Below are 57,521 nucleotides of genomic sequence, written 5' to 3' on the forward strand. Positions count from 1 at the left end.
GACGCTTCGGTCAACCGCGGCAATTCGGGCGGTCCGACCTTCAACCTCAACGGCCAGGTGATCGGCATCAACACCGCCATCTTCTCGCCGTCGGGCGGCAGCGTCGGCATCGCCTTCGACATCCCGGCCTCGACCGCCAAGCAGGTCGTCCAGGATCTGATGAAGAGCGGCTCGGTCCAGCGCGGCTGGCTCGGCGTCGAAATCCAGCCGGTCACCTCCGATATCGCCGAATCGCTCGGCCTGAAGTCGGACAAGGGCGCGCTGGTATCGAGCGCCCAGGATGGCGGGCCGGGCAAGAAGGCGGGCATCGTCGCCGGTGACGTCATCACCCAGGTCGACGGCAAGGATGTCGCCTCGCCGAAGGAGCTCGCCCGCATGATCGGTGCGTTCGCGCCGGGCAAATCGGTCGACGTCACCGTCTGGCGCAACGGCAAGAACGAGACGGTCAAGGTCGATCTCGGCACGCTGCCCGCGAGCGACAAGCAGGCTTCGAACGACGACAGCAACAACAAGCAGTCGGCGCCCGCTGCCAAGCCTGACAAGCTCGCCGATCTCGGCCTGACCGTTACCAAGTCGGACAACGGCAAGGGCCTGGTGGTCACCGACGTCGATCCCGACAGCGAGGCGGCTGACCGCGGCGTCCAGCCTGGCGACGTCATCACCTCGATCAATTCGAACGAGGTGAACACGACCGACGACGTCTCCAAGGCGATGACCGATGCCGCCAAGGCCGGCCGCAAGGCCGTGCTGATGCAGATCACCCGCGACGACTCGAACCGCTTCGTCGCGCTGCCGGTCGGCAAGGGCTGAGGCATCAGCGTTCAGATTTTCCCTGCGGCGGTATCAACCACCTCGCGCCGCCGCCGGGAAACGCAGTTCGGATTCGCTCTGTGCTCCTCCAGGTCGCTGCCCGATTGGACGGTCGCGATGTTTGCTTCGCGGCCCTCGCCAGCAGACAGGGCTCGCCCGGAAGAAATGCTGGAGGGCAAGGTTCCTTGTTGCATGAAGGGCTCAATCCCCTAATGCGGCTTGACAGCGGTTTTCGCGAGAGATTCCAAGGGCCAGCGATATCTCTCCCTGACAGAGGAAAGGCGGGTTGGCTTTTGGAGGCGCCCGCCGGCTTAGGCCGGAAGCTGCGACTGACACATGCCCTTTATTGCCGCGCCCTTCGCCGCAGACGTTCAGAACGAGCAGCTTTCAGCTCTGTTTTGCGGGCGGGACGTCTTGCCCCTCAAGCCCGGGCAGACGCACTTCTGCGTCGCCGGTCGGCGGGAATCAGCTCTTTGTTCCGCTCGCCTGTCAGTTCGGGTGCAGGCTCGCTGAATTCGCCCGCCACAACTGCACGCGCCCGCTCCAGCATGGCGGGGATCTCCCGGGCAGGCAGGGGTCGACTGAGCAGGAAACCCTGTGCCTCGGTGCAGCCTTCCCGTCGTACCCGATCGAGTTGCTCGGCTGTCTCGACCCCTTCGGCGGTGGTCTGCATTCCAAGGCTGCTGCCGAGGCTTGTGACGGCCCGAATAATGGCGACGGAGCTGTCGACGCCCCCGGCATCCTTTATGAAGGACTGGTCGATCTTGATCTTGTCGAATGGAAAGGAGCGCAGGTAGCTCAAGCTCGAATATCCGGTTCCGAAGTCATCCATCGCGATATGCACACCCAGCAAGTGGATCTGTTTCAGCATCGCGAGAGTGGCCTCGGTGTTGGCCAGCAGCACGGTCTCGGTGATTTCAAGCTCGAGACGGCTCGCGGGCAATCCAGAGGCATCCAGGGCTGCGACGATCGTGGCGAGCAAGCGAGCGTTGCGAAACTGCGTCGGCGAGAGGTTGACGGCAACCCTGATACCTTCGGGCCAGTTTGCCGCGTCGAGGCAAGCTTGCTTGATCACCCATTCCCCAATCGGAACGATCAGGCCGATCTCCTCGGCCAAGGGGATGAACTCGGATGGCGAAACGATGCCCCGCACCGGGTGATGCCAGCGCAACAGCGCCTCGAAACAGCTGACCTCGCCGCTTTCGAGATTGAGGAGCGGCTGGTAGTAGATTTCGAACTGCTGCCGTCCCAACGCGTCGCGCAGATCGAGCTCCAGAACCCGCCGCGCCTGCATGCGGGCATCCATGTCCGGCTCGAAGAACCTGTATGTTCTGCGGCCCTCCGCCTTTGCCCGATAGAGCGCCATGTCGCCGTTCTTGAGCAGCTGGTCGGCGTTTGTGCCGTCGTCAGGCGCAATCGAGATGCCGACGCTGGCGCTGACCGTGACGCCATTGCCGTCAGCGATATAAGGCGCGCTCAGCGCATCAATGATGCGTTGCGCAAGGCTGGTGGCCTCGACAGGCTGATCGACCCCATTTTGAACGACCACGAACTCGTCGCCACCTAGTCTGGCAACCGTATCTTCCTCGCGCACGATGTGCTTCAGCCTTGCGGCGACCTCCTTGAGCAAGGCGTCGCCAACCGGATGCCCTAGCGTGTCGTTGACAGTCTTGAAGTTATCCAGATCCAGGCAAAGGAAAGCTACCTTGCAATCTCTGCGGGCCATCTCGGCCAAGGCTTCCTCGGCGCGCTCGCGAAACAGTATCCGGTTTGGTAGGTCGGTAAGCCCATCATGGCGCGCCATGTGGGAAATGCGCGCCTCGCTGCGCCGCAAGTCGGTCACATCGTGGTGCGTGGCAAGCCATCCGCCGCCTGGCAGCGGCTGGTGGATGACGTCGATTGTGCGCCCGTCCCTTAGCTCCACAAGGCTCACGACACGCTCAGCGCGCTCAATGGTCGCCGACAGCTCTTCCAGGTACTTGTCCGGCTGGAGGCCTACATAGAGCCCCGCCGCAATCCTGAACCGCATCAAATCGGCCCACTGCGACCCCGGACGGGTCAGGGCCTCTGGCAAGTGGTAGAGGTCAGCGTAGGTCTGATTGCAAAAAATCAACCGCCGCTCGGCATCAAACATGCACAGGCCCACCGGCATGTTCGCGGCAGCGGCAATCAGATGCTGCCGTTCCGTTTCAGCCTCGCGAGCGAACGCCTCGCTGCGCTCCAGGCTGGCGCGGTAACCGGCGAAGGCCGAGAACAGGAGCCCGATCTCGTCGCGTCGGTCTCTTTTCAGCGCCACAAGCGTTGAGGCACGATTGCCCTGCGTCAACCGGTGCATCGCCTCGCTGACAGCGAGGATAGGCTTGCTGACATTTTGACGAATCCAGGCGACAAGCACGCCGAGGCATACGGCGGCAAAGACGATTGCCACCCAGGTCAGTTGCTGTGCGATGCTGTAGGTGCGGTCCGCCATGACCGCGGCAGCCGTGCTGCGCTGATTGGTGAGCGCCAAGAGGCCGTCCAGCCGCTGAGCCGCCGCCGCAACCGTGGGGAGCGAAACCGCCTCGAACTCGTTCGCTGCCTTCGGCTGGTCCGCGGTATCGAGAAGCGGAATGATCGATGACAGGGAGTCTTGATACGCCGTCCACAGATTGACGAATTGATCGAACAGTTCCTGCTCGGCCGGCGATCCGGCACTCCTGCGGTAGGCGCGGCGATCTCGGAGCATTTCGTCGCTTTCTCTCGCCATCTGCTTGTCGATGTCAGCCGTTTGCTGAGCGTCGGTGGTACGCATCCGCAGGGTGGCGTAAAGCCGATGCTCCGCAAGGTTGCGCTTCATCTCGCCGACGATCTGGACCTGGGGCAACCAAATTCCGGTGATCTCGCTCGTGACCTTATTCAGCGACCGCAGCTGTGCGACCCCAAACACCCCGACCGTCACGGTGAAGAGCAACGCCAGTCCAAAGCCCAGCGAGAGCTTGCTGCCGACACTGACGTCCCTGAACCATTTCATATGGACGCTGACCTGATAAGCTCAGTCCCGCCCGCAGGCGCGAGTGGCGGGTTATTTGGAGGCGCCTCGCCAGAATCGCGCTCAAGTATTAAAGCTCACTTAAGGCGACGTTTAACACGATTTGTTGCTGGTCATTTTCTGCCTTCAATGATGCATCGCCGGAACACTTTCCGGTTACCCGCTTGGATAAGGAGATACTCGCGGCTCACAGGATTGCGCGAGTTGGGCTAGTATTCTTCTGGACGCCGAGGCATTTCACTACGTATCCAATGAACGGCAGCTGTCGGAGGAGACCGTTGAAACGCGACTGCTTACCAAGCCATGACCCATTGATTTGGGATGAAGAAGGCCCTTGAAGATCAGGCCGGCTCAGTGGCCCAACGCAGCTGATTTCGTAATTCACAGCGTTCTTGAAACATTCGAATAGTCCGATCGCAGCGCGGTTGTGACGATGATCGATCCGCAGCGCGCGCGCATTCGTCTCCACGTCACCATCGCCACGAGGGAGCTGCAGTGCGAGCACGTCGCCGATGCTTTGGAGCAGCGATACGGGAAAGAAAACGTCTACTTCAACAGTACCACAACAGCCCTGTGCGCGCCGGCCAGCAGCTCTCCCTGGCGAGCCGCCCCGATCCTGTCGAAGGTCATTCGGCGGAGTCTCAAGGAACCGTCCCTCTGATGGAACCTTGCCACAGCGACCCAGTTTGGCTCTGCATGGCCCCTTCCCTCAAAACTTCGCAGCTGTCCACACGTTCGGCCCAACAGGTATTTGAGGATCATCTCCGGCTGAGACTGCAAGGTCGTCTCGAGGAGGATCTGGCGCGCAACTATGCTGCTGACGTTATTCTCCTCACAGTTAACTCGAATGACTGTGGCCATGACGCGCTCAGGAACTCGGCAAGAAGATTGAGAGATCAACTGCCCGGCGCGAAATTCGAGTTGATCAAGAAGCAAGTGCGTGAGCGCTACGCACTGCTTATCTGGCGTGCAAGCTCCGAGCGCTTCGACGCTGCGGACGGTGCCGACACCTTCTTCATTCAGGACGGTTTGATCCGCCTGCAAACGATCCACTACAGGCTTCTGTTGAGCGCGGACTATTAGTACGTTGGAGGCGCGCGGAACTTCTTCTGAGTGGATTGGTTGCATCCTGATAACGACGAAAGCAGTGGCAATGACAGGTCCAAAGACACGCGATGCTCATCATGCCGGAGAGGTGGTCGATATAAATTCGGCGACCATTGACGAGCTCATGGCGGCCGGAGGGCTCAACCTCGCGCAGGCAAGTGCAGTTATCGAGGCCAGGCCGCTCGCGAGTTGGCGGGAAGTTGCGCGGCTCCCCGGATTTGAGCCGGAAACGATCAATCGCCTGAAAGCAGGCAGACTAGAGATTCGAACGCTGTAATTCCCGCTCGTCGAGGTACCCGACAGCCCCGGTGAAGTCGGATAGTGGTCCTGAGCAGCAAGACCGTTACACGCACGGACGACCGCCCCGACAGGCACTGCCGGTGAGGATCTGACCACGGAGCCGCGCCCTTGGGGTACCTGTGTCGGTTACGCTCATTTGCTGGGCAGCGCGTACGCGATCACGGCGTCACCGTTGCGCGTACCCAACCCGCCATGACCACCAGCGGCAATCGCTATATATTCGCGACCGTCGCGGCCTTGATACACCGCCGGCGTTGCTTGCCCGCCCGCCGGCAGCCGCGCCCGCCATACGACCTTGCCATTCCGCTCGTCAATCGCGCGGATGTAATCGTCGGCATAGGCTCCGACGAAGATCAGCCCGCCTGCGGTAATGGACGAGCCGCCGATGTTGAAGATGCCGGTCGGCAACGGAAGGTCGTAATGGGTCTTGAACAGCCCCATGTCGCGTGTGGTTCCAACGGGCCGCTCCCAAACAATTTGGCGGGTGGAGAGATCGATCGCGACCATTTTGCCCCAGGGCGGCCGCATGCACGGGGCGTCCAGTACGTTGAGCCACGGCTTCACCGTAACTTCGTAAGGTGTTCCGTATTGCGGACCGTTGGCAAACTCTGGCGGTTGCGGATAAGGCTGTCCGCTCTCCCACCCGGCCCAAGGATAAATCAGTCCCTTCCTCACCGCCTCATCGTGCGGCGTAGCCTTGGAGGTGAAGGGGATATAGCTTGTGTTGGCGACGAACAGGTGGCGCGCAGGGTCGATTGCTCCACCTTGCCAGTCGACCACGCCGTCGAAAGCCGGGTAGAGGATGGAGCCTTGCGTGGTCGGCGGCGTAAAGAGCCCATCGTTTCGGCTGCCGGCGAGCTTGATACGGCAGAGCATCTGGTCGATCGGGGTCACGCCCCAAGTGTCTACACCGGTCAACCTGGCGGGCGTCAGGCTTGGCATTCCCACGGAATAGGGTTCCGTCGGGGAGAGCTTATCGCCGGGCAGACCGTCCTGCGGGACCGGCTTCTCGTCAACGGCGGCGAGTGGGTGCCCGTCCCGTCGATCGAGCAGGAATAGCTGGCCATGCTTCGTGGTCTGCACCATCGCAGGCGTGCCGTCAGGGAGGTCGACGAGGCTGCCGGCGATCGGCAGGTCGAAATCCCACACGTCGTGATGGACAGTCTGGAAGTGCCAACGCTCACGCCCGCTGTCGATCTCGAGCGCCACAATGGCGGAGCTGTACTTCTCGTCGAACGGCCGCCGTTTGGCGCCCCAGTAGTCAGGCGTGGCATTGCCCATAGGCACGAAGACCAACCCAAGCTTGTCGTCCGCCGTGTATGCGCCCCAGCCGTTCGGGGTACCGCGTGTGTAGATTTCGCCGGGCTTCAAGGGCGAGGTTGGATCGGCGCGACCCATGTCCCAGGCCCAGGCTAGCTTGCCGCTGCGGGCGTCGAAGGCGCGGATCACCCCCGACGGCTCGCCCTCCGTCTGATTGTCATATACCCAGCCGGAAAGGATGATCTTGCCGCGGGCGATCATCGGCTGCGAGGTGATGAAGTGGAAACCGGGTGGCACCACGCCCATGCCCTGTCTCAGGTCCACATAGCCGTTCTCGCCAAAGTCCGGACAGAGCTGGCCCGTTCGCGCATCCAATGCAAACAAGCGCGCGTCGGCTGTCGTCGAGATGATCCGTTCGGAGCAAGTGTCCCCTGTCGCGCCGAGCGTCGCGTGCGCGACGCCTCTGCAGGCGAGATAGATATTGGACCTGGTGTCGTTCTGCGGGTGGAAACGCCAGCGCTGATCACCGGTAACGGCGTCGAGCGCCACGACGTCACGGTGCGGCGTACACAGATACATGGTGTCGCCGACCTTGATCGGCGTTGCTTCGAAATTGAACTCATGGCCATGAGCGTTCTCCCCAGGGCGGGGCATGTCGCCTGTGTGAAAAGTCCAGGCGACCTTAAGCTGGTTGACATTGGCGGGGGTGATCTGCGTGAGAGGCGAGTATCGATGCCCGTCCGCAGTGCGGCCGTAATACACCCAGTCGCCAGGCGCGACGTCGAACTCGGGATTGCTCACGGCGGAGGCCGATGCGATCTGACCGTTCTGCCGCCAACGTTGGGCGGTTGTCATCCAACCGGCGGCGAACACGAGCGCGATCAGCGCAACGTACGCGCCGGCGCCGATCCAACGGTATGCCGCGCGAAGGCCGAGCCGTCCGGCGACCCAGGGCATCGCTATCCACAGACCCAAGACTGCTGGCGCTACCAGCCGCGGCAGCAGCGCCCAACCGTCGAGCATCACTTCGTAAAGGGACCAGACCAAGGTGAAAGCAAGGACGACGCCATAGAGCCAAAACCCAAGCGGTCGCTGCAGAAGGATCAAGGTGCCCGAGGCGATCAGGAGGAGTCCGGTCACAACGTAGTAGATGGTGCCGCCGAGCCACACAAGATCTGCACCGCCAACCGCAAGTACGGCGCCAATCAGAGCGACGAGGAGGCCTGTGACCCCGGTAAGGCTCAGGAATCGAGAGCGCATCGTAACCTCCATCGTTTCCGGTTGGCGCGATTGCCTTCCCATGAACAGGAACGCAGGGCTTGCAGGAGCGCCAACCGCGGTGTCCCTGCTTTGCGGCTTTGTGGTCATGCCTGGCCCCGCCGACCGCAGATGTCCCCAGCTGCGAAGCAGCCACCCAACGCGGGAAGAGCAACGCCGTCAGGCGCGCCGGCCGCGCTGCCGGCGGAGTTCTTCTACGTCCCTTCCGAGGCGCCTCCGGCTCATCTGCGGCTGCGTCAGATCGGGCCAGGCGTCATGCCGTTGCCGTGAATGCCGTTGGACACGAGTTGCTTCTTCTCGCAGCCATGCCCAAACCGTGCCGAGATCATTAGGTTCCTTGCTCTTGCCGGCAACGGCGAAACGACCTGGTCAGGTTCTTTCTTTCGCCAAGGGTTCGAAAGCGAAGCGGCCTCGGGACCGCCATAAGCTAAAGGGCACGGGTACCTTGCCGTGGCGTCCGCCCCGGATCGAGGCTGGCAACGAGGCAACCAAAGAGAGCCTTTTGGAATGTGCGACGCGCCCAGTGGCTGCTTTGACGAGCCGACCCAGTCAAACGCGCTGCCCTGGCGCGGCGCCACATCACCGTGGTCTCTCGCGTCGCTTACGAGCTGCCCCGTCTCATCGCCACTCGGCGCTCAATCGCGCTCCGAAAGGGATCGGCGGAGGGAACATTTTCCCGCCACCGCGGTTTGGCCGCACGCGTACTCGGAATCATGGTCGCGTCGTGAAACCAAAAAAAGTCAGCCGCCGCGAATTCCTGGCGGCCAGCGCCACCGCCGCAGCGGCAGCCGGAGCCGGAGCCATTGGCACGACCCCGGCCTTTTCACGTGATGTCCATGGTGGCGACAAAGATCCGTGGCTGCCGCATCAGGCCGACGCTCCGCATCCCCTCCAGGCCCCTGACTACAAGTTTTTTACACCCGAGGAGGCGGCTTTCATCGAAGCCGCAACCGAAAGGCTCATTCCGGATGACGCCGTGGGCCCCGGAGCCAAGGCATGCGGCGTCGCGCTGTTCATCGATCACCAATTGGCCGGCGCCTACGGTCGGGCACAGGGCTGGTACATGCAAGGCCCCTGGTCAAAGGGAGAGGAGACGCAGGGCTATCAATCGCGCCTGACTCCTTCTGCGCTCTATCGTGCAGCCATCAAGGCTATAGAGGACCACGTCGCTTCCTCACATTCTGCCACGCCTTTCGCCGGCCTCGCACCAGACGAACAGGACGCCATCATAAGCGATCTCGAGAAAGGCAAGCTCGACCTTGGCGGTGTGGATGCCAAGACCTTTTTCAAGATGCTCTGGCTGAACACCAAGGAGGGCATGTTCAGCGATCCCATTTATGGCGGGAACAAGGATATGGCGGGATGGAAGATGCTTGGGTTTCCGGGCGCGCGCTACAATTATCTCGATTGGGTGGATCGGCACGGACAACGCTATGATCAACCGCCAGTCGGGATCCGCGGCCGTCCGGAATGGAACGGGGAAGGCTGACGCATGGTCCACAAGCTTCCGTCCGTCGACGTGGTCCTGGTCGGCTTCGGCTGGACCGGAGCGATCATGGCGCAGGAGCTTACGGAAGAAGGGCTCGAGGTGCTCGCGCTGGAGCGCGGCAGCTGGCGCGACACGGGAACCGACTTTGCGCCCAGCTTTATTCAGGATGAGCTGCGCTACCGCTATCACGGGCATCTGTTCGAAGAGACCGCTCAGGAGACCTTGACCTTCCGCAATACCCCCGACCAGACGGCTCTTCCGATGCGGCGGCTCGGCTCTTTCCTGCCCGGCACGGGCGTCGGCGGGTCCATCCTTCACTGGAACGGCCAGGCCTGGCGCTTTCTGCCCTATGATTTCCAGATTCGCAGCCAGACCGTCGCGCGATACGGGAATGCCGCGGTTTCGCAGGATATGATGCTGCAGGACTGGGGCATCACCTATGACGAGCTAGAGCCCTACTACATGCGCTGGGAGGAGCTGTGCGGCATCGCTGGCCAGGCCGGCAACGTCAACGGACAGAAACAACCGGGCGGCAATCCGTTCGAAGGGCCTCGCTCGAAACCCTACCCCACGCCGCCGATGAAGCAGACCTACGGGCCGACGCTGTTCGGCCAAGCAGCGGCCTCTCTCGGGCTGCATCCATTTCCGTGCCCTTCGGGCAACATGTCGCAAGCCTACACCAATCCGCTCGGTGTCACGCTGGCGCCCTGCACCTATTGCGGCTTCTGCGAGAAATTCGGCTGCGGCAACTATTCCAAGGCCAGTGCTCAGACGACCATCCTGCCTGTCCTGATGCGCAAGAAGAATTTCACCGTTCGCACGGAAAGCGAGGTCACGCGGGTCAATGTCGACGCTTTCGGCAAGCACGCGACCGGCGTCACTTACGTCGATGCCCAGGGCAACGAATTCGAGCAACCGGCGGACCTCGTCATTGTATGCGCCTATGCCACGCACAACGTGCATCTGCTGATGAGCTCCGGTATCGGCAAGATCTACGATCCAAGCACCGGCCAGGGAACGCTCGGCAAGAACTACTGCTATCAGCTCACGCCTTCGGTCGACTTGTTCTTCGATGACAAGCTTCTGAACCCTTTCGTCGGTGCGGGTGCACTGGGCGTCATCGTCGACGACTGGAACGGCGACAATTTCGACCACACCAGCCTCGGATTCATCCATGGCGGGTATATCGCCGGCTACATGACGACGGGACGCCCGATTGAAACGGAACTATTGCCGGAAGGAACGCCGAAATGGGGCGCCAAGTGGAAGAAGGCCTTTGTCGAAAATTATCTCAAGTCGATGTCCGTATCGCTCATGGGGGCGGTCATGCCGGACAAGTCGAACCATCTCGATCTCGATCCGACCTACCGCGATGTCTATGGCCGGCCGCTGATGCGCATGACGTACGACTTCAAGCAGAACGAACTGAAGATGCAGGATTTCGCCATGGGCAAGATGGTGGAGATCGCGCACGCCATGAAGCCTCGCGAAATCAAGAAATCGGCGCGCGGACCGCGCTACGACATTGAGCCCTATCAGTCGACACACAACACCGGTGGCGCCATCATGGGCGCCAGCCCCGCCGACAGCGTGATCAACCGATATCTCCAGCACTGGGACGTGCCTAATCTGTTCGTGGTTGGCGCCAGCGCCTTCCCCCACAATAGCGGCTACAACCCGACCGGGACGGTAAGCGCTCTTGCGCTGTGGGCAGCGGATGCGATCCGCCGCCAGTACCTCAAGCATCCCGGCCCACTGGTGCACGCATGACCAGGCGCCGCGGGCTCGTCCCGGTGGCAGGTGCCGCAGCGCTCGGCGCGGTGTTCGTGACGCTGGGTTCCTTCGCACATGCTCAGATCGGTGATTTCGCCAGGCAGGAGCGTGGACGATATCTGGTGGCGGCGGGAGATTGTGCGGCTTGCCATACTGCGGATGACGGCAAGCCCTTCGCGGGCGACAGGCCAATCGAGACGCCCTTCGGCACGATCTACTCCGCCAACATAACCCCGGATCCGGAGACCGGCATCGGGGCATGGACCGAAGAGCAGTTCTACCGAGCCATGCACGAGGGCCTGGCCGCCGATGGCCGGCGCCTTTACCCGGCCTTCCCTTATCCCTGGTTCACCAAGGTGACGCGCCAGGACGTCGACGACATCCGCGCTTACCTGCGCACCGTCGCCCCGGTGCGGGCCAAACCGCGCGACAACGAATTTATCTGGCCGCTCAATCACAGGTTTGCCATGGCCGCATGGAACGGCCTGTTCTTCACGCCCGGCGAATTCCAGCCCGGCAAGGATAAGTCCGCCGAATGGAATCGCGGGGCCTACCTGGTTGAGGGGCTCGGCCATTGCGGCGCCTGCCACACGCCCAAGAATGTTTTCGGCTCGTCGAAGACGTCGGATGCCTTTCAAGGCGCGGAGGTGCAGAACTGGTTCGCGCCCAACCTGACGGGCGACAAACGCACCGGCCTGGGCTCCTGGAGCGAAGAGGACATCGTGGCCCTTCTCAAAACGGGCCACAATGCGCGCACGACTGCCTATGGTCCGATGGGCGCAGTGGTCAAGGACTCGACATCGAAGCTCACGGACCAGGATCTGCAGGCAATCGCCACCTTCCTCAAATCCTTGCCTGCCTTTACGCCCAATTCTGCTGGCGACGCCGATCAAAAGATGCTCAGCGCCGGAAAAGCAATTTACGGGGACGATTGCGCTGCATGCCACCAGCTCGGCGGCGAAGGTGTCGAGCGTGTGTTCCCGTCGCTGAGGGGCGACGCGGTCGTGCAATCAGAAGAACCGCTATCGATGCTTCGCCTCATTCTGAACGGTGGCCATGCCGCAGCGACGCCGAAGAACCCCAACGACAAGACCATGCCATCGTTTGGCTGGAAGTTGTCGGACGAACAGGTCGCTGCGCTCGCCACTTATGTTCGTAACGCCTGGGGCAACCGCGCGGCTCCGGTGACTGCGGAAACGGTCCGGAAACTGCGCAGCTCCACCGACAGCGTTACCGGCGCATACTAACCTGGCGCGCTGCCCTCCGACACCCTCTCTTTCGCGAGATAGCATCGCCGATGCCGCCGATCAGAGCGGCTAGGCCGCGATCGGTTTTAGCCCGATAGCGATGTAGGGATTAGGCCGGTAACCGCCGAGCACGCAGAATTGGCCGGCCAAGCGACGGCAGCGCCAATGCGTCTACTGGCCGACACCTCCGCTGTGACAGGAAGCTGGGCAGCAAGTCGAGGGCTGCGCCGGTTTGCCGGCCCGCGGCTACATCCTTTCCTTGATGCCGGCCTTGAGCAGCCACCAGTTGACAGGATAGCTGGTCAAGAAACCAGCGATCATGGCGAGTTGCATCATGAACCAGAACTCGACCGAGTCAGCTGTCAACGAGACACCGAGGACCGGCCGAAAGACCCCGAACTGGGCGAACGCCATGAAGCCGTACATGCCGACTTGCCATGCCGTCAGAGACAGCGTGTCCGCCTTCAACGCCTCAATCAGGCCATCCCTCACCGAGAGACCGCGCATCGGCCTGATGGTGAAATATTGAAAGGCTACGCCGAGGAGGAAGGCGAGCAGGTAGTCCAAGATCCAGACCGCGAACATCTTCTCGTCGAACAAACTGCGCCACCCGAACCAGAGCGCCACGCCGGGAAAAAACGTTGCGAGCGATTCCGCCACGATGTCACCCAAGGTGCAACCGGCTCCACAATGCAGCGCCCCTTTGCCGACCATCACGGGGAAAGGTGTGTCGGGCGTGCGCCGCCGAGACTTGGTCGCGCTGCCGATAGCCGATCTTCCGAATTTCAAGTAGCCCCACAAAACCAGCACCGTTCCGAAAAGCGCGGCGACGGGCCAGACGATGTTCATGACCCACATCGGCTGCGAGCGGTGCGTCTCATCCCAACCAATCCAGCCTGCCGCCAGAACGCCGCTGACCAACGAAAGCACACCAAGCACATGCAGCCAGAGCGGTACCATGTCGTTCCGGACCTTTCGCAGCCTAATCCGGTGGAGTTCATTGCGACCTCATCACCCCAGCCCTTGCATCGGCAATCAATCGCCCCCACACCGAGGATCTCGTTGTGGCGGTGCAGCAGGGCGAACAACAGATGCATCGCAGCGGCCGGCCGTTTCGCTGACGCGTGCTCACGCGCGCGGGAGCCAAGCGCCTAAAGGATTGCGGCCGGATTTGTTCCAGAGACTGTCACTCTCCAGCTGTCGTTTGCACTGCACCGAGAAGAAGGAAGCAAGCGCTTCAGCAGGCTCGGGGTCAGAAAAAAATGTCAAATAAACTTGAGCGCTCGAGCGGAACAAACCCAATCCTCTCTGGTTCGCCCTCTATAGAATGCTTCGGGAGGAACTCATGTTAACTCGTTCTACAATCATCAGCGGCCCTGTCGCGCGCCTGCTCCTAGCACAACCCGTCGGTTCAGTTGTCGCGGCGCCAGCCGTTGTCTCAAACGTGCCGGTCCCGTCTAATGTGACGCAGGCGCGGTACCATCATGGCCACCGCCTCATACTGCGACGGAACCATGCATACTGGCATGGCCACAGAGGCTACCGACACTATCGGCCAGGTTATCGCCGATACGATGGATGGTGGTTTCCACCAGCGGCATTCGCCTTGGGCGCCATCATCGGGGGCGCCCTGAGCCAGCATGGCCCCGTATCCAGCCGGCACGTCCAATGGTGCTATGACCACTATCGATCCTACCGGGCATCGGACAACACATTCCAGCCCTACCACGGCCCTCGCCGGCAGTGCCGATCCCCTTATGAATAGGCTCGTGGACCGGCAAGATCAGCTGGAGCACCTCAGGCCATGCAAATGTGGAGCCGAGACGTGACTCGCGGAATAGCAATTGCCCTGATTGTTGTTGTCGTCCTGTTCGCCGGCTTTCTCCTGCTTCGGGGACCCTGGTCTTCCGCGGGCGGATCGGGCGGAGAGACCCCGCACGCGCTTGATACGCGCCCATAGCAGCTAGCCTGGCGCACATTGCCCTTCGCTCCGCCGCGGATCGGCGCGAACAATCATTTCCAACAGGAGGCTGCCCGATGTATCGGCTTGTCCTTTCGGCAATCATCATATTGACAGGCGCTGTCCTTGTCCTCGGAGGCCTCTGGTTGGCTGCCTTGGGCGGCAGCTGGTTCTATATCGTGCTGGGCGCGATGCTCGCCGCATCCGGGTCGCTGATCGCGATGCGCAGACCGGCTGGAGCGGGCGTTTATGCGGTTACGATCCTGGTCACGCTGTGTTGGGCGTTATGGGAAGTAGGCTTCAACTGGTGGGCGCTAGCACCGCGGGGCGGGCTGCTGCTGGTTCTAGGTATCCTCGTGCTCCTGCCGGCCATCGTAAACGCCTTCAATGTGCCCTACCGGATCACAGCCGGGTTTGACGCCAACAACGCAGCACTGGCCGCAGTCATCGTGTTGGCGGCGGCTGTCGGCATCTATTCGATGTTTCAGGACCCAGACGACGTTTCCGGCACATTCAATCAGGAGCGCATGGCGGCGGCGGCGGCGGCAACGGACGAGGGAACTCGCCCCGGGCAATGGGTTGCTTATGGCCGCACCTCAATGGGCCAGCGCTTCTCCCCGCTCAATCAAATCACGGCGGCTAACGTCGACAAGCTACAAGTCGCGTGGACCTACAAGACCGGACAGATCCGTGACCAGAATGATCCCCAGGAAACGACTTACGAGGTCACTCCGCTTATGGTCAACGGAACGGTGTACATCTGCACTCCGTTCAGCACGGTGATAGCCCTCGATCCCGAGACGGGCAAAGAGAAATGGCGGTTCGACCCGAAGCTGAAGCAGCCGCCTCGGGACACCACCCAGCATATGACCTGCCGAGGCGTGGCCTACCAGGAGGCCACACCGGCCGACCTGCCGCCGGAAGTCTCTCTCGCACCTGACTCGGCCACGGCCGGCAGCCAGGCTGCCGCCGATCTCCAGCAAAGCGTCGACGAAGTGACGACCCAGTCCGCTGGCGTACCGCAGAATGTGGTGACCGGACACGCGCAGGCCGGAGCTCACAATCCGGTGGTCGACCGCGAGCAGCCCCCGGCGCACGTGACGCTGAGCGCCGAATGCACCAAGCGACTTTTCGTCCCCACGTCGGATGGCCGGCTGATCTCTGTCAGCGCCGACACCGGCAAGCTTTGTCCCGGTTTCGGCGGTTCGGACGGCACGGTAAACCTATGGGCCAACATGCCCAACGTGACGCCCGGCTCGTTCTATTCGACGTCTCCTCCAGTTGTCGCCGGGAACCTGATTGTCGTGGCTGGAGCCGTCAATGACAACGTTGCGACGACCTCACCGTCAGGCGTGATCCGGGCTTTCAACGCCTATACCGGGGCACTGGTTTGGAATTTCGACAGCAAGAACCCGGATGCGACCGCTCCAATTCCCAACGGCCAGACCTATTCCCACAATGCTCCCAATTCGTGGAGCGTCGCCAGTTACGACCCCAAGCTCGGGCTAATCTATTTTCCGATGGGCAACGAATCGCCCGATCAGTTCGGGGGCAACCGCGGGTCAAACACCGAGCGGTTTTCGTCCTCGATCCTGGCGCTGCATGCGGATACGGGACAGGTGGCGTGGGTCTTCCAGACCGTTCATCACGACCTGTGGGACTACGACGTGCCAGCTCAGCCGAGCCTGGTTGATCTGACGATCAACGGGCGAGAGGTTCCGGCCCTGGTGGCGCCCACCAAGCAGGGAGAGGTGTTCGTCTTGAACCGCCGAACCGGCGAACCCGTTTTGCCGGTCAAGGAGGAGCCTGCGCCGCAAGGTGCTGTCGGCGGAGACCATACGGCGCCAACGCAGCCACACTCGGCGGTGTCGTTCAGGCCAAAACCACTGACCGGAGCCGACATGTGGGGCGCGACCCCCATAGACCAGCTTTACTGCCGCATTCGCTTCCATCAACTCCGTTACGACGGTGCGTTCACCCCGCCTTCGCTCCGCGGCAGCATTGTCTATCCGGGCAATTTCGGCGTCTTCAACTGGGGGGCCATTGCCGTCGACCCACAACGCGACATTGCCTTCGCCATGCCGGTCTATCTGGCTTTCACCTCGCAACTGCTGCCCCGGCCGGACGACACAACCCGCGTCGTCAGCAAGCAGGGCGCGCCGGTGTTCAACGAAAACTTCGGTGCCCCGTTCGCCGCCAAGATGGGCCCGTTCTACTCCTTCCTCGATCTGCCGTGCCAGCGGCCACCGTGGGGGTATGTCGCTGGCGTGGATCTAAGAACGGGCAAGACGGTATACCGCCATGTCAACGGCACCGTTCGCGACCTTTCTCCTGTCCCGCTGCCGTTCAAGATGGGAGTGCCAGGCATTGGCGGCCCCATTGTCACCGCGGGCGGTGTCGCCTTCTTGAGCGGCACGATGGACAACTACGTTCGAGGCTATGATCTTCGCACAGGCCGCGAAATCTGGCGCGATCGCCTGCCGGCGGGCGGGCAGGCTACGCCGTCCACGTATCAAGCTGCGGATGGCCGCCAGTATCTGGTGGTGGTGGCGGGCGGTCATGGGTCGACTGGCACAAAGGCAGGCGATTCGATCATTGCCTACGCGCTGCCTCGTTGACTCCTGCCCCTTCCGGGCTACAGCGCGCTCCGAGCGGCGTCAGATCCGCGGTCGCGTGGGACGCATTGCCGGGCGCCGACCAGCCGGAGCCCGGCGATCTCGCGATTTGAGCGTTGAACACGGCTTCTTGGTGCGATCACCGAATCCCGGTGATAACGAAGGCGAGCCGTTTCCGTGGCTCCCTGCTGTTTTCCGGCCAAATTGCCTTGTGGCCCTGTTTGGAATTTATGCTTTGGCACACGCCCACCGAATTCTCGTGTCGCGGCGCACGCACCCGTCGCAGCGATGATGTCTCGGCGCCATCAAATCCGACGGACGCTTGAAGCGGTGAAACGGGTTCGGCTAAGACACACTCGAGCGGTCTTCCGCGCACGAGAGCTTTGCCCGGTCAGGCCTTCCACAGTGTGAATCATCGTTCGCGGCGGCTCGCCCGATCCGTTCCGGCCGTGCGAATGCACTTTCGGCCCTCACCGGTTGTGAACGTCGCCCAGCCAAAGCGGTTCGGTGCAACTTCGCCCGGTACTCTTGGGGCACCAAAAAGGTCGTCGAGCGAAGTGAAGCTCGACGCCGTCGGTGAAGGATGTGAACAGCACACAGGTTTGCGACTTAGGGCCCCAAGCGGCATCGGCGGCATTAGGCTGCCAGTCATCGATGACTTTGCCCCCGATACCGCTCGGAGTTTCTGGCCTATGCGACAGGAGTCGCATACCAGATGCAACAGCGGGAGCGCCGATTGGCGCTCGCCGCCACACTATCAGTCGAGCACTTTGACTATCGTGTGGGTTTCGGGATCAACGACCACGGTCCGATTGTCGATCACGGTGTATTCGTACTTCACGTTCGGCACTTTATGGAGTTCCACTTTCTCCGGCAGCGTGCTCCCGACCTTCAGCTCAATCCCCGGCAACTTGATGGAAGCCAGCGGTTCTTTCTTCACGTATTCGCGGATGGTCGTTTCCTGTTCCGGCGCCAGAACCACCGAATCCGCGATTGCGACGCTGATGCCCGACAAGAGCAACAGGCCGGCGACAGAGTTGGTGATCAACGTCTTCATTTCAATTCTCCTTCGTATGTGCCCCTTCTTCAACGCTGTCGGATGCAGCGGAACCGCCGACGGGCCTCTCGGCAATCCATGGATCAATGAGCTCGTCGCACCCATGTTTCGGCACAAAAAAGTGAAGGGCCCAATGCGCTTATGCATCAGACTTAAGTCCCAGCTTGACGCGGCGAATACCGGCAGCGCAACCGGCTGGGAACGCCAGCACGTTCGCGCACAGTGACGGCGTTCGACTGACTCGTTCCGGCGATAATCTGGGCGTCCTTTTGCCGCCCGCTCAGATCAGATCTGCATTGGGTTTTATTGTCCGTGAGCACGAGCAACAGCACCGAATGTCCTCCCGATGTGGAACGACGTTGAACGCCGCTTTCACGCGCGCTCATGGCAGCAAAAATTTCACGGCCCAGCGGTCAGGGGGTAGGGACCAGGACAGCAACCGCTGGGCCGGACGGGAGCCTGCTCCTCCCGATGGCGAGATCTGAAAATTCCGCAGCTTCAGAGCTCGCCGCCGCTCCCTGTTTCCAAAGGCGGTCTCGCCACGTTGTGTTCACCCTCGTTGCAACATTTACTGGGCTCGGCCGGAAACTATTCCAGACGGATGATCATTTTCTTAGCGGTTTTCGGGCGGCCGCGGTGTAGACGGGGGGCAAGTCACCGTTGCCCAGCGGATGTCACTCGGGGATCGGGAACTCATGTCGACATAAGCCGATACGCGCGCTTCTTCATTCTGTTCATACGCTGTCCGCGTTAGCCAAACGAAAAAAGGATACCTCAGGCGGCGATGGTCCAAGCAGGCGCGGCGCAACAGCCAATGAGGTGACGCGCCCGTATCCAATTTGGCGAAAGCGCCGCCGATCACGATGCTATTTGATGGTGATGCCTGTATCAGCATGTGCAATCATGTCGTGCCGAGTGCAGCGATTTGGAAAGCCTCGTCTGACGATGCGATCCAGGCCAGAACCGAAATTTCCACGCGGCACTCTGCCGCTAGCAGTGCCGTTCAAGCAGAGGGATTGGGGCAAGATTGATCGGCTGGTACTGCGCCAGCCTTCCTAGTCCCGCGGAGTCGCTCAACACAATCAGCCGCGCGTTGCTGCTGATCAGCTGTTCGGCCCGCAACTGCTGCATGACGCGGTTGAGGTGCGGTACGCTCAGCCCGAGGGCGTCTGCCATGACTTGCTGGGAGAACGGCAGAGCAAAACTCGTCTCCTGCGCCAGACCTACCTGGAAAAGGCGCGCATGAATCTCAAGCAAAAGGTGAGCCAACCGCTCTATCGGTGTGCGCCTGCCGAGATTGACGATGTGCTCTGCGTAGCTCGCTGCCTCCTGTGCGGCCAGCCAGCTGAGCACCAGCCCAAATTGCGGCTGTTCGTAGCAGAGACGGGTGTAGCGATCGATCCCACACACCGTGTAGGTCAGATCCGTCAGCGCCTCGACAGCATAGGTCGACCGATCGAAAAAGCTCACCGGAAAGCCGATGACGTCCCCGGGCAGGATGAGCTTGAGAATCTGGCGCTTGCCGCTCCGGAGCAGCCTGTAGCGTATGGCGTATCCATCTTGGACAAAGCACAGGCTCCGAAACGGGGAGCCTTGGATAATGAGTTCTTGCCGTTTCTTGACACAAACGTCGCGTTCGAAAATCGCTTCAAGCGCTGCGACGTCGTCCGCGTTCAGTTTCATGACACGTGTCAGTCTGGTCTTGATCGCGTGACCGTTCAGCGGCATGCAGCGTCCGATGTCGAGGGTCGTTGCCCACCGCACCATGCGGCGACTTGTTAATCTAAATCATTAATCGAAATCATCCAACGAAAGTTGCATTGACCGAGCAGTCGACGCGGCTGCGAATGGCCTTTGCTATCCGACCTGTTTTCTTGTTGGTCGGATGAAAGTGGGGCAACGACGAAGCCCCAGGGCTTTAAGCCTAGGGAGGAGAATTCGATGTCATTCAACGATAACAATCGAGCCGGCCTGTCTCGCCGCACTCTGCTGCACGCCGGTGCTGGCCTTGCGGGCAGCATGATGCTGCCTGTCTCGATCATCAGCCCGGCCTCTGCCGCCAGCGATCAGCCGGCGATGGGCACGTGGCCGGCCGGCTCGCAGGGCGATACCGTCTATATCGGCGCGACCGTGCCGCGCACCGGCGCCTATGCCGTGCAGGGTGAGGACGAGCTCAAGGGCATGCAACTGGCCGTCGAGCACATCAACGAGGGCAATGATCTGCTCAAGCAGATCGCGCCGAAAATCGACAAGGGCGTGCTCGGCAAGAAAGTGGAACTGATCGTCGCCGATTCGGCCGCCAAGCCCAACAATGCGGTGCAATCCCAGCAGACCTTCATCAACGACAAGAAGATCATCGCCATGACCGGAGCCACGTCTTCGGCAGTGGCGGTTGCACTCAACAAGTTCGCCCAGCGCGAGAAGATCCTATATCTGGTGGCAATCTCCGGCTCTAACGACACCACCGGGAAGGACTGCGCGCGCTATTCGTTCCGCCAGTGCGTCTATGGAGAGACCTGCGCCAATGCCATCGGCCCAGTGCTGGTCAAGAATTTCGGCAAAGGCAAGAAGGCGGCCTTCATGACGCCTGATTATACCTACGGCCACACGGTGACCAAGTCGGTCAACGACTACCTTACATCCCAGGGCGGCTGGGAAATGGTCACCAACCAGATCTCCCCGCTCGGAACGCAGGACTTCAGCCAGTATCTCACCAACATCGCCAATTCCGGTGCCGAGTTCATCGTCAACGTTAACTGGGGCCGCGACGCCGTGCTGTCGGTGCAGCAGGCGAAGCAGTTCGGGTTGACGCCGACCATGAAGATGGTGATCCCCTATCAGATTCCGTTCCTGGCCAAGGAAGTGGGCCCGGATCTGACCGAGGGGGTGTTCGCCGCCACCGATTTCTGGTGGACGATGGAAGATAAATTTCCACTGGCAAAAGCCTTCGTCGAGTCATTCCAGAAAAAATACAATTATCGCCCCGAATGGGGTGCGGAGAACGCCTATATGCAGTTCGCCATCTGGGCGCGGATGGTTTCGGAAGCTGGCACTTTCTATCCGCCGGACGTCATCAAGCAGTACGAGAAGGGCGAAACCTTCCCGTCGATGGTCGGCGACGTCAAGTTCCGTCCTGAGGACCACCAGCTTATTCGTCCCGTCGTCATCGTCCGCGGCAAGGCGGCCAAGGACATGAAGAACGAGGAAGACTTCTGGGATGTCGTGGAGATCGTGCCCGGCGAGGGGCTGATGCAGAAGCCGGATGCCTTTGGCTGCCAGCTTGGTGATTACACCTGACGGTCACGAAACCCTTCTTCGCCAATGCGAAGAAGGGTTTCCATCCCATTAGGCCGGTCAAAAGGCCGCGAAGCAACGTCTTCGCGGCCCTGGCCAATCGATTGCCTGCCATGATGCCGGGCAGACGGCGACGACACTCTATTCATCAATCTCAACGCGGGCGGCAGCGTGATCAATTGGGCTAATTTCATTTCGCAATGCTTCAATGGACTGGTGCTCGGCGCGCTTCTGGCGCTGATTTCCTCCGGCCTGACCATCATCTACGGCACGCTTGGCGTCCTCAACCTTGCGCATGGCGCGATGTTCATGCTCGGCGGCTATGCCGGCTGGGTCGCTTATGATTATACGGGCTCGTTTATCGTTGCGCTCATCGCCGGCTCGCTCTTCGTCATGTTGGTCGGCGTGCTGATGGAGCGCCTGATCATTCGCTACTTCTACACGCGCCCGCAGGAGGATCAGATCCTCGTTACTTTCGGTCTCGGCATCGTCTTCGTCGAGGCGGTACGCTTCTTCTTCGGCAGCCTGTCCAAGACGGTGCCGCCGCCGGCCCTGTTCCAAGGCATCACCAATCTTGGCTTCATGGTCTATCCGACGTATCGCCTTGCGTCGCTCGGCATCGTCACGGTAGCGCTGTTGGCGCTCTACCTGGTTCTCTACCGCACCCGCATAGGCATGATCGTGCGGGCCGGCATCGAGGATTCCGTCATGGTCGGGTCGCTGGGCATCGACGTCTACAAAGTCTTCATGCTGGTGTTCGGCATCGGCGCCATGGCGGCGGGCTTCGCCGGCATCGTCAACGCGCCCGTGGTATCGATCGCGCCGGACGTCGGCGAAGCGATCCTGGTGCAGACCTTCGTGGTGGTCGTCATCGGTGGTGTCGGGTCGTTCCCGGGCGCCTTGCTCGGTGGCATCATCGCCGGCGAGATCATCTCCATCACCTCGATGTTCAACCCCGGCTATGCCTATGTCATGCTTTTCGTGGCGATGACCCTCGTGCTGGTGTTCCGTCCTCACGGATTGCTCGGCACGGCAGGCCGCGAGTGAACGCGGTGCGCTCATGAACCAGAAACGCCCCTTCCTCGTCGAGGTGCTGACGGCGATCGCGCTGATCGCCGCGCCATTCATCCTGCCACATCTCGGCTTCGCGCCGACGACCATCAATCGCATCCTGATCTGGGGACTGTTCGGGCTCGGCTTCGACATCCTCTTCGGCTACACCGGCCTGCTGTCCTTCGGCCAGTCTGCCTTCTTCGGCACCGGCGGCATGTTCGCCGCCTACCTGCTGACCGAGCTGGACTTTCCTTACGTCATGGTGGGGATCATCATCGGCGCCGTCGCCGCCGGCGGCGTCGGCTACCTCGTCGGGCTGGTCGCGCTCAGGCGTACGGGCATCTATTTCGCCATGATCACAGTGGCGATCTCGGAGGTGTTCTTCTTCGTCGAGTTCAACCCGCTGTCAGAGTACACCGGAGGCGAGAACGGCCTGCCGGGCGTGCCGACGCCGAGCATCTCGCTTGGCTTTACGACGTTCAGGTTCAATTCCGACTGGACCATGTATATCTTCCTGGCGTTCTGGTATTTCGTCGGCCTGGTGGTGGCGCTGCGCATCGTGCGCTCGCCAGTCGGAGCGATCCTTTCGGCCATCCGCGACAATCCGCTGCGCGCGGCGGCACTCGGCCACAATATCCACGCCTACAAGCATACCGCATTCGTGGTGGCCGCAATCTATGCCGGCTTCGCCGGTGGCCTGCTCGGCGTGATGCAGGGCTTCATGCCGCCCGACGCCTTCATGTTCGACACTTCCGGCCAACTCGTCATGCAGACCGCGATAGGCGGGGCCGGCACGCTGTTCGGGCCGCTGATCGGCGCCACCGTGTGGCTTTTCCTCAGCGATTTCTTCCAGAACGTGCTGCATCTCGGCGCGACATGGAAGCTGGTGCTCGGCATCGTTTTCGTTCTGCTGGTCGTCTTCCTGAGGCGCGGCATCGTCGGCGCCATCGCGGATGTCTACGCCCTGGCGACCGGCGCCAGGAAATCCGCCGAGCCGATCGAGGCGACGGCCGCTGCCGCCGCGATCGCCCCGGCTGCCCCCCCGACCCTCGCCGAGGCGATGCCGGCGCGACATCGTCCGACGGACCACGCTTCCGGCCCCATCCTGCAGGCCAACGGGTTGAGCAAGCGCTATGGCGGGCTGATGGCCAACAGCGATATCGACTTCACCATCTCTCACGGTGAGATGCGCGGCATCATCGGGCCCAACGGCGCCGGCAAGAGCACCTTCTTCAAGATGCTGACCTGCGAGGTGGCGCCGACCTCGGGCAAGATCGTGTTCGAGGGCCGCGACATCACCGGCATGAGCGTGACCGACGTCTGCCAGCTCGGACTGACCAAGAGCTACCAGATCAACCAGCTCTTCGACCGGCTGACCGTCAGGCAGAATCTGACCATTGCCGCGCTTGGCGAAACCCGCGGCAAGTTCAGGCTCGACCTGTTCCGCAACATCGGCAAGATCCCGGGCCTGAGCGAGCAGGTCGAGCGCACGCTGGCCCTGGTCAACCTGACGCATCGTCCGGACACGCCGGTGTCGGAGCTCGCCTATGGCGAGAAGCGCCGGCTGGAGATCGGCCTGGCGCTGGCGACGTCGCCCAGCCTGCTGCTTCTCGACGAGCCGCTTGCCGGCATGAGCCCGCGCGAGCGCGTCGAAACGGTGGCGCTGCTGAAGTCGATCGCGCGCGGCCGTACCATGATCATCATCGACCACGACATGGATTCGCTTTTCGAACTGGCAGAGACGGTCACCGTGCTGCAGGAAGGCAGGGTCCTCGTCCACGGCACGCCGGAAGAGATCAAGACCAATTCGAAAGTGCAGGAAGCCTATCTCGGCGGCGTCCACGGAGAGATGGCATGAGCCTGCTCGAGGTCAGGGGCCTGAACAGCTACTACGGTGACAGCCACATCCTGTTCGACGTGTCGATTCGGGTGGAGAAGAACGAGGTCGTCGCGCTTCTCGGCCGCAACGGCGCCGGCAAGTCGACCACTCTCAAGAGCCTGATGGGTATCGTCACGCCGCGCAGCGGCAGCATCATGCTCGGCGGCGAGGAGCTGGCGGGCAGGAAGGCGCACAGCATCGCCCGTCTTGGTATGCAGTTGGTGCACGAGGAGCGGCGCATTTTCGGCAGCCTGAATGTTGAGGAGAACCTGGTCCTCGCCGGCCTGACCGCTGAGAACAGGTGGTCCCTCGACAGAATTTACGCGATGTTTCCCCGCCTGAAAGAGCGGCGCGCCAGCCGCGGAACCGACCTCTCCGGCGGCGAACAGCAGATGCTGGCGATCGCCCGCGCGCTCGTACGTGACCCGAAGATCATACTGCTCGACGAGCCATTCGAAGGGCTTGCGCCAGTCATCGTCCAGGATCTCGTCAAAGCCTGTCGAGAACTTGCCGAGGAAGGGCGGACCATGGTCTTGGTGGAACAGAATCTTGCCGCAACGCTGACGCTTGCGAAGAGGGTTTATATCATCAACAACGGGCACATCGCCCAAGAGTCGACGGCAGCCGAGGTCAAAGCCAAGCCGGAACTCCTGCAACGCTATCTCGGGGTGTAGTGGGAGCTGTCCGCGCAAGTTGCGCAAAGCGCTCGCCCGATGCGCCAGGCGAGTTTCGGCAACAAAAACTGCAATGGCCTGCGCCGCAGGCCCGAGTTCTTTTGCCCTGATGTTTTTTTAAAAAAGCAGGCCAGCTGGCTTTTCACGGGCCCCAGCCAATCGGATGACAGCGCAAATTATCCTTCCTGCTGCAATCTCGTTCAATAGTCCCGAACGGCAACGAGACGGCTATCTCGGATAGTGGCCACCACGAGCCGGCCGTTCGGACGGTATTTCGGCAACGCAGCCGCCTGATCCTCTATGGTTGCGCCATCAATTCCGCACAAGGCACCCCCGAGCAACCAATTCTGACCAATCCTGTCGTCCACCACAGCTATGTAATCCCCGTCGGCCGGGTAACCCATCAACCCTATCTGCTCATATTCTTCCAATTCGCGCATGTGAGTTTACATGCCTCCAAAGGACATCGTCTTCATATCTATGGATGGTAAGGCCCCGCGCATGCAGTGGCGACCCGGCACCACCCCAACGGGTGCCGGGCCGCAAGGAAGTGCCCGCGCGGTCGCACTTCCTCGAACACATGCCTGATGGACCATCAAGAGCTGCTCGACCGAGGGATCGACGACTCGTTGGCGCAAATTACGAGCGCAAGTTGTCGCGAGGCTCCGGCCTGTTGGCGGGCTTGAGACAGCCATACGGCTCTATGCTCCTGAGCAAGACCTCTCATGGCCGAGCGCGCCGCAGGGGTGATTTCGTACGCGCCGCAAAAGGCGCATTGGAACTCGGCCAGCCGGTGCCCGAGATCGGCTTCCAGGGCGGCTCCCTCACAGATCGGGCAGGTGGATGGATAATATTTACGGGCTCTGTCAAAGGGCACGACATTCATGCGCGGGCACCGCTTTTTTCGGCAATAAATTCTGTCATAGACTGGCGCACCCTCTGCCGGCCCAGCGGTTGCATGGAGACAACAACCGCTGGGCCTGACGGGAGCGTCGTTCCGAACGCAAAGCGCTCGCCGTCATGACTCGATCCGATACCTCCGGTAACTCCGACAGACATGCCGGTTTGTCGGATATGCCGAAGGTCATCCTTGCTGCTCCACTTACCAGGCAGGGGCGCGAACTATTCCCAGCCAGAAGACATTTATTTTCATACGCAATTCGTTCGGAACCGGTCCGGATAGGTCTCGTTGTGCCCACAGTCCATTAGCCGCCTGCGAGGGCGAACGCGCCTCATTGTCAACAGGAGAATCCCTCATGATCCGCACCACTTTAACCATGACGGCATTGGCTACATTCGTTTCTTTGTCCAATTTCGCATATGCGGTCCAGCCGGCCACAACCCAGCAGGCCCAAGCCGTGTCTGGTCGCTTGGCCTCCAATATGATCGGCGACAAGGTCTATAACGGCACCAGCGACAACGCTGACAATGTCGGCTCCGTCGACGACCTCTTGATCGGCGAGAACGGCGCTGTGGATTCGGTTATCGTCAGCGTTGGAGGCTTGCTCGGAGTGGGGGAAAAGGACGTGGCCATCCCATTCAGCGCCGTCAAATGGGCAGAGAATGACGGCGGGCACCGGCTCGTGATCAATGCGACGGCCGACGACCTAAAGGCGAAACCGAACTTCGACCGCAAATCCTATGACACGGCCAGGGCAAACAGCGCCGCGACCGCCGAGACGAAGACCGACAGCATGGCAGCGGCGCCAGCGAACACCTCGACCGAGCCGGCCACGACCGCCGCGATCGGCTCGAAAGACAAGGCTTCGATGACGCCTGTCGATCCTGGAAGAATCCGCGCCGAGGAACTTGTCGGCACGACCGTATATGGCGCCAACGACACGAAGGTGGGCGAGATCGGCGACGTGGTCCTTACAAAGGACGGCAAGGTTGACGCGGTCATCGTCGATGTCGGCGGTTTCCTGGGCATCGGTGAGAAGGAAGTGGCCCTAGGCATGGACAAGCTTTCATTCATGCAAGATCACAGCGGCAGCAAATACCTCTATACTAACTTCACCAAGGATCAGTTGGAGGCCCAGCCCGCCTACGACAAAAGCACATGGGCCGAAAACCGCAACAATCAGCGCATGATTGTACAGTAGTCATTCGGGGGCCGCTCCGATCCCGGGCGGCCCCTTCCCCACCCATCCGCTTTCCGAACGGCGCCCATCTCGAGCACCTGGCGGCGGGAGCCCTCCTTTTTGATGCGGACTGATGCAGGCTTCCCTCAGGAAGCCTGGACAACGCGTAAACCCTAACTTCCCTCCCGCCACATGCGACGTCGTCATTGGCTTCACGGTGATGCCAGCAAGTGCGCCGGTTTGAGCCGAATGCTCACGGCGCGCCATGAAGCTCGGGAACGCGAGATCTTCTCACGCGCAGCCAATGAACTCAGCTTGCTGCCGATCAGATTTCGGCCCCGTACGTCAGCTTCCGCTACTCATTTGGGCGACGTTGATTGCCGCTCGTTCGCCGTCCGTGGTGGTCTCCTGACTACCAACGGTGCGCAGAGCTTTTTCCGCAAAGCCTAAGGTCCAGGGATGCAACCGAGCTCACCGGTCGCACAAAGTTGCGACTGTCATGGAATAGTTTCTGCTCGAGATCGGTAGATGCAGCAACGAGGTGAAGTTTGTCCGTGCTCGCCACTTTGTACAATTTTCGGGTGCTCAGCCCTAGGGTTTCTGGAGCTGCAATGTGGGAGACGAGCGCACGAGGATCTGCGCCGAGGCGATCGAGACCGAAAGTTCTGCCGCTCGGACCCAGCATCCCCCTGCCCCGCCTCTTGATCTGGGTCACCCCCGCCGAGAAAACCCCACCATGTCGGTCGATAGACCGATCGCCACATGACAAGCGTCCACCACGGCGCTGGAAAGCAACCTGAAACACAGGTGTCTCAAAGGGAGGAAACTATGGAACAAGCACTTTCACAACGCTTCGAGGCTTACCGACCGTCCAAGACCCTGTGGTTCTGGACCGTCGTATGTGCCGTTGTGCTGACGATGATCGTCGGCTTCACGGCCGGAGGCTGGACGACGGCCGGGACGGCGGCCGAGATGGCCAAGACATCCGCGATCAAGGCAAAGGCCGAGCTGGCAGCTAATCTCTGCGTCCAGAAATTCATTACAGCGTCCAATGCCAGTGATAACCTCGCCAAGCTGAAGGGAACGTCTTCTTATCAGCGAGACAGCTTCATCAGCGATGGTGGGTGGGTGAAACTGTCCGGAATAAAGAACGATGTGGTGGGTGCAGCAGATCTGTGTGCTGAGAAGCTGTCAGCCATGGACACAATCCCGGCGAACAGCGTGGCTCAGGAGAACACCAAGAGTTGATTTCTTCGTTTTCGCCCGGTGACGCGCTGTGTGTCGCTGGGCGCTGCTCGCGACGGAGGCGCAGCCATGCATGAAGCGTGGTTTTCAAGGCCGGTGACAGTTGCCATCGGCATATCTGGAGAGATCAACAATGTGTGCAACGCCAGCCAAGCAGTCGACATGCTCACCAAGCATTGGCGCAGTTCAGGAAGTCAGAAGCATCTGGCGGCGCTCAGAGCTTGCCGCCAAGCTATGAACGGTGGCATCGCGGCTGATGTCGCCAGGGATGCCTTGGTCGGCGCGGCTCGAGAGGCGCACATGCTCGTAGAATAAGTTAGCCCGTCGCATGGAACAACGCAGTTCGTCGCTCGGCTTCCTACCGGCCAGATTGCAAATTAGACGGCGTGGGTGCCTCGGTTTCGTCCGTGTCACCCTTGCAATTCTGTTTGTTGCAGCGTCCGCCAACACCACGGGGGTCCGAGCAGAAGCTCGCCCGCTTCCTCTTCCTCGCTTTGCCTCGCTAAAGGCTTCGTCCGCCAATCTGCGTATCGGCCCCGGCAGAGCCTATAGTATTGAATGGGTCTTCAAACGACAGGGCGTCCCCTTTGAGATTTATCAGGAGTACGGCAATTGGCGCCGGGTAAGATATTGGGACGGAAGCTCCGGCTGGATCCATCACTCGCTTCTGTCAGGACGCAGAACTGGCATCGTCGCTCCCTGGTCGAAAGATCGCCTTGCTTTGTACGCGAAGCCGTCAGTTCGCAGCGGAATCGTTGCTTGGCTCGAGCCTCGCGTTGAAGTCACGCTCAGCTGGTGCGACGGACAGTGGTGCGCGGTCGCGGCCGGTCCCTCAATAGGTTTTATGAAACAAGTGGGGCTGTGGGGCGTCTACCCCGGTGAAGTGCTCTAGATTGGTGGCGGTCAACGGTTTTTGGGCAAGGCCTCAGATCTTGCGGAAAGCGTACAACTGAGTGTAGTGCTGCAGAATTGAGGGGAATTCCGATGAATGGCGCCACGGTTTTGGTCGTCGAAGACGAGGCTATGATCCTGCTCGAGATCGAATCCGGGCTGATTGAGGCCGGATTTACTGTTCTTGCCGCCAACGATGTCGAACAGGCTGTGACCATTTTCGATGAGAACGCTTCGAAAGTCCGGGCTCTTCTTACCGACATTCGATTGGGTCCGGGCAAATTGGGTTGGGAACTCGCCCGGCATGTGCGTTGCGCCAATCCTGTCATGCCTGTCGTCTATGTGAGTGCCACAGTGCGATCCATTGGGGCGCGGAGGGAGTGCCAAACAGCGTCATGATTGCAAAGCCGTTTGTGCCAGCTCAGGTCATCACGGCAATCTCCTTGCTGCTCAATCAACAGCAGCCGGGGAGCGAACCAGAAGCACAAGCATCTGCCTTAGGCGGAGATCCACTCCGATAGCCCCATGGCTGCCGCCCAACACACGCGGCACAATGTTGCGGTGGCGACGGGCCGCTGGCTCAAGGGGCTTCGCTACACGATTGGGATTGCGGCGCGACTGCACCAATCGCTGCCCCGCAGGGAGTTGGATTCGTCACTCTGCCTCGGAAGGCTGCCCACACCGTGCGGATTCGATTCCAATATCAGATAAGCCGATGTTCTACCGCGGACCCAACAGGTACTTCGCTTCTCGAACAAGCGAACTCCAACTCCGTCCCAGGAATGCAATGAGTTCCAGAGCCTGCGCTTCGGTTATTCCGGTCTCTCGGACGAGTTTTTCAATCAGCTCGTCCTGCGAAAGCTTTTGACCATCCTCTGCCATCGTTGCTCCCCTTGGTACATTCAACGATTAACATTTGATGTTGGTTCCGCATAAGCCGTTGAATTTAGTCGAAAACTCTGCGTGCGCGTCAGGCTGCCCTGCTCGGCATCGCTGGCTATTTCGCCGGCGTGGTGCAGGCACCAATGACGGCTTTCGTCATCATCCTCCACATGGCCGGCAATCACGACAACGTCATTGCCCTGATGTGCGCGGCGATGTTGGGCTACGGCGCGGCCCGCCTCGTCTCGCGCGAGCCGCTCTACCATGCATTGCCGCGCGTGTTCATGGCAGAGGCGATCCGAAGGCGCAGGCTGGAGGGTTCTGACGATGCAGTCAAAGCCCAGCGGCCGAAGCAAACAGGCTTGTGCCCAACCTCAGAAACGACCTCTCCAGTCCGGTCTAATCCGGATGCTGGAGGCATCATGCCGATGAGCCGACGGCTGTGGGCGCGGCCACCTACAACGGTGCGACGTTCAACGAGCCGAAAGCTAGTGCCCGCATCTCAATGCCAAAAAGCTATTACGCACGAGGCGAAATCTCTTTCACAGCACCCATCGGAACGCCCGCCTGAGCTCGGCAGTGCCATCTTTGTCATACCACCGGCCGTGCGAGATGATGACGCGCTCCGGACGCCAGGCGAGCATCTGTTGCACCGCCGTGCGCAGCGCCTTGCGGCGACGCAAGAAGCTCAGCCGCATGTCGATGGGCGCCTTGCCGTCGGGGTCGGCGGCGCCCGCGAGTTTTACGAGCAATTTCAAGAACCAGCTGTGTACCCGCTTTGGCTCGAAGTTCTCAATCAGGTCGGTGAGGATCAGAGTTCTTGTGGCGCGGTGGAACAGGACAGCTTCGGTGAGCACATCGCCGCGAACCACTAAAAGGTCGACCTCGCCAGGCCATGGCGAGTGTCGCCCCACCAGAAGCCGGTCCACCTCAATCGGACGCTTGGCCCGCTTCTGCAAACCGCGCACCGCCAGAACTTCGGCGTTGGGAATGGCGGCTTTCCAGTCCGGCACCCACCAATAGTGCAACGAGTTCGGAGCAATCAGAAATCGGACTGGGCCGAGCACATCGACTGCGGACCGCAGCTCCGGCGTGAGAGCGACAGGCGAGTGGAGCGCCAGATCGCCGTTGCGGAGCCGCAGGACTGTCATACGCGTGCTGAAGGGAAATTTCACCAACCTGAGATCATACTCTATCGGTGGTCCATCCACGATCCACACGTCCGAAGCGACCGGCTTGAGGACATTGATGGGCTCGTACAAGCTCAACGTTGACCGACCGTTCAAAAATTCCTCAGGTCTCGGCATCAGCTGTCAATCCTCGGACTGCTCCGGCGTAGTTGCGTAGCCAGTTCCGCGCTGGCGCGCCGCCAGCCATTCACGCACAGCAAGGCGGACGACCTCCGATCTCGCGACGCTCATTTCAGCGGCGGCGGCGGCCAATGCAGCTTCCACACCGGGGTCGAATGAAATCCACCGGGATTGCCGCAGCATTGTCGCGGCGGGGATGTCGGAACCAAGCGCCTCAGCCGGGGAAAGCGGATTTGGGCCGCCAGATTCCTTAGTCATGTCGACAAGTCGGACCACAGATTGGTCGAAACATCATAACTGCGGATGCGAACAACCCATTCTTTCCTGATCGTGGCCAGGACGAGCCGGCAACCTTGCGGATAATAGCGAGGCAGCGCCGCCGCCTGGTCGGCGATAACAGCACCGTTCAAGCCGCACAGCTCGCCTCCGAGCAGCCACTCTTGACGGCGGCTGGCGCCGACCACCGCGATATAGTCTCCATCGCAGGGATAGCCGATGAGCCCAACTTCCTCGTAGTCTTCAAGTTTGCGGATCGCGTTTGCCGCAGCCAAATCCGGATACCTCTCGGTAGTCGAAGATTGGACACAAGCACTTCTGGAACGGCCCGGCACCACCCCAACCTGACGCCGGGCCGCAAGGAAGTGCCCGCGGGCGCGCACTTCTGACTCTCGTGACGCGGATCTCACGATGCGCCCCGCGACAGCGTCTCGTTTGCACAGGCAACGACCGGGATCGTGGAATGCTGTTGTCGAGCCTGCGATAGCCACATCGTTCGGGTCTCCCGAGACAGCCCCTTCATTGCAACGCGCGCTGCCGAAGTTAATTCAAAGGGCCCGCAAGAAGCGCACTGAAACTCCACCTTGCGGGGCGCGATGTCGGCCTCCAAGGCCGGTCCAGCGCAGATCGGACATTTTGAGGGATAGTATCTTCTCTGAAACGACAAAACATTCATCGCACAAGCCTTCTTTCAGGCCTTATCGAGAGCGACGCCGCCGAGAGCGAAGGCAGCGGCGGCAGCGGATTGGCGGGTGGAGCGCGGTTCCGCGCCGCGGCGGTCAACCTCTGGTCTTGGGAGCAACATTCCGCCGGGTGGCGACTTCAATTTGCTTTGCTTCCACTTCGAGCCGGTCCGGCGCGGCGGAGCCCATCAAGGCATAGGCGGTGCCTCCCGATTGCCAGTAGACTGTCGGCACACGGCCGTCGGTGGCCGGGGTGGGCGGCACCGCATCCTCGCCATTCATCGGGGCAGCCACAAGCGTGATGCGGCCAACGCTTGGCGTATCGGCTGTGACAACGAGGCTTTGTTTCCCGTTCCACGGCTGCACCTGAACGTCTCTCACTACCCATACCGACGGTAGGGTCGGCATGCTCACGTTAACGGCGCCGACCAGCCGTTCGATCTTGTCCTGCTTCGGCTCGACACCTCTCTCCGGGCCTGCGTTCAGCTGCGCGACCCGCAAGGCATCGCGCGCGCCAAGGATAAAGGTTTCGTCGGCCGTCTTGCCTCCCTGGCGGAGGGGCACGGTCAAAGAGTTCGCGCCCCAGCCGATCGCAACCAGCACGACAGCGGCGACTTGGAGTCTGACCAGGCCGAGCATCTTTGCGCGGCGAAATGCACTCTCCAGTTGCTTCGCCCTCTCTACGCTAGCCCCAGGCGGAAACAGCCGCCGTGGCTGTGAGGCGCGCAACGCCTCCATGCGTTGTGCATGAGCAAAGACCTCCGCCGCCAGCTCCGGCTCACGTGCGAGGCGGGCTTGCAGGTCGGATCTCTGCGATGCAGAGAGCTCGCCATCCAGAAGGCGACTGATATCCTCTTCGGAAATCCCATCAGTAGGCCGCATCACGCCCTCCCACGATCTTGAGGCGGGAAGACCCGCCATCTTTGTCTTCCAGGTTTTGCTTCAGCGCCGCTCGGGCGCGGCTGAGGCGCGACATCACAGTCCCTGCCGGCACACCCAGAAGATTAGCGGTCTCTGAATATGTGAAACCCAGCACCGCGACCAGATGCAGTATCTCGGCTTGCTCGGCCGGCATTCGCGTCAGCGCCCTTTGTACCTTCGCGAGTTCAGCCGAATGCTCCTGCGAGGGCGGTAAGGCCGACTCCGCTACATCCGCAAATGATGCCATGCGCTGCCGGGTGGCAACGGCACGGCTGGCATTCGTGAGGAACGTATTACGGACGATGGTGATGAGCCAGGGCAGCACGGGCCGTGAAGTGTCGTAGCTGGCGGCCATCGTCAGTGCGCGGGCAAGCGCCTCCTGGACCAAGTCGTCCGCGTCGGCATCGTTGCCGGTAAGGACGCGGCCGTAACGCCAAAGATCCTCTAGGTGCGGTATGACGTCCAATCTGGTTTTCATATCACCAAGGTATCTTCTTTTGCGTCACTTCAGGATCTCCATTTTGAATCTTTGACGGGTAGACGGCCCAGCGGGCAGGGACAGCTACCGCTGGGCCGTCTGGGAGCGTGCTCCTCCCGGTTCCAAGATCTGGGCGCCATGAATCCTCAGATGCTTGCGCCGCTCCCGTGTCCGATAATGGCTCGACAGGTCTTGTGCTCACCCTCCTTGCACCATTTACCGAGGCCGGCCGGAAACTATTCCAAGCAACAAAGAAAATATTCGGGGGGGGGCGAGCCGACGCTCCTCGGTGTAGGAAGCTGGAATAGAATCCGCTGCTCGGCGGTATCAACGTGGAGCCGGCTCCTGGACGACTGGGGCTGGAGCAAGGGTGAGGCGGGTCGCGATGCCGCTGGGCGAGATCTTTGCAAACACGTTCGCCGCTATGTTGCTAATATGTGGCCTCGCCCTGATTTTCCTGGTTGCCGGCAGGCCGCTCTTCCCGAGGCGCCAAGCACGAATGATCGTCCTTCTGCCAGCCGGTCCGGACATGACAGCTTCGATCCGCGACAAGCGCCAACAACTGCCAGGCTATTTCAATCTTGCGCTCGCACCAAGGAAACCAACGGCATTGCGATAGACCCTCTCCCGCGGCCAGGCGAGCTTTGGCTGCATGCACGCAGAACGCCCTAAGTCCGCTCGGGCAGGCAGATCTTAGGCCCGGCGGCGCCACTTGCTGTCTTGGAGGCCCCGTGCCTGCGAAGGCAACGGCATTCGCCGGCTTCGCCGACCTCGATGTGACATCATCAGACGGCAGGTTAATACGTCATCGAAGGCAAAATCGGCCGAGACCTTCCTGGCCTGTCCACAGCTGGCGTCATCCACGACCGCCCTTGCTGGCGACAACGGCTTTTGCTTGCCGAATCCCGTCCCACCTAGCCATAATCCGGAATGGATGAACTCTCTATTCCCACGCTCGGGCTCATACTCCTGACGGCCTCACTTGTCGCCATGATCTCCAGGCGGCTGCGCCTTCCCTACAGCGTCGGGCTGGTAGCTGCCGGCATAGCGCTCGGCTTTGTCCCGGGTGGAACCGAGCTGCCACTCAGCCGGGATCTGATTTTCACGGTGTTTCTGCCGCCGCTGATTTTCCAGGCGGCGCTTGAAATCGAATGGCGTCATTTCCGCGTCAACCTGCCGGTGACTGCTTTGCTTGCCTTTCCGGGAGTGGCGATCGCTGCTGCTGTTGTAGCACTCGGGATGCATTGGCTGCTTGGATGGAGCTGGACTGGCGCAAGCCTCTTCGGCGTGCTGATCGCGGCTACGGATCCGGTTTCGGTGTTGGCTGCCTTCAAGGAGATGAAGGTGCAGCCGCGGCTTGGGCTTCTGGTCGAATCCGAAAGCCTGCTCAACGATGGCGCGGCGGCCGTCGGTTTCGCCATCCTGGTCGCGGTGGCATCAGGCGCAAGCGCCACGCCCGTGGCCATCGCCTCTTCCTTCGTTTGGATTGTCGCCGGCGGCATCGCGATCGGCGCAGCCGTCGCAGCGGTGCTCCTTCTCATCGCGGGGCGGACGGAGGACCATCTGGTGGAAATTACGCTAACGACGATCGCGGCCTATGGGTCGTTTCTAATCGCCGAGAAATTCGGCATGTCAGGCGTTCTTGCGACGCTCACCTCCGGCCTTCTGGTTGGTAATGTGGGCTGGAAAGGTGCCATATCGGCCAACGCGCGAAGCCACGTGCTGGCATTCTGGGGCTATGCCGCCTTCCTCGCCAACTCGATCGTGTTCATCCTGATTGGCGGCCATGAGGCGCACCAGCCGCTCGGGATCTTTGCGGGTAGCTCGGCGGTCGCCGTAGCACTCGTACTGCTCGGCCGGGTACTGGCCATCTATCCGCTCTGTGCCCTCCTCAAGCCGACTTCGCTGAAGGTGGATCTCAAGTACCAGCATGTCCTGGTTTGGGGCGGCCTGCGCGGCGCGCTCGCGCTTGCCCTGTCGCTTGCGCTGCCACAGGACATAGCTGAGCGTGGGGCTATCATTGTCACGGCGTTTGCCGCGGTGGCGTTCTCGATCTTCGTTCAAGGCCTGACAATGCCATGGTTCATCAAGAAGCTGGGACTTACGGCCGAGTAAGCTGCGTGAGGGCGCGCCGGCTGCCGTGACAGGGGACTTAATGCTTTGGCAGCCGCCACTGCACGGGGGCATGCAGGGCGGGCGGCTGTCCCTCCCGTGGCGGAGAGGATGAGCCTGAATTCCTTTTTCAATCAAGAACGGCTTGCCCGCTGAAGATAGTGACAAGGCACCCGAGCAAAGCAGCGGTCCAGGAAGTGCGACTTGCTAGGATCAGCGACCGAGAGGCCTGCGAGAAAGCTCAATCAATTCTGCTTCGTTGACGATGCCGGTTTGATCGTAGGCGATGACGCAGCAAGCCCTCTGCTCCCGCTTGTCAGCCGTTTCCGGCAAGTCCTTCTGCCGGTCGAAGACTCCGCCAACGAGCGCCAACTCTATCGGGGTAATTATGCAACTCCAAAGAGGCATCATGGACTCCGGAGTGCCTCTCCCCTCGCCTCATCATAGCTGCTTTGCCTTGTTGCGCCGAACTATTGCATGTGCGACACGAACACGTGCGAAACGCGCAGGATCTCACGTGGCGAAAGCGCCGACAGATCGCCGAGGTCAAACAGGATTGCCCTACCGCCGAAGCGGAAATCAAGAAGCAGTCCCGGGTCTGAAAACGGCTCATTCGCTAAGCGCGGCTGGACGAGAAGAGTCATGATAGGGAAGGCAAGAGTTGCATCCTCCAAAATTCGGGACGCGTGCGGTTCGTTCCGTCGGCCCGTCCAAACAGGCTTGGGGTGGGCATCAGGTCTACACAGGTCGAAGATGTCGCCGGGGATCTCGGCGTCGCGAAGAGCTAGTCCAGGAACGCTTTCCCCGTTGCTGGGTTATCCAGAATACTGTTGCGCAAATGAGACATCAAATATCAACAGTCGCTGATAAGTAGGAGACGGGAGTTCGATTGGGGTTTTTCGATGAGCTTACGTTCCATCCTGATTGCTGGCCTATTGTCGCTGATTGCCGGTTCAGCTTTGGCGGCCGATGTGGTGACGAGCGAGCCTGCTGCAAGCGTCAATTGGTCTGGAGCTTACATCGGCGCCGTGGCCGGATATGGGTGGAACAAGGACAAATACCATTTTGTTGGCTCGTCGGTCGATTTCGATGTCAACGGCTTCGTCGGCGGCCTGACGGGGGGCTACAACTGGCAGAAGGGTCAGTTTGTTTTCGGTCTCGAAGGTGACGTCTCCTACGCCAATATTGACGGGAGCGTTCTAAAGGTTCCCTTTGTGCCCCCATGTGGCATCGAGGGTTGTACGGCAAAAGTCGACTGGTTCGGCACCGGCCGTGCGCGCGTCGGCTATGTTTTCGATAGTTTCCTGCCCTATGCCACCGGCGGCTTCGCAGTCGGCCATGTCAAGGGATCCGCCGATCTCGGCGCATGCGGCTTTACCCCGACTTGCAGCTACAGTGACACAAGGTGGGGTTGGACCGCTGGCGCCGGCGTCGAATGGGCCATGAACCAGAAGCTTTCCCTAAAGACCGAATATCTGCACGTGGACCTGGGCCAGCCAAACTTCGACTCGCTCGGCAACCCCTCGACCGACGCCGTCAAGTTCGACACGGTCCGTGTCGGCCTCAATTATCATTTCTAGTCCGAGCTAGCATATGCGGCGGGCCTCATGGGCTCCATAGCCGGCGTCACCCGCCGGCCATGTTTCTTCAGGCTCGGCAATCATGACCCTGGTGCGACGGGCCATACCCTTACTGCGATGGCCTATTCCGGCCGCCGGCGGTCTATCCGTCAAACTGCTTCCCCGAAAGCCAGCAGTGCAGCAGATCTTTCCCGCCTGCGCGTGACAGGTTAAGCCGGGCTTGACGTATTGCATCGCCCGCCGTTTCATGCCTTTCGGCGTCAAGCCCTAAACTCCAGAGAGCGACGTATCGATCAGGCTAGGCTCCTAGCCTGTTTCGAGATTCCGATCTCTTTCATAAGCGCGCGCAATTCCGTCGGTGGCTCAAGACAGAAAGTTCGAACGATTTCGGGGAACCTCAGTCGAGGGCCAACTATAGAACCGTCTGTCGACCGCTTTGGGACCGATAGCTGCCCGGCCGGTTTCGGCCTCGTCTAGCAGAGACCCGGCAACCCAGCCTCGATGGCGCCGAGGGCAGTCGCTGAACAAAGTGAAGCCGGTTCAGAGCCGCTGAGCGATATGATTGCTGCTCATTCTTCTCATGCATCCTATCAATTTGATCAATTGCGTGCCTTGCTTCAACATTCAGCGGCTAATCAAACAGGGGGAACACAATGCCTTCGCGCGCCGCCGGTCGGTGGATGGCAGGATTGTTGCGAGGTTCTCGCTCGTCCTCGAATGGTTGCAAAATGCGATCTCGGGAATAAACAGCGTCGTCGCTTGGCAAGGGAAGGCGCCATTTGCAATGAGAGGAACGCCTGTGACCGTGAAGGAAGAAGGCCGTCAGCAGATTGACCCAAACACGCTGACCGTGGTGCCCCTGAGGCATCCCTGGCGGCTGACAGCCGTTGTGCTTGTCGTCGTCGGCGTACTTCTCATAGTACGATCAGCTATCTTCAACCCGAACTTCCAATGGCCAGTAGTTGCCACCTACCTGTTCAATCCGTTGATCATGAATGGGCTGGGACAGACGATCTCGCTGACTTTCATCGTCATGGTCTTGGCAATTGTCGGCGGGACGATCGCCGCTCTGATGATGCTTTCGCCGAGCAAGCTGCTTTCCATTCCCGCAATGGCATTTGTCTGGCTTTTCAGGGGTACTCCGGCGCTTGTCCAGCTCATTCTCTGGTACAACCTGTCGCTAGTCATCAAGAACTTCAGCCTTTGGATACCGGGCTACGGCACGGTTTTCTCCGTTTCCACAAACGATGTGATGACGCCCATGGTCGCTGCGGTTGTCGCCCTGTCTCTTCACGAAAGCGGATACATGGCTGAGATTGTGCGTGGCGGGTTGAAATCCGTAAACCGCGGCCAAGGCGAAGCCGCGGCCTGCCTCGGCATGAGCCCCGGTCTCTCGCTCCGTCGTATCATATTGCCGCAAGCGATGCGGATGATAATCCCGCCGACGGGAAACGAGACGATCAATCTCCTCAAGACGACATCTCTGGTGAGTATCATCGCTGTGGGCGATCTACTGTACTCGGCACAGTCGATCTACGCCCGCACATTCGAGACGATGCCGCTCCTGCTAGTGGTGACATTCTGGTACCTGGCCGTCGTCTCCGTGATGTCTGTCGCGCAATACTACCTTGAGCGCTACTACTCGCGAGATGAGACCAGGCACCAAGGGGGCGCGCTCGCTTTGGTTTGGAAAAATGTCTTCCGCTTTCGCAAAAATGAGGTGGTGGCATGAACACGGTCGCTACACATCATAGCCGCTTTGGCGTCGCGCCTACGACCATGGTTTATGCTGCGGGCATACGCAAATCGTACGGAAACCTGCAAGTGCTTAAGGGTGTGGATCTGACCGTACCAGTTGGTTCGGTCGCCTGCATCATCGGACCCTCGGGATCGGGCAAAAGCACATTTCTTCGCTGCATAAACCATCTCGAGGAAATCAACGGAGGGCTTCTTCTCGTCGACGGAGATTTTGTCGGCTACCGCCTCGAAGACAACAAGCTGCATGAACTGCCTCCGTCTGCTATCTGCAAGCGACGGGCCGAAATCGGAATGGTGTTCCAGCAGTTCAATCTTTTTCCGCACTTGACAGTCCTCGAGAATCTCATCGAGGCGCCCATCAGGGTCAGGAAGGAGCCAGCTGCGAAGGCTACAGCCAAGGCGATGGCACTCCTCGATCGGGTCGGTCTGGCCGACAAGCGCCATGCGTTTCCCAAACAGCTATCGGGCGGTCAGCAGCAACGCGTGGCGATCGCCCGCGCGCTTGCGATGAGCCCCAAGGTCCTTCTGTTCGATGAACCGACGTCGGCGCTCGACCCCGAGCTTGTCGGGGAAGTTCTGGAAGTCATGAAGGATCTCGCCAAGGAAGGCATAACCATGATCGTGGTCACGCACGAGATCGGTTTCGCACGCGAGGTGGCCGATCAGCTTATATTCATGGACGGAGGCATCGTCGTAGAATCCGGCGATCCGAGGAAAATGATAGCAAGTCCCAAGTCGCCGCGCACGAAAGAATTCCTTGCTCGCGTTCTTTGAAGGGGCAACTGCCCGGTCGTTTTGAGCATCTGGAATGATGCCGTCTGCAACGCTGCCAGAGATGGCAACGAAACGAGGGAATATTGCTATGATTACTGGCTTTGAAGCGCGCGCCTCCCGGCTAGGTATCGAGTTTCCCGCAGCACCTAAGGTTGTTGCCAACTACGTTCCCACCTATCGCGCAGGAAACCTGCTTTTCGTTTCCGGACAACTTTGTATGGGATCTGATGGCAAGCTATTGGCTTCGGTTGGTCGGCGTTGACGTGTCGATCGAAGATGCGACCCTGGCCGCAAGGGGGTCGGCTATCAACGTTCTCTCGCAAATTCGCGCTGCCTTGGGCTCGCTCAACGGGATCAAGCAAATCGTTCGACTGGGCGGGTTTATTGCCTCCCCCGCTGATTTCAACCGACCATGCAAAGATCATGAACGGCGCTTCTGATCTCATGGTCGAAATCTTCGGCGAGCACGGTCGCCATACGCGCAGCACCGTCGGCGTTGCCTCACTGCCTATGCGGGCCGCTGTGGAGGTCGAGGCAGTCGCCGAGGTCTTTTGACGCGCTTCGTCAATTGCAAAGGATAGTCCAACCGCTCATAGATTTGTTCTTTTCGTATCTTTTGGCTGTCAGATACGCTCGTAATCAGGTTTCGGAACCATATGTGTCCCGGATCGAACGAAACGTTGCGCTCGAAGATGAGCGATATAGTCACCTCGGGCAGGTTGATTGGTGGCGGAACGATCCTGATCTCGCTCTCCTCGGGCAGAGCAAGGAGGACGCCATCGCCAAACACCGCAACGAGGTGCGTTCCCTTTATGACCCAGGGCGCCACCAGATAGTGCGGGATGGTAGCGACTACCTTGCGGGTGAGGCCCATGCCACGCAGAACTGTGTCAGCCACTCCGGCCGCTGTGCCGTCGGCGGAGATCTGCAGGTGGGGTGAGGTCAGATATCGTTCGGGAGTGAAGTCGTCGAGAAGCCTGTTGCCTTTCCATCCACCGCAGACCATCCTGTCTCGCGACAGTTCGACCACCTCATATTGATCGCCTTCAACCTTGGCATTGCCCAGAACGGCGCACTCCACCTCCCGGGTTCGCAAAGACTCCAAAACATCCGGTTCCCTTGCGTGGACGACATTGAGAGTGGCGTACGGTGCAAGCGCAGAAAAGCTCTCGATGAGGGTCGGCAGGAAGGTGACAGCCGTGTAGTCGGATAGTCCAATGCGGAAATTCCTGTTTGTCTGCGCGGGCTCGAAATTGAGGTGGCGGTCAACCACAAGCCGGATATCGGCCAGCGCGCGGGATATCACGTCAGCGAGTTCCCTTGCCCGTGGGGTCGGCTCCATCAGGCCGGCGTCCAATGAGAAGAGCACGTCATTGAAAATCCCCCTGAGGCGACCGAGGGAGTGACTGACGGCGGATTGGGTTCGCCCCAGGCGCATTGCGGAGCGCGTGACGCTGCGTTCCTGCATCAGGACATCGAACGTCTTTAGGAGGTTCAGGTCGATGTGATTGAGGGAAAACTCCGGCATGGTGGGTTCTTCTCAGCCGATGGACAATCAGCTCCGCGAATATCTGAGCTAAATGCCATGAATGCGATCAATGGGTAAGTCGGATTCTTACATGAACCGCACTCATAGCTTTGATGCATGATATCCATTCGATTCAGCCTTAATTGTGTGATCTTCTGGCCCGAGCCACAACAAATCCTGATGGGGAGCAATATGAAGAGGGTGTTTCTGACGGCCGCGTTCGCGGCACTGGCCGTGTATCCGGCATTGTCCGCCGAACTGCGGCTTACGGGCGATGTCAAGAACTCCGGAACTTTGTCGATCGCCAGTGGCCTCGACTATGCGCCATTCGAATATACGGATGAAAAGGGTGAGCCCGCCGGCCTGGATGTCGAGCTCGCGAACGCGGCCGCGAAGCTGATGGGGGTCAAGCTCGACTTGAAGCGAATTCCGTTCGCTTCCCAGATTCCGGCCCTCACGGCTGGCCGCATCAAGGTCGCCTGGGCCACGTTTACGGTTAAGGAAGACCGTTTGAAGCAGGTAGATTTCGTCACGTTTCTGAAATCGGGAACCGTGGCTGCAGCTTTGCCCGAGAATGTGTCGAAGTTCCAGGGCCAAGACAGCCTGTGCGGAGCCAAAGTGGCTGTTCAAACCGGCTCGGCTGCCGACTTCACGGCCGACAAGCTGAGTGGTGAATGCACGAAAGCTGGAAAGCCTGCGATCGACAAAGCGATCTATCCTGAACAGAAGGACACCATCCAAGCCGTACTGACCGGTCGCGCGGATGTGCGGCTCGATGATGCGACCGCCGCCGGCTACTATGAGAAGACAAGCGGTGGCAAGCTGGTTATCGCGCCCGGTGTCTATGATATTCTTCCGCTGGGGGTGGCCGTTCCGAAGGGAGACGTTGCGACCGCCGAAATGATGCGTGCGGCTCTGCAGGCGCTGATCGACAACGGGACCTACAAACCCATTCTGGAAAAGTACGGCATGTCCCTGGCAGCGGTAGAGAAGTCGCGGATCATCACGTCAGTTGATCAGATCGCCGAATAGAACCTGGTGGCGGGTCGCGACAGCGCAACCGCCTACGCCCGTCTGCCACCCGCGCCTCGGCATCCACGGCGCGCCGCCCCGATCTAAAGAAGTCACAGAAGTCGGATAACGGCGGCGCCGTTGCTGGACCTGCCGCACGAGGATACGCATGAGCGCGCAAGCGGAACACAATGGCTTTCGGACCGATCCCCGGCCAACCCTGGGTAAGGACGAGATCGCCGCCATCCGTGCCCAGTATCCGGTCGTCGACAAGTGCGTTTTCTGGGACTGCGCCGCCGTTTCGCCAATTTCACGCAGGGTGAGTGAAGCCATGGCGAGGCAAACAGGGCTACACTGTGTCGACATCAAAGATGCCGTCAACGCGGCTATCCCCGTTCAACAGATGGGCCGCGAGCTTGCGGCGAAGCTGGTGGGCTCGACACCGGACCGAGTCGCCTACATCCAGAACACTTCCCACGGGATGTCGTTGGTTGCGCTTGGCCTTGACTGGCTGGAGGGCGACAATGTCATAGTGGCGGAGCTTGAGTTTCCTTCGAACTACCTCATCTGGGAATCCCTCGCGGCAAAAGGCGTCGAAGTACGCAAGCTGAAGGCTCGAAATGGCGCCCTTCTGGCCGACGACCTTCGAGCGCTGACAGACTCACGAACGCGAGTGGTAGCGGTCAGCCAAGTTCAGTTTTACAGCGGGTTTCGCGTGGATCTGGCCGCGTTCGCCGAAGTTTGTTCCCACCACGACGCCCTGCTGGTGGTTGACGGGACGCAGTCGGTCGGGATGCTCGATCTCCACATGGCCAAGGACGGAGTGGATGTCGTAGTTGTCAGCGCGCATAAGTGGATGCTTGGCCCCTTGGGCATAGGATTCGTGGCGTTCTCGGGACGGGCATTCGAGCGTGTCCGTCCCAGCGTGGTGGGATGGCTGAGCGTCAATGAACCTTTCGCGTTCCACCGCAAGCTGGATTTTCTCCCAGACGCGCGAAGGTTCGAACCAGGAACAGAGAACGCCGCAGGCATCTTCGGCTTGACCGAGCGGCTTGAGGAAATCCAAGCGGTCGGCGTGAGTCGGATAGAGGATTATGTTCTCTCCCTGGGTGAGCAACTTCGCCAAGAGGTCAAGCGGATAGGTTTGGAGGTCGTGAGCGATTGGCCGCGAGCGTCGCTGTCTGGGATCGTGTTGCTGCGCAGTCGCAAAGTCCAGACCGATGTCCTGTTCGACCGACTCTGTCTGGCAAGGGTGAGATGCAGCGTCAGGAATGGGGCAATCCGCTTCTCGCCTCACTATTTCAGCGACACAACCGAGGTTGCTCAAGTTCTCGACGTTCTGCGTTCGGCTTGAATCCGCAACACGACGGTTCCTTTGTCCGCTTTCGATCGACGCTTCCGACTGAATGAATGACCGAAATGAGGCGCAAAGCTGCCTTTCCAGAACGCAAAAAACCGTCCCAGTTAGACCGGGACGGTTATTGATTTATGACAAAATTGGTGCGGGGACAGGATTTCAAGCTGCGAACCATCCCATAGCTTGCAAAGGGGTCGAGTTGGCAGACGATTGCAATGACAGCACTCCGTCGGCGGTATCCGTATTCCCTGACGAGCGGACGCGATTGATGCATCCAATCAACCATTCCCATCAGATCGGGCAGAACGAGTATCGCGCCAAACACTGCCTCCGATCTCTTTCATATGCGCTTTTAATTCGACTGAGGATGAGAGACAGAAAGTTCGAAATGCTTCCAAGAACCCCAATCGGCGGCCAATTGTAGAGCCGCCTGTCCACTCCTTCCCCGGGAGCTTTCATACGCCTGCCGGTGCCCGAAACTCTCACGAAAGCGGAATGGCGGCTTTTTGAAAAGGTCGCCTTTCCGCGCCGTTCCAGCCAGGCGGCTTTGGGTTCAGAAATACACAATGGGGCGGAGCGGTTCGGTCTGCGACATCAGGCAGCCTGGCGCCCGCGCAGCGCGTGCATGACGCTTTGCTCGAAAGCGCCGGGCGCCCTGCCCGCTTCGGCCAGTTGGGCCTCATCCCAGCTCCGGCCCAGACTTCCATCGGCCATCAACATTGCGCGATTGCAGAGTGCGGGCACCGCCTCCACCACGTGGGTCGAGACGACGACGGCGTGACGGCCGCTAGCACCGAGCGCGGCGATGACGCGCTTCACCTCCCAGGCCGCTACCGGATCTAGGCCGTTCAGCGTCTCATCGAAGATCAGAAGCGGCGGCTGGCCGAGGAGTGCTGCGACGATCGCGGCCTTGGCTCGCGTGCCAAGCGAATATTCAGCGATCGGACGCTCGATCCAGCGCCCGAGGCCCAGCCGCTCCAGGAGGTCGGTGCCCGGCAGATCGTTTGGCGCGCAGCCGCGGATCGAGGCGACGAGCTCGATATACTGGCGCCCCGAAAGCGGCGCCGGCAATTCGTGCGGCTCGATGGCGAGGCCGAAGCCGGCCTTGGCGCGTTCCGGCGCGGCGGCCAGGTCGACGCCGCCGATCATCACGCTCCCGCCGAGCAACGGGATCTGGCCGGTGATCGCCCTGATGAGCGTCGACTTGCCCGAACCGTTGGCGCCGAGCAGGCCGAGTATATCGCCCCGGCGGAGGGAAAGATCGATGCCGCACACCACGGTGCGCCCGCGATAGCCGGCGCTGAGCCGGTTGACGGCGAGGACTTCAGCCATTGCGATACCTCTGTCGGGTTCGGTGCCACAGGAAGAACACCAGCGCAGCCAGGCCGATCAGCACGGTGCGGCCATATTCGAGCGTCTCGTAGCTGGCATAGGCGAGCGCGCCGGCGAAGCTCAGCATGGCGACGAAGGGCGCGTCGAGGAAATAGGCGCCGAACACCGCGTAGGCGCCGTTCAGCACCAGGAGCCAAAGGCCGCTCGCGACCGGCACGGCCCACGCCGACGGCTCGGCGGCGAGCGCCGCGCCCGCCGGCAGCAGGAAGAAGGCGAGCGACAATTGGAACGGAAGCCGCACCAGCCGCAGCCACACACGGCTGAAGCCGATGGGCGCCGTGCGCAGTACCGGCGAGCCGAGCGGCTGGCAGCGCAGGCTGAGCATGAAGACGAGAATGCCACCCGCCAGGCCCGCGACCGCAGCCGGCCCGGCCGTGCGGCCGGCAAGGCTTGCCCAAGCGCCAAGGATGGCCGCGACCGCGAGCAGCAGGCCGGCCGCGGCGAGCTTCCATGATGGCCGCAAAAGGCCGCCCGGCAGTTTCCAGGCCCAGCTCGAAAGCCAGCGCGGGCGCGCCCGGTCGAGACGGCGCAGCCAGGGCCTTCCAACCGGCGCCGCCTCACTTGCAGCCTCATCGATGAGAAGGTGTGGCCGCCGCAGCCGCCAAAGGGCGGCCGTGCCGAAGGCCAAGGCAAACAGGATCGCCGCGCCCAGGCTCCAAGCCGCCGGCAACGGCTTTCCAATGACGGCGCAAGCGACGGCGACCGACGTGGCGATCGTCAGCGTGAGTGGAAGACCAAGCGCGAAGGCTCCCGCCGCCGCCATGCGACGACGCTCCGCGGCAGCGAGCGGCAGCGCCTTGAGGAAGGGAGCAAAGGCGCGGGAGAGGCAAAGCCGCGACATTGCATTGCCGGCCAGGCATCCCAGCGCGCCGAAAGTGATTGGCAGCCCAAGCATCCATAGAAGCTGGTCGTGCCGCAGTTTCGGGGCCGCGGCATGCAGAGCAATGACGATATCGGCGATCGCATAGGCCAGCAGCCCACCGCCGCCGAGGCCGATCCAGGCCAGATCGCGGCGTCGCATCGCCCGCAGGCCGGCGACCAGCTCGCGCCGGAGCAGTATCAGGACAAGCCCATCGTGCCGCATTGGTTCGTCATCATGGTTCCGACACGAGAATAGGTCACGGCAATTGTGCCGCGAGTGGGGCGATGGCTCACCCTCCTCCGGCCGGCTTTGCGTTGACGTTCTTCATCGAGGCAAGCAGGCAGTCCTGCTGCCTATAGGTTGGTCGTGGCGGGGCGCACCGTCCCCATCGCCTGCCTGACCGCCGCCTCGTCGAAAGGCCGCTCCTTCTCGGCCGCAGCCAGGTCGGCGCGCGCCGCGCGCAGTTGCCGCAGCGCTTCGAACGTGCGGCCGCGGTTGTCGCGCATGACCGCATGGAACTTCTTGCGCACCTCAGGCGAATAGGCGCCCGCGACTTCCGCCAGCAGCCCGCGCGCAACGGCCGCTTGGCGCAGGCGATGCGTGGCATAGCCGATGAAGAAGAAGTTGAGGGCAAGCGACAGCGCGAGCACAAAACGACGGACCGCGGCTTTTGTTTCAGAAACACGGACCATCTTCGCACCGGAACCGGGGACGCGCCTTTGATTTTGTCACTTCGATTCCTGGTCCGTGGACGTATCTGCCAACGTTCCCGAAAACAGCGCAGGGCCGCGCGTCTTCAGCAGCGACAGGGACGTGTAATCAAGGATCGACAATCCGCCATCGACCACAAGCGTCTGACCGGTGATGAAGGATGCTTCCTCACTTGCAAGGAACGCGACCGCCGCAGCAATTTCGCCAGGTGTTCCCATGCGGTTGAACACACCCGGCGGGACTTCCCATTCGCCCGAGGCGTTGGTGCTCGACGCAGGCTCCTTTTCATCGAGCTCAGTGGCGATCCAGCCGGGGCTGACACAATTTGCCCGGATGCCGAATGGCGCACCTTCGATCGCCAGCGAGCGTGTTAGCGCCTCCACTCCCGCCTTCGCAACCCCCGTACAATCCCCAGTTTCCGTGCAGTGTGGCCGTCGACGAGATGTTTACGATCGACCCGCCGCCGCAGTCGCGCATCACCGGAAGCGCGTAGGACGAGACGAAGTAGGTCGAATCGAGATTGGGACCGCGCAACTTCGACCAGCGCTGGCCCGGGGATTCATTGGCCTCGATTCCTGATCGGCGGGAGCCGACCCCGGCATTGTTGACGAGGACGTCCAGGCTGCCCCATTGGGCAACCTTGTCCACCAATTCCGCCGCAGCAGCTTCGCTTGCCAGATCACATTGAAAGAAAGTAGCTCTTCCCCCCGCAAAGGCTATCTCCGCTTCCACTTCCGAGCCCTTGGCATCGTCCCGACCGACCAGAGCAAGTCTGGCCCCTTCCTTGGCGAAATACCGCGCTATTCCACGTCCGATTCCGGAATTGCCCCCAGTGACGATTACGACCTTGTCTTCAAAACGCATCTCACCCGCTCTCCAAATGGGATCATCACTCCGCCCTGTCTTGTAACGCAGAATTCCGGACGCTCTAAGGCTTGTTCAAAGTCATTGGACATGATCAAACGGCGACGAGAGTGACGGCGCAGCACGCACAGGACAAGTTCGTCATGCCGAGGTGATCGAAGCCATCACGCAAGGCAATTCGAAGAAAGCGCCCGCTGCGATTCAGGCTGATATTCGGGAAGCTGTGGACCGATCCGGGATGCCATTTCGGCGAATTCGGCTGACCTAGTTGAGGCCCGCGCTTATCTGCACGCCCACCAAATTGCCTCTCGAATCGAAAGAGATGCAGTGAGAGGCGCTGGCCCGACCTGGCGGCATTACCAAAGCGTCATCAAGGCGCACGAGAAGCGATCGATGAAGAACAGCTTCGGTGCGTGCCAGGGGAGTTAGTTCTCACGCCTTACAAGGACCTGAAGGATTACCGATTGCTCCGACGGCTGGTCGAAGCATTCGCAGTGGCTCGTTGCGCAGGATGGTCCAAGGCACAGAGACAGCGGGAAATTGAAGCGGGCACACTGTAAATTTTCTCGCCAATGGAACTTCCCGACCCACCGCTGGTTCGCCTGCGTAGGGACGACCGAGGCCCATTCCGATCTGTGCATTCTGCAGGCAGAGCGCCTCGCCAACAGGAGACGGCCATGAAACATCAGACACTTGAAGAATTACATGAGGTCGCGGAAGTCGAAGTATCCTTTCCGGCTATGACGCGAGGGCAGCGTTTGGAACATTGGGCCATGCTGCTCGAGCGAAATCCCGAACGGTGCCTCGCCGCCTTCCCCGGGACGGAGTACATGACCCTGGACGTGCGTGACAAGGCGCGATCCCTGGACTCTGCGCTCAGCGTCGCGTTCGCTGATCCGATATTGCGCGCGCAAGGATTGAAGAACGATACCTATGGCGAAGCGAAACGCTTCTTCGAGCTTACGGATTGGCAGTTGCACGCTGTCGTCTGCCATTGCCATGTCGGCGGGACCATGAAAGCCGGATGGGCTGCCGTTCAAGTTCGGTCTGCCATCGGCATGGAAGGGAAGCTTTTCAGCAGACTACGTGAAGCGATTGCTCATTGGCCGGTATTTCGCATTTTGACCCATGCGAGGGAGTAACGTCGCCTCGGAAAGCTGAAAAGACAGCGAGCTAAAAGTCCAAGCAGATGCATTTGGGCCTAACATCGCAAACTATGAGAATACGGGCGAGCGTCGCCCGTATTCTTTTTGCATCCGGTGGCCGCGATCACTCTCCTCAAAGGTAAACTGACCAACGGTGTCCGCCGAGGTCCGGCACTAGATGCGATCAGTCGGCCTGATTTTCAGCAATTCCTGATTTTCACCAACCTATGTGAAGTTCATAAGAAAGCTCGAGGGGCCTAACCACCTCTTCACCATAATGACAACGGCTTCGGAACCTTCATGATCGCAGCGAACTTCTCGACTTCATCATGAATTCGAATGAAGGGGCCCCTGCATGAAAGTCACCGCAGCAGGCATCGACCGCATCAAGATCGGCAATGCGGACGCAAGCGGCCAAGGCGCGCATTTCGTCGTCTGGCTTTATCTTCAGGTTGACGAAGGCGGCACACAGACCGGCCAGGAACTGGTGGTATCGGTGCCATATGATGCGCGGATGACATTCGATGAACTCGCCACCCAGGCTTTCGAGAAGGCGCACGCCATGCTTCGCGCCTGCTGTGAGGTCGATGAGACCATGTGGTGGAAGCAGTTCAACCGCAGCCTGGCGCCGCTGCCCGAATGGACGCCCGGCGCCCAATAGTTGGTCGGCGGCGAGCCAGGCGTGGGGACTGACTGGACGCCGAACCCTAGCAATGCGGATGGGGATCCACTTCGCATCGTCTGGTTCAGGCGCATGACGACCTCCAGCATGTCACCCAGAATGTCCGCGTTTGGGCAGAAGCTAAGTTTGTCTCAATGGCCGAGATGAAGGCGCAAAGCTCCCGTTCACTTCAGAATCGTATGCCTGGGCCTGCAGGCAACGCGTGGCCAGGCGGCGCCGGAACGGTCTCACGAATGACGCGTCGCGCGCGCAGCAATTGGCGATAGCCGCGCTCGACCATGTTCAGGCCGTCGCGCACCAAGCGATGGGTCTGATATCGAAAAGCCGAGTCGTGCCAGTCGGCGGCGCTGACCAGTCGCCGACCGAACAAGGCGGTTGCAACTTCAAAATGGGAGGCCTGCTCTTCCCGGCCATCGAGGCATCGCAGCATGTGGCCGAGGCGCCGGCGCTGGGCCGAGGTCAAACGGGCGTCGGGAAGGTGCTGCCTGTGGATCGAGCGAATGAACCGCTCGATGGCTTGCAGCCGGTCGTGCGCCATGTCGTCGAGCGGGATGATAGCGGCAAGCGCTTCGCCCGGCTTCGTGTCGCCAAAGACCGCCACTTGCATGCCGCCCGGCGACGAACGCATGTGAAGTCCGACCCCATCACGCCGACCCGCGGCCAGGGGGACGCCGGAGACGCTGCTCCCCGTTCGCAGTTCGGGCGGAACCTCGACAACGTTCACGACCGCGGGGTTAATCTGAGGCGCCTAATAGACGGGCTGCTCGACAGCCGACTGGTCAGGCCGGGCAGCGAAACTGCAAACCCCAACGCTTGCGGAGTGCGCGCATCGCCTTAGCCGAGCGGGAGGTTGCGAAGTCCCGCTGATACAGGGGATTGCGTCGCAGGAATTCCCACGCAATCTCATCGGCGGCGGCGCCTTTGACGAATGCATATGCCTGTGGGTCACGCCACTGCGATGTATCCGGCTTCATTCGATCCTTCCCTTCTCAAGGATTTGATAGGGAGATGCGGCGTTAAGCGAAATCCTTGGATTCCGTCATTGACGAATGGACGAGGAGAGAACCCGGGCCCGGCGCTCAGGCCGGTGCGCTAGCAAGGTCTATTGGCTTGCGCCTTGCAGTATATTGAATGTGTTCGTCCAGCTGCGATAGGCCTCGTCATCACCTTGACCCCACGCGCTGAAGGCGCGCCAGGCCGCAAGAGACGAGGCGGGCTGATCGAGCAGCGAGCCGATGTTGGGATGGAGCCAAGATGGTTTGGCCCGTGCGGCGAACGTCGCACGGCAGACGATCGCTGATTTCGAACGCGGGGCGCGGATTCCGATCGCGAACAGTACATTGGCGATTGTGAACGCGCTCGACAAAAGTACTGCCCGATAATGGATTCTGTTGCGAAAGAGCAATTGATCGCGGCTTCACCGCTGAAGCTGGTGCCAGACGCCGAAGCCCGTCCGACCGAAGCCGAACGGGCTTGCTAGCTCTTACTCGCCGTTGCGGCGGTTGGGCGGGACCAGATGAGGCTGTGGCCCTCGCCTTCCTCGTCGGCGAAAAGAGTTGGCGTAGATCGGAGCAGTGAAGCTCGGGTCCAGCTTGACCCCGAGATAGTCACGGCCCTCCTCGTTGGAGCGCTTGGACCAGGCGGCGCCGATCTCGGCCTTGCCGACCACCAAGCGGTGGCTTGGCGCGTTCTGACCGCTGGCTCGCGGATCGGGGACGATGCGCACGCCCTTGGACTGGACGCTGAGGCGATCAGTCTGCGGACGAGGACGTGGGCAAGGAACGTCTTCGAAGGCGTCGAGTAGGGTCAAGCGCCGGGAACTCGCGCTGCCGTACGGCGTTGTCTCGGTTCAGCGAGCGAGCCAGCATTGTCCGCCGTTTTACTTGACTTGAGGGGAAGAAGACATGACCGACGATCACAAGGGGAGCGCCAGAGCAGTAAGCGGCAATGGCCAGATTGAAGATTTGGGAGAAACTCGAGTCTCTACGGGCAGTGAAGGGTTGGATGATATCTTAGGTGGGGGGTTTGACCCCGACCGGATGTATCTTTACGAGGGCCGCCCCGGCACCGGCAAAACCACGATCGCGCTTCAATTTCTACTCGAGGGCGTACGCCTCGGCGAACGCGTCCTCTACATAACGCTGTCTGAAAGCCAACGTGAGCTGGCATTGGTGGCCAAGCGGCACGGTTGGACCCTTGATGGGATCGACATTTTCGAGTTGGTCCCTCCGGAGACATCGCTCGATCCCAGCCGTGAGCTGACAATCCTGCACCCCGCCGAAGTCGAACTCAGCGAAACGACAAACCTGGTATTTGACAAGGTTGCCGCCCTTGATCCTACGCGTGTGGTGTTCGACAGCTTGTCGGAGCTACGTCTGCTCGCTCAGAACTCGCTGAGGTATCGGCGGCAAGTTCTTGCACTCAAACATTTTTTCGCCGCACGTCGCTGCACGGTCGTTCTACTGGACGACCTTTCGTCAGCGGATACGGATCTGCAATTGCACTCGATATGCCACGGGGTGGTCAACCTGGAGCAACTGGCGCTGGACTACGGTGCGGAACGGCGTCGGATTCGAGTCATCAAGATGCGAGGCATCCGGTTCCGTGGCGGGTATCACGATTTTACGATTGCAAAGGGCGGGCTCAAAATCTTCCCGCGACTGATAGCTGCTGAGCATCATAGGGAGTTTGTGGTCGAACCCGCATCAACTGGGAACCGCGAACTCGACAAATTGCTCGGAGGTGGGATCGAGCGGGGAACCAACGCTTTGTTGATCGGCTCCGCCGGCGTCGGGAAATCCTCCCTGGCCTTGACCGTTGCCCTGGCTGCGACTCAACGAAGCGAGCACGCCGTGTATTTCGCTTTCGACGAGGGTCGCGGCACGATTGAGGCGCGCGCGCAGACATTGGGCATGCGGCTGGATCAGGCGCTGGCCAATGGAACCATGAGATTGCAGCAGATCGACCCCGCTGAACTTTCTCCAGGCGAATTCGCCGCCGGCGTGCGCGCAAGTGTCGAGCAAGACAAAGCCAAAGTCGTCGTTATCGACAGCCTCAATGGCTATTTGAACGCGATGCCCGACGAACGCTTCTTGATCCTGCAGATGCATGAATTACTGACCTACCTCGGACAGCAGGGCGTAACCACTATCCTCATTCTCGCGCAGCATGGCCTGGTTGGACCGATGGATACTCCTCTGGACATCAGCTATCTGAGCGATGCAGTCCTTATGCTGCGCTATTTTGAGTTCGGTGGTTCGGTTCGGCGCGCGCTTTCGGTCGTCAAGAAACGCAGCGGTAATCACGAGCATACGATCCGGGAATTCCAACTTACGCCAAATGGCATTGCACTTGGCCCGCCGCTTACGCAGTTCTCAGGGATCTTCTCGGGCACACCGATCTATCGCGGCGACGAAGAATTGCCAACGGTGCGCGGTGCCAACTATTAAGCCTGAAATAGAGGCCAGCGCGGTTCTTGTCCTCGCCCCGATCGGCCGAGATGGGCCAGCGGCCGTGGAGATTTTGTCGCGCATCGGGATCGCGGCAGTCGTGTGTGCCGACTATGAAACATTGGTCGAACGGTTGGGCCCGCGATGCCTTGCCGTGATCGCTGCCGAAGAAGGTCTGTATGGACGCGACCTGGAAGACTTGATCCGCTGGTCAAAGAATCAGCCGGTCTGGTCTGACCTTCCTTTCATTATTCTCACAAGTCATCTGCCACAAAAAAGAATAACGGCTTGGCGAGCCGAGCTTGTTTCGTCGCTCGGAAACGTCACGCTGCTGGAACGGCCGGTGGAGTCGATCACGCTTACGAGTTCGACGCGGGCAGCGCTGCGCGCCCGCCAGCGCCAATACGAGCTCAGAGGATTGCTGAGCGACCTGGAGCACGGAAACGAGCGCTTCCGCCTGATCGTCGAGAACGCCAGAGACTATGCGATCATTCTCAGTGACCCCGACGATCTCATCATCGACTGGTTGCCCGGCGCCGCCGCCATTTTCGGCTGGAGCGCGGAGGAAATGCTTGGAAAGCCCACCTCCTCGATCTTCACCCCTGAAGATCAGGCAAACGGTGTCCCCGAACAAGAACTCAGCCGGGCGCGCTCCGAGGGTGTCGCTCCAAATATCCGATGGCACACAACAAAGGATGGAGGTCGGGTTTTCCTTGACGGCCAGACCGTGGCACTTCGCAACGATGACGGAACAATTCGCGGCTTCATGAAGATTGGCAAGGACGTAACCGAACGCAAGCGCAACGAAGAGCGCCAGGCTGTCCTTGCGGCTGAGTTACAGCATCGGGTTCGCAACGTTCTGGCAATGGTCGCTTCGCTCGTAAAAAGAGGCGATGCGGCGGGCACGACCCGGGAGTTTCGTGAACGGCTGAGCGGCCGGATTGCCGCCATGGCGCGCACGCAGACTCTGCTTACACGCGGAGCCGGAGAAGGTGTCGAATTGGAGGATATCGTGCGTGACGAACTCCTGGCGCAAGCCGCCGATCCGTCCCGGGTTTCAGTCGCAGGGGCTCGAATCACCCTTATGCCAAAGGCAGCTGAAGTTCTGACCTTGGCAATTCACGAATTGACCACAAACGCTGCCAAGTATGGCGCCATTGGGGCTCCGCAGGGCAAAGTCAACGTCCATTGGGCGCGCAAGCAGCGGGAAGGTCGGGATTGGCTGGAGTTGGAGTGGCAGGAGAGCGGCGTTGCAATTTCGTCGTCGGGAGCGGTGCGTAAAGGATTCGGCACCGAGTTGATCACCCGACGCGTACCATTCGAGCTAAAGGGTGTTGGCGAGATGCAGCTTACCGATGCCGGCCTTCTGTGCCGCATTTCCTTTCCTCTGCAGCCAAGCGAAAGCGTACTGCAGACCGACGTGCCGGCGGAGCGCGGTGACGAGAACGGGACAATGTCATGAGTTTCCATCTGCGCGGCCGAGCAGTGTTGGTCGTCGAGGACGACTTCTACCTTGCCGACGACACCCAACAGATGCTCAAGGACGCCGGCGCCGAGGTCCTGGGTCCTTTCAGCGCAGCCGAGGAGGCTCTTTCGCTGCTACATCATCAACATGCAGACTGTGCCGTGGTGGACGTTAACCTCGGCGCCGGGCCCAGCTTTGTGCTAGCCTCCGCTCTCCGGGCACGGGGAATACCTTTTGTATTTGTCACCGGCTACGACGCCGACATCATTCCGGCTGAGTTCACGGGCGTGCCGTGCCTGCAAAAGCCGGTAGATCCCACCAAACTGCTTGTTGCCCTTGAATCTCTGGAACGCAACTAGCGTTCGGGCTCTCCCTACAGCCTTGATCGAAAATGGCCGCGTAGGCGGGAGCCAAACTGGATTATTGCCTGCTTGGCTTCTCTGAACTGCCAAGCTAATTTGGCGAACGATTTTTGAACAGCTCTTGTCCTGGCACCCAGTTGCTGGACGGGGCTTTTTATGAGCCGCGAATCGTGCTGCCGCTGGTCGGAGTGCGCTCCGCAGGAATATCCCTTCGTCAGCCGGCGAAGCGCGGCTCCGGCACGCCGCGCACGCCGACATCGAGCGCCAGCAACGAGCCGGCCATCGGCTGAGCCCGCAGATCGGCCTCGCTGGAATCCCAAATGGCGGAAGTCACATAGAGCGTCGCAAGGTCCGGGCCGCCGAACATGCAGCTCGATGGACGTTGCACCGGCAGTTCGACGACCCAGTCTATCGAGCCGTCCGGCGCATAACGTATCAGGCGCCAGCCGTCCCATTGCGCGTTCCACAGATAGCCATGTTCGTCGATCGTCGAGCCGTCAGGCGTTCCGGGCTGATCGGCGGTCGAAGCGAAGAGCCGGCGATTGGCGATCATGCCGGCGTCGTGATCGTAGTCGTAGGCGTAGATCGCGTTATCCGGCGTATCGGCGAAATAGAAAATGCTGTGTCGAGGCTCCAGACCAACGAATTGGAGATGCAAATTCCACCCGCCAGGCGCGTCACCTGCAAGTCGGGATCGAGCCGATAAAGCGACGCGCTGTGGTCCTTGAGATTGTCGTCCATCGTGCCGGCCCAGAACCGGCCCTTGCGGTCGCATTTGCCGTCGTTGAAGCGGTTGGTGGGGATGTGCGCTTCGGGCCTGGCGATCCAATCGATCTTTTCGGTAGCCGGATCGAAGAAAGCCAGTCCGCTTTCGAAGGCACAGACCAGCCCGCCTCTTTCGCGCAGCGCGTAAGAGCCAATGCGCTCGGGGAGGTGCCACTCGCGAATCTGACCGGTGGCGTGGTCGAAGCGGCGCAGCCGCTTGCTCTCTATGTCGACCCAATAGAGCGCCTGCTCGGCCACATCCCAGACCGGAACCTCTCCAAGTCTGTCGCGCGAGCGGAAGACTTCCGTGACGCTGCTCACCCCGCATCCTCTGTCGCACCACACAAAAATGCCATGGAAATCTCGGCCCCCTGCCCCGGCGCTAAAACCGTCAGGCCACCCAGTTCCGGCAGGTTGTGGCCGTTGGCCGAGTGGCTCATCGGCTCCAAGCAGAAGAAGTCCCCGCGGTAAGTTGGATCGAATTGTGTGTCGGAGACGAAAAGGAAATAGCGCGAAAGCGCCGGCGCGGTTTCGATGCTGAGCCGCATGCCTTGTTCAGGCCAGACGATAGACGCCGTGCCGTCCCAACCCTCAAAACCGTTGTTGATCCATTGCCGTGGCAGCGCTTTGGCTTGGCTGAAATCCAGGTTCTCGGGAATGGCGATGCGGGCGTCCGGGAGCCAGCCGGCCTTCTCCGTCCAATAAGCGACGGCCGGCGCTTGGAGGGTTGTTGCCGGCGTCAGCGGGAAAAAGGGATGCCAGCCGAGCCCGAACGGCATCGGCCGCTCGCCGAGATTCGTCACGCCAAGGGTCGCCCAGAAGCTCACCCCTTCGCATTTGAAGCGTTGCGTGGCGCGATAGCGATAAGGTTCTCCCAGAAATTCGAACGACAGCGATGCCTCGGCGTCGCAGCGATCCTCGACGGTCCAGTCGCCAAGCCAGCCATCGCCGTGCAGGTAGTGCTTGTCCCAGGCTGTGTTGGGCTTCAGACAATACTCGGTCCGATCGAAAAGGAAGCGATTGCCTTCGACCCTGTTGCCGAACGGGACGAGCGGAAAACAACCGGCCTTCAGCGGATCGCGGACCGAACCTTCGGGCGGCGGGCGCAGCAGCGGCCGCCAGCCATCCCCACGCTTGGCGTCAAGTCGCCAGACCAACCCGCCTTGCGTTGAGAGCACGCAGCGAAGTCGGTCGCCGGCGATCTCGATATCGGCCATCGTCAGCCCTTGATGCCGGTTGCGGCGATGCCGCGCACGAAGTGCCGCTGCAAGGCGAGGAAGAAGAGTGCCGTCGGCAGCGTCGCCACGACGGCGGAAGCCATCAGCACGCTCTGCTTCATCGACATGCCGGCGCCGCCGACCAGCGTCGCCAGGCCGACGGGAAGCGTGCGCGTCTCGTCGGAATTGGTGGCGATCAGCGGCCAGAAGAAATTGTTCCAGCTGGCGACGAAGGTGAAGATCGCAACGGTGGCCAGCCCCGGCTTGGTCAGCGGCAGGAGGATGCGCCAGAAGAAGCCGAAACGGCCGCAGCCATCCATGATGGCGGCATCCTCCAATTCCCGCGGCACGGCCTGGAAGAACTGGGTGAGCAGGAAGACGCCGAAGGCGTTGGCCGAAGCCGGCACGGTCAGGCTGAAGATGCTGTCGACCAGGCCGTAGCTGTTCAGGCCGAGGAACAGCGGCACGAAGAGGAGTTCATAGGGCAGCAGAAAGGTCGCGAAGATCACGCCCATGATGATGCGGCGGCCGGGAAACTGCATGCGCGCCAGCGGATAGGCGGCCAGCGCGTCGACGGCCAGGGTCAGCAGGGTCGTCAGAATACCGACGACGGCAGAATTGCGGAACCACGTCAGCATGGGGAAGCGCTGAAACAGCGCGGCATAGGCTTCCAGCGTCGGGTGATCCGGGATCCAGGCGGGCGGATAAGCGTAGATCTCGCTTTCCGGCTTGACCGACGTGACCAGCATCCACAGGATCGGCGCGCCCCAGAGCGCCGTCACGACGACCATCAGCAGATAGGCGAGCGTGCGCCCACCAAGCGACTTTCCCGCTCGATTGGAGCGCCGGTCCTGCATCAGATTGCCTTCATCAGCTTCATCTGGGCCAGCGAAAAG

General features: G+C 60.7%; 50 protein-coding genes and 4 pseudogenes (1 of these 54 running past the window's edge). 31 read left to right on the plus strand and 23 right to left on the minus strand.

The window, feature by feature from the left end:
* The coding region (locus FJW06_RS22920; RefSeq protein ID WP_140754767.1) for a PDZ domain-containing protein at positions 1-810 on the plus strand (810 nt) is incomplete at its 5' end.
* 421 nt (positions 811-1,231) lie between these two features.
* Here FJW06_RS22920 and FJW06_RS22925 read toward each other — a convergent pair.
* Positions 1,232-3,820, minus strand: a complete 2,589-nt coding sequence (locus tag FJW06_RS22925) for an EAL domain-containing protein (protein WP_140754769.1) — start codon at positions 3,818-3,820, stop codon at positions 1,232-1,234.
* Between the two features lie 451 nt (positions 3,821-4,271).
* Here FJW06_RS22925 and FJW06_RS22930 point away from each other — a divergent pair, with 451 nt between their 5' ends.
* On the plus strand, positions 4,272-4,499 hold the full coding sequence (locus FJW06_RS22930; RefSeq protein WP_140754771.1) for a hypothetical protein: 228 nt from the start codon (positions 4,272-4,274) through the stop codon (positions 4,497-4,499).
* A 35-nt stretch (positions 4,500-4,534) separates the two neighbouring features.
* Entirely contained in the window at positions 4,535-4,921 is a 387-nt protein-coding gene (locus tag FJW06_RS22935; RefSeq protein WP_140754773.1) for a nuclear transport factor 2 family protein, read from the plus strand.
* A gap of 456 nt (positions 4,922-5,377) precedes the next feature.
* On the opposite strand, the gene FJW06_RS22945 is transcribed toward FJW06_RS22935, so the two are convergent.
* Entirely contained in the window at positions 5,378-7,873 is a 2,496-nt protein-coding gene (locus FJW06_RS22945; protein ID WP_246674792.1) for a membrane-bound PQQ-dependent dehydrogenase, glucose/quinate/shikimate family, read from the minus strand.
* A 634-nt stretch (positions 7,874-8,507) separates the two neighbouring features.
* Between FJW06_RS22945 and FJW06_RS30695 the strand changes: the two genes are divergently transcribed.
* From FJW06_RS30695 to FJW06_RS22960, 3 genes are read left to right on the plus strand one after another with little or no spacing between them, the layout of a single operon-like run.
* Positions 8,508-9,272, plus strand: a complete 765-nt coding sequence (locus FJW06_RS30695) for a gluconate 2-dehydrogenase subunit 3 family protein (RefSeq protein WP_246674793.1) — start codon at positions 8,508-8,510, stop codon at positions 9,270-9,272.
* 3 nt (positions 9,273-9,275) lie between these two features.
* Positions 9,276-11,042, plus strand: coding sequence for a GMC family oxidoreductase (locus FJW06_RS22955; protein WP_140754777.1), 1,767 nt, complete (start codon positions 9,276-9,278; stop codon positions 11,040-11,042).
* Positions 11,039-12,292, plus strand: coding sequence for a c-type cytochrome (locus FJW06_RS22960; RefSeq protein ID WP_140754779.1), 1,254 nt, complete (start codon positions 11,039-11,041; stop codon positions 12,290-12,292). Before FJW06_RS22955 ends, FJW06_RS22960 begins: the two co-directional genes overlap by 4 nt.
* A 246-nt stretch (positions 12,293-12,538) precedes the next feature.
* Here FJW06_RS22960 and FJW06_RS22965 read toward each other — a convergent pair whose 3' ends face one another.
* Complete coding sequence (locus FJW06_RS22965; RefSeq protein ID WP_140754781.1) at positions 12,539-13,252, minus strand: DUF4396 domain-containing protein; 714 nt, start codon at positions 13,250-13,252, stop codon at positions 12,539-12,541.
* 559 nt (positions 13,253-13,811) lie between these two features.
* Here FJW06_RS22965 and FJW06_RS30700 point away from each other — a divergent pair.
* Together FJW06_RS30700 and FJW06_RS22975 are read left to right on the plus strand one after the other, a co-directional pair.
* Positions 13,812-14,057: pseudogene (locus FJW06_RS30700) on the plus strand (BA14K family protein); the annotation flags it as partial.
* 272 nt (positions 14,058-14,329) lie between these two features.
* The gene (locus tag FJW06_RS22975) at positions 14,330-16,870 is read left to right on the plus strand and encodes a membrane-bound PQQ-dependent dehydrogenase, glucose/quinate/shikimate family (protein ID WP_140754785.1); all 2,541 of its coding nucleotides are present in this window, start codon (positions 14,330-14,332) and stop codon (positions 16,868-16,870) included.
* A 754-nt stretch (positions 16,871-17,624) separates the two neighbouring features.
* On the opposite strand, the gene FJW06_RS22980 is transcribed toward FJW06_RS22975, so the two are convergent.
* Complete coding sequence (locus FJW06_RS22980; RefSeq protein WP_140754787.1) at positions 17,625-17,924, minus strand: DUF1236 domain-containing protein; 300 nt, start codon at positions 17,922-17,924, stop codon at positions 17,625-17,627.
* Positions 17,925-18,914: 990 nt separating this feature from the next.
* A complete protein-coding gene (locus tag FJW06_RS22985) occupies positions 18,915-19,652 on the minus strand; it encodes a Crp/Fnr family transcriptional regulator (RefSeq protein ID WP_181178512.1) in 738 nt (245 codons plus the stop codon).
* Between the two features lie 213 nt (positions 19,653-19,865).
* Here FJW06_RS22985 and FJW06_RS22990 point away from each other — a divergent pair, with 213 nt between their 5' ends.
* The 4 genes from FJW06_RS22990 to FJW06_RS23005 all read left to right on the plus strand — a co-directional run bounded on the left by FJW06_RS22990 (position 19,866) and on the right by FJW06_RS23005 (position 24,824).
* Complete coding sequence (locus FJW06_RS22990; protein ID WP_140754791.1) at positions 19,866-21,221, plus strand: substrate-binding protein; 1,356 nt, start codon at positions 19,866-19,868, stop codon at positions 21,219-21,221.
* A gap of 168 nt (positions 21,222-21,389) precedes the next feature.
* The gene (locus FJW06_RS22995) at positions 21,390-22,265 is read left to right on the plus strand and encodes a branched-chain amino acid ABC transporter permease (RefSeq protein WP_140754793.1); all 876 of its coding nucleotides are present in this window, start codon (positions 21,390-21,392) and stop codon (positions 22,263-22,265) included.
* Positions 22,266-22,278: 13 nt separating this feature from the next.
* A complete protein-coding gene (locus tag FJW06_RS23000; protein ID WP_140754795.1) occupies positions 22,279-24,129 on the plus strand; it encodes a branched-chain amino acid ABC transporter ATP-binding protein/permease in 1,851 nt (616 codons plus the stop codon).
* Positions 24,126-24,824: an ABC transporter ATP-binding protein gene (locus FJW06_RS23005; protein WP_140754797.1), complete on the plus strand. Its 699-nt coding sequence runs from the start codon at positions 24,126-24,128 to the stop codon at positions 24,822-24,824. The genes FJW06_RS23000 and FJW06_RS23005 overlap by 4 nt, the downstream gene beginning before the upstream one ends.
* A 200-nt stretch (positions 24,825-25,024) precedes the next feature.
* On the opposite strand, the gene FJW06_RS23010 is transcribed toward FJW06_RS23005, so the two are convergent.
* Positions 25,025-25,264, minus strand: coding sequence for a hypothetical protein (locus FJW06_RS23010; protein WP_140754799.1), 240 nt, complete (start codon positions 25,262-25,264; stop codon positions 25,025-25,027).
* An 816-nt stretch (positions 25,265-26,080) separates the two neighbouring features.
* Here FJW06_RS23010 and FJW06_RS23015 point away from each other — a divergent pair.
* The 6 genes and pseudogenes from FJW06_RS23015 to FJW06_RS23040 all read left to right on the plus strand — a co-directional run.
* On the plus strand, positions 26,081-26,926 hold the full coding sequence (locus FJW06_RS23015; RefSeq protein WP_140754801.1) for a PRC-barrel domain-containing protein: 846 nt from the start codon (positions 26,081-26,083) through the stop codon (positions 26,924-26,926).
* A gap of 807 nt (positions 26,927-27,733) precedes the next feature.
* Complete coding sequence (locus FJW06_RS23020; protein ID WP_140754804.1) at positions 27,734-28,153, plus strand: hypothetical protein; 420 nt, start codon at positions 27,734-27,736, stop codon at positions 28,151-28,153.
* Positions 28,154-28,219: 66 nt separating this feature from the next.
* Positions 28,220-28,465: a DUF982 domain-containing protein gene (locus tag FJW06_RS23025; RefSeq protein ID WP_140754806.1), complete on the plus strand. Its 246-nt coding sequence runs from the start codon at positions 28,220-28,222 to the stop codon at positions 28,463-28,465.
* Positions 28,466-28,478: 13 nt separating this feature from the next.
* Positions 28,479-29,042, plus strand: a complete 564-nt coding sequence (locus FJW06_RS23030; protein ID WP_140754808.1) for an SH3 domain-containing protein — start codon at positions 28,479-28,481, stop codon at positions 29,040-29,042.
* Between the two features lie 92 nt (positions 29,043-29,134).
* A complete protein-coding gene (locus FJW06_RS23035) occupies positions 29,135-29,440 on the plus strand; it encodes a response regulator (RefSeq protein WP_246674794.1) in 306 nt (101 codons plus the stop codon).
* Positions 29,441-30,015: 575 nt separating this feature from the next.
* Positions 30,016-30,234, plus strand: a pseudogene (locus FJW06_RS23040) (chloride channel protein); the annotation flags it as partial.
* 231 nt (positions 30,235-30,465) lie between these two features.
* Here FJW06_RS23040 and FJW06_RS23045 read toward each other — a convergent pair.
* The 4 genes from FJW06_RS23045 to FJW06_RS23065 all read right to left on the minus strand — a co-directional run bounded on the left by FJW06_RS23045 (position 30,466) and on the right by FJW06_RS23065 (position 33,579).
* On the minus strand, positions 30,466-31,230 hold the full coding sequence (locus FJW06_RS23045) for a DUF4336 domain-containing protein (RefSeq protein ID WP_140754810.1): 765 nt from the start codon (positions 31,228-31,230) through the stop codon (positions 30,466-30,468).
* 257 nt (positions 31,231-31,487) lie between these two features.
* Entirely contained in the window at positions 31,488-31,784 is a 297-nt protein-coding gene (locus tag FJW06_RS23055; RefSeq protein ID WP_140754812.1) for a hypothetical protein, read from the minus strand.
* A gap of 504 nt (positions 31,785-32,288) precedes the next feature.
* Positions 32,289-33,074, minus strand: coding sequence for a hypothetical protein (locus FJW06_RS23060; RefSeq protein ID WP_140754814.1), 786 nt, complete (start codon positions 33,072-33,074; stop codon positions 32,289-32,291).
* On the minus strand, positions 33,061-33,579 hold the full coding sequence (locus tag FJW06_RS23065; protein ID WP_246674795.1) for a sigma-70 family RNA polymerase sigma factor: 519 nt from the start codon (positions 33,577-33,579) through the stop codon (positions 33,061-33,063). The genes FJW06_RS23060 and FJW06_RS23065 overlap by 14 nt, the downstream gene beginning before the upstream one ends.
* Positions 33,580-34,521: 942 nt before the next feature.
* Between FJW06_RS23065 and FJW06_RS23070 the strand changes: the two genes are divergently transcribed.
* The 5 genes and pseudogenes from FJW06_RS23070 (at position 34,522) to FJW06_RS23095 (ending at position 40,370) form a co-directional block, all read left to right on the plus strand.
* On the plus strand, positions 34,522-35,706 hold the full coding sequence (locus tag FJW06_RS23070) for a cation:proton antiporter (protein WP_140754818.1): 1,185 nt from the start codon (positions 34,522-34,524) through the stop codon (positions 35,704-35,706).
* Positions 35,707-36,605: 899 nt separating this feature from the next.
* On the plus strand, positions 36,606-37,283 hold the full coding sequence (locus FJW06_RS23080) for an outer membrane protein (RefSeq protein ID WP_140754820.1): 678 nt from the start codon (positions 36,606-36,608) through the stop codon (positions 37,281-37,283).
* A gap of 784 nt (positions 37,284-38,067) precedes the next feature.
* On the plus strand, positions 38,068-39,015 hold the full coding sequence (locus FJW06_RS23085; RefSeq protein WP_140754907.1) for an amino acid ABC transporter permease: 948 nt from the start codon (positions 38,068-38,070) through the stop codon (positions 39,013-39,015).
* Positions 39,012-39,815 carry an amino acid ABC transporter ATP-binding protein gene (locus FJW06_RS23090; RefSeq protein ID WP_281404896.1) on the plus strand — a complete coding sequence of 268 codons (804 nt, stop codon included), beginning with the start codon at positions 39,012-39,014 and terminating at the stop codon, positions 39,813-39,815. Before FJW06_RS23085 ends, FJW06_RS23090 begins: the two co-directional genes overlap by 4 nt.
* Before the next feature lie 88 nt (positions 39,816-39,903).
* Positions 39,904-40,370, plus strand: a pseudogene (locus tag FJW06_RS23095) (RidA family protein).
* Here the strand turns inward: FJW06_RS23095 and FJW06_RS23100 are convergent.
* Positions 40,324-41,343, minus strand: coding sequence for a LysR family transcriptional regulator (locus FJW06_RS23100; RefSeq protein WP_140754822.1), 1,020 nt, complete (start codon positions 41,341-41,343; stop codon positions 40,324-40,326). The pseudogene FJW06_RS23095 and the gene FJW06_RS23100 overlap by 47 nt on opposite strands.
* Positions 41,344-41,535: 192 nt before the next feature.
* Here FJW06_RS23100 and FJW06_RS23105 point away from each other — a divergent pair, with 192 nt between their 5' ends.
* Both FJW06_RS23105 and FJW06_RS23110 read left to right on the plus strand, forming a co-directional pair.
* Positions 41,536-42,375: an ABC transporter substrate-binding protein gene (locus tag FJW06_RS23105; RefSeq protein WP_140754824.1), complete on the plus strand. Its 840-nt coding sequence runs from the start codon at positions 41,536-41,538 to the stop codon at positions 42,373-42,375.
* Between the two features lie 148 nt (positions 42,376-42,523).
* Positions 42,524-43,708, plus strand: coding sequence for an aminotransferase class V-fold PLP-dependent enzyme (locus FJW06_RS23110; RefSeq protein ID WP_140754826.1), 1,185 nt, complete (start codon positions 42,524-42,526; stop codon positions 43,706-43,708).
* Between the two features lie 597 nt (positions 43,709-44,305).
* Here the strand turns inward: FJW06_RS23110 and FJW06_RS23115 are convergent.
* The 4 genes from FJW06_RS23115 to FJW06_RS30870 form a co-directional block, all read right to left on the minus strand.
* The gene (locus FJW06_RS23115) at positions 44,306-45,043 is read right to left on the minus strand and encodes an ABC transporter ATP-binding protein (protein ID WP_140754828.1); all 738 of its coding nucleotides are present in this window, start codon (positions 45,041-45,043) and stop codon (positions 44,306-44,308) included.
* Entirely contained in the window at positions 45,036-46,187 is a 1,152-nt protein-coding gene (locus FJW06_RS23120; protein ID WP_140754831.1) for a hypothetical protein, read from the minus strand. Before FJW06_RS23120 ends, FJW06_RS23115 begins: the two co-directional genes overlap by 8 nt.
* 131 nt (positions 46,188-46,318) lie before the next feature.
* Positions 46,319-46,657, minus strand: a complete 339-nt coding sequence (locus FJW06_RS23125) for a periplasmic heavy metal sensor (RefSeq protein ID WP_246674796.1) — start codon at positions 46,655-46,657, stop codon at positions 46,319-46,321.
* Positions 46,658-46,693: 36 nt separating this feature from the next.
* Positions 46,694-47,059 carry an SDR family oxidoreductase gene (locus tag FJW06_RS30870; RefSeq protein ID WP_210238989.1) on the minus strand — a complete coding sequence of 122 codons (366 nt, stop codon included), beginning with the start codon at positions 47,057-47,059 and terminating at the stop codon, positions 46,694-46,696.
* 1,158 nt (positions 47,060-48,217) lie between these two features.
* On the opposite strand from FJW06_RS30870, the gene FJW06_RS23135 reads away from it, so the two are divergent.
* Complete coding sequence (locus tag FJW06_RS23135) at positions 48,218-48,682, plus strand: hypothetical protein (protein WP_140754833.1); 465 nt, start codon at positions 48,218-48,220, stop codon at positions 48,680-48,682.
* A gap of 358 nt (positions 48,683-49,040) precedes the next feature.
* A complete protein-coding gene (locus FJW06_RS23140) occupies positions 49,041-49,346 on the plus strand; it encodes a hypothetical protein (protein ID WP_140754835.1) in 306 nt (101 codons plus the stop codon).
* Positions 49,347-49,536: 190 nt separating this feature from the next.
* Here FJW06_RS23140 and FJW06_RS23145 read toward each other — a convergent pair whose 3' ends face one another.
* Positions 49,537-49,995, minus strand: coding sequence for a DUF2285 domain-containing protein (locus FJW06_RS23145; protein WP_246674797.1), 459 nt, complete (start codon positions 49,993-49,995; stop codon positions 49,537-49,539).
* A 151-nt stretch (positions 49,996-50,146) separates the two neighbouring features.
* On the minus strand, positions 50,147-50,341 hold the full coding sequence (locus FJW06_RS30705) for a DUF6499 domain-containing protein (protein ID WP_140754839.1): 195 nt from the start codon (positions 50,339-50,341) through the stop codon (positions 50,147-50,149).
* A gap of 261 nt (positions 50,342-50,602) precedes the next feature.
* On the opposite strand from FJW06_RS30705, the gene FJW06_RS23155 reads away from it, so the two are divergent.
* Entirely contained in the window at positions 50,603-50,749 is a 147-nt protein-coding gene (locus FJW06_RS23155; protein ID WP_140754911.1) for a helix-turn-helix transcriptional regulator, read from the plus strand.
* Positions 50,750-50,843: 94 nt separating this feature from the next.
* Here the strand turns inward: FJW06_RS23155 and FJW06_RS23160 are convergent.
* Positions 50,844-51,114 (minus strand): annotated as a pseudogene (locus FJW06_RS23160) (DUF736 family protein); the annotation flags it as partial.
* 157 nt (positions 51,115-51,271) lie between these two features.
* Here FJW06_RS23160 and FJW06_RS23165 point away from each other — a divergent pair.
* From FJW06_RS23165 to FJW06_RS23175, 3 genes are all read left to right on the plus strand, one after another.
* The gene (locus tag FJW06_RS23165; RefSeq protein WP_140754841.1) at positions 51,272-52,816 is read left to right on the plus strand and encodes an ATPase domain-containing protein; all 1,545 of its coding nucleotides are present in this window, start codon (positions 51,272-51,274) and stop codon (positions 52,814-52,816) included.
* A 64-nt stretch (positions 52,817-52,880) separates the two neighbouring features.
* Positions 52,881-54,278 carry a PAS domain S-box protein gene (locus FJW06_RS23170; protein WP_181178514.1) on the plus strand — a complete coding sequence of 466 codons (1,398 nt, stop codon included), beginning with the start codon at positions 52,881-52,883 and terminating at the stop codon, positions 54,276-54,278.
* A complete protein-coding gene (locus FJW06_RS23175) occupies positions 54,275-54,640 on the plus strand; it encodes a response regulator (RefSeq protein ID WP_140754845.1) in 366 nt (121 codons plus the stop codon). Before FJW06_RS23170 ends, FJW06_RS23175 begins: the two co-directional genes overlap by 4 nt.
* Before the next feature lie 217 nt (positions 54,641-54,857).
* Here the strand turns inward: FJW06_RS23175 and FJW06_RS30710 are convergent, their stop codons facing one another.
* The 5 genes in view from FJW06_RS30710 to FJW06_RS23195 are tightly spaced (at most 2 nt apart) and all read right to left on the minus strand, a layout consistent with a single transcriptional unit that may run on beyond the window.
* The gene (locus tag FJW06_RS30710; RefSeq protein WP_181178516.1) at positions 54,858-55,301 is read right to left on the minus strand and encodes an SMP-30/gluconolactonase/LRE family protein; all 444 of its coding nucleotides are present in this window, start codon (positions 55,299-55,301) and stop codon (positions 54,858-54,860) included.
* A complete protein-coding gene (locus FJW06_RS30715) occupies positions 55,193-55,729 on the minus strand; it encodes an SMP-30/gluconolactonase/LRE family protein (protein ID WP_181178517.1) in 537 nt (178 codons plus the stop codon). Before FJW06_RS30715 ends, FJW06_RS30710 begins: the two co-directional genes overlap by 109 nt.
* Positions 55,726-56,625 carry an aldose 1-epimerase gene (locus FJW06_RS23185; RefSeq protein WP_140754849.1) on the minus strand — a complete coding sequence of 300 codons (900 nt, stop codon included), beginning with the start codon at positions 56,623-56,625 and terminating at the stop codon, positions 55,726-55,728. The genes FJW06_RS30715 and FJW06_RS23185 overlap by 4 nt, the downstream gene beginning before the upstream one ends.
* Positions 56,626-56,627: 2 nt before the next feature.
* Positions 56,628-57,482, minus strand: coding sequence for a carbohydrate ABC transporter permease (locus tag FJW06_RS23190; protein WP_140754851.1), 855 nt, complete (start codon positions 57,480-57,482; stop codon positions 56,628-56,630).
* Positions 57,482-57,521, minus strand: the 3' portion of a protein-coding gene (locus tag FJW06_RS23195; RefSeq protein WP_181178518.1) for a sugar ABC transporter permease. It continues 818 nt past the right edge of the window; the window shows 40 of its 858 coding nt (coding positions 819-858); the start codon falls outside the window, past its right edge; its stop codon occupies positions 57,482-57,484. The genes FJW06_RS23190 and FJW06_RS23195 overlap by 1 nt, the downstream gene beginning before the upstream one ends.

Source organism: Mesorhizobium sp. B4-1-3 (assembly GCF_006439355.1).
In the GTDB taxonomy this organism is placed as follows: domain Bacteria; phylum Pseudomonadota; class Alphaproteobacteria; order Rhizobiales; family Rhizobiaceae; genus Mesorhizobium.

Coding starts and splice junctions, on each gene's coding strand:
- FJW06_RS22930 (WP_140754771.1), top strand. CDS start 4,272: ATGATCGATCCGCAGCGCGCGCGCATTCGTCTCCACGTCACCATCGCC.
- FJW06_RS23100 (WP_140754822.1), bottom strand. CDS start 41,343: ATGCCGGAGTTTTCCCTCAATCACATCGACCTGAACCTCCTAAAGACG.
- FJW06_RS23070 (WP_140754818.1), top strand. CDS start 34,522: ATGGATGAACTCTCTATTCCCACGCTCGGGCTCATACTCCTGACGGCC.
- FJW06_RS23120 (WP_140754831.1), bottom strand. CDS start 46,187: ATGCGGCACGATGGGCTTGTCCTGATACTGCTCCGGCGCGAGCTGGTC.
- FJW06_RS23045 (WP_140754810.1), bottom strand. CDS start 31,230: ATGCCGAGACCTGAGGAATTTTTGAACGGTCGGTCAACGTTGAGCTTG.
- FJW06_RS23135 (WP_140754833.1), top strand. CDS start 48,218: ATGAAACATCAGACACTTGAAGAATTACATGAGGTCGCGGAAGTCGAA.
- FJW06_RS23140 (WP_140754835.1), top strand. CDS start 49,041: ATGAAAGTCACCGCAGCAGGCATCGACCGCATCAAGATCGGCAATGCG.
- FJW06_RS22985 (WP_181178512.1), bottom strand. CDS start 19,652: ATGCCGCTGAACGGTCACGCGATCAAGACCAGACTGACACGTGTCATG.
- FJW06_RS22925 (WP_140754769.1), bottom strand. CDS start 3,820: ATGAAATGGTTCAGGGACGTCAGTGTCGGCAGCAAGCTCTCGCTGGGC.
- FJW06_RS23030 (WP_140754808.1), top strand. CDS start 28,479: ATGGAACAACGCAGTTCGTCGCTCGGCTTCCTACCGGCCAGATTGCAA.
- FJW06_RS23025 (WP_140754806.1), top strand. CDS start 28,220: ATGCATGAAGCGTGGTTTTCAAGGCCGGTGACAGTTGCCATCGGCATA.
- FJW06_RS22965 (WP_140754781.1), bottom strand. CDS start 13,252: ATGGTACCGCTCTGGCTGCATGTGCTTGGTGTGCTTTCGTTGGTCAGC.
- FJW06_RS22975 (WP_140754785.1), top strand. CDS start 14,330: ATGTATCGGCTTGTCCTTTCGGCAATCATCATATTGACAGGCGCTGTC.
- FJW06_RS22990 (WP_140754791.1), top strand. CDS start 19,866: ATGTCATTCAACGATAACAATCGAGCCGGCCTGTCTCGCCGCACTCTG.
- FJW06_RS23060 (WP_140754814.1), bottom strand. CDS start 33,074: ATGCGGCCTACTGATGGGATTTCCGAAGAGGATATCAGTCGCCTTCTG.
- FJW06_RS23010 (WP_140754799.1), bottom strand. CDS start 25,264: ATGCGCGAATTGGAAGAATATGAGCAGATAGGGTTGATGGGTTACCCG.
- FJW06_RS23015 (WP_140754801.1), top strand. CDS start 26,081: ATGATCCGCACCACTTTAACCATGACGGCATTGGCTACATTCGTTTCT.
- FJW06_RS22955 (WP_140754777.1), top strand. CDS start 9,276: ATGGTCCACAAGCTTCCGTCCGTCGACGTGGTCCTGGTCGGCTTCGGC.
- FJW06_RS23155 (WP_140754911.1), top strand. CDS start 50,603: ATGTTGGGATGGAGCCAAGATGGTTTGGCCCGTGCGGCGAACGTCGCA.
- FJW06_RS23190 (WP_140754851.1), bottom strand. CDS start 57,482: ATGCAGGACCGGCGCTCCAATCGAGCGGGAAAGTCGCTTGGTGGGCGC.
- FJW06_RS23090 (WP_281404896.1), top strand. CDS start 39,012: ATGAACACGGTCGCTACACATCATAGCCGCTTTGGCGTCGCGCCTACG.
- FJW06_RS23145 (WP_246674797.1), bottom strand. CDS start 49,995: ATGCGTTCGTCGCCGGGCGGCATGCAAGTGGCGGTCTTTGGCGACACG.
- FJW06_RS23165 (WP_140754841.1), top strand. CDS start 51,272: ATGACCGACGATCACAAGGGGAGCGCCAGAGCAGTAAGCGGCAATGGC.
- FJW06_RS23000 (WP_140754795.1), top strand. CDS start 22,279: ATGAACCAGAAACGCCCCTTCCTCGTCGAGGTGCTGACGGCGATCGCG.
- FJW06_RS23085 (WP_140754907.1), top strand. CDS start 38,068: ATGAGAGGAACGCCTGTGACCGTGAAGGAAGAAGGCCGTCAGCAGATT.
- FJW06_RS23105 (WP_140754824.1), top strand. CDS start 41,536: ATGAAGAGGGTGTTTCTGACGGCCGCGTTCGCGGCACTGGCCGTGTAT.
- FJW06_RS23080 (WP_140754820.1), top strand. CDS start 36,606: ATGAGCTTACGTTCCATCCTGATTGCTGGCCTATTGTCGCTGATTGCC.
- FJW06_RS22960 (WP_140754779.1), top strand. CDS start 11,039: ATGACCAGGCGCCGCGGGCTCGTCCCGGTGGCAGGTGCCGCAGCGCTC.
- FJW06_RS23005 (WP_140754797.1), top strand. CDS start 24,126: ATGAGCCTGCTCGAGGTCAGGGGCCTGAACAGCTACTACGGTGACAGC.
- FJW06_RS22935 (WP_140754773.1), top strand. CDS start 4,535: ATGGCCCCTTCCCTCAAAACTTCGCAGCTGTCCACACGTTCGGCCCAA.
- FJW06_RS23175 (WP_140754845.1), top strand. CDS start 54,275: ATGAGTTTCCATCTGCGCGGCCGAGCAGTGTTGGTCGTCGAGGACGAC.
- FJW06_RS22980 (WP_140754787.1), bottom strand. CDS start 17,924: ATGAAGACGTTGATCACCAACTCTGTCGCCGGCCTGTTGCTCTTGTCG.
- FJW06_RS22945 (WP_246674792.1), bottom strand. CDS start 7,873: ATGACCACAAAGCCGCAAAGCAGGGACACCGCGGTTGGCGCTCCTGCA.
- FJW06_RS23125 (WP_246674796.1), bottom strand. CDS start 46,657: ATGGTCCGTGTTTCTGAAACAAAAGCCGCGGTCCGTCGTTTTGTGCTC.
- FJW06_RS23020 (WP_140754804.1), top strand. CDS start 27,734: ATGGAACAAGCACTTTCACAACGCTTCGAGGCTTACCGACCGTCCAAG.
- FJW06_RS23035 (WP_246674794.1), top strand. CDS start 29,135: ATGAATGGCGCCACGGTTTTGGTCGTCGAAGACGAGGCTATGATCCTG.
- FJW06_RS23185 (WP_140754849.1), bottom strand. CDS start 56,625: ATGGCCGATATCGAGATCGCCGGCGACCGACTTCGCTGCGTGCTCTCA.
- FJW06_RS30705 (WP_140754839.1), bottom strand. CDS start 50,341: ATGAAGCCGGATACATCGCAGTGGCGTGACCCACAGGCATATGCATTC.
- FJW06_RS23110 (WP_140754826.1), top strand. CDS start 42,524: ATGAGCGCGCAAGCGGAACACAATGGCTTTCGGACCGATCCCCGGCCA.
- FJW06_RS23115 (WP_140754828.1), bottom strand. CDS start 45,043: ATGGCTGAAGTCCTCGCCGTCAACCGGCTCAGCGCCGGCTATCGCGGG.